This window comes from Sphingobacterium corticibacter (assembly GCF_003076635.1).
GTDB lineage: Bacteria > Bacteroidota > Bacteroidia > Sphingobacteriales > Sphingobacteriaceae > Sphingobacterium > Sphingobacterium corticibacter.
Genome location: NZ_QDKG01000001.1, coordinates 807,403 through 865,073, shown reverse-complemented (window position 1 = coordinate 865,073; position 57,671 = coordinate 807,403). Strand labels below are relative to the sequence as shown.

Genomic DNA, 57,671 nt, shown 5'->3' with positions numbered 1-57,671 from the left:
GATGGTCCTAATACGGGATCTACCTCCAGCGCATGGGGACCAAAATTTGATGGGCAATCTTACTTTCAGTACGACCCTTCAATAGAAGCACAGTCTACGGAGAGACTACCTTGGAGACCCTACAGAAATAATGTGCGCGATCTGTATCAAACAGGTAGCACATTTACCAATAGCGTTGCATTGGATGGTGCTACGGATCGCTTTTCAGCACGTGCATCATTAACACACACTAAAAACAATTGGATTTTAAAAAACACTGGTTTTGAGCGCTTAGTCGCTTCATTAAATACAAGCGCACAGATCTCCGACAAGTTGAAAATCAATGCTAAATTTGCGTACACCAGCAAAACCAGTGACAATTTACCAGGAACAGGGTATAACAACCAATCTATCAACTACTTTACCATCTTTCAGAACCCTAATGTTGACTTAGCTGTTTATGAACCAAGATGGCAGCGTGGCCAAAACCAATTGCAACAGATACATCCGTACAGCTCGTACATTGAGAACCCTTATGTGATCCTGTACGAAATGACGAACAGCATCAACAGTATGAACATTGATGGAAACTTACAAGGGGTGTATACCTTCAATCCGAAATGGGAGTTGATGTTTCGCTCCGGCCTAAATCTACGTCAGGACCAACGTGAAAGCCGAAGACCATTCGATACGGCCAATTTTCCAAGAGGCTATTACAAACAGCAAGACGTTAATTTCTTGGAGTCTAACACGGATGCTTTGCTTACCTTCCGCGAATCTTGGGATGACAGATTTACCCTATCTGCTTCGTTGGGTGGTAATATAAGAAAATACGATAGCAAGAATAATAATGCCATCGCGCGCGGATTGACGTTGCCAGGTATCTACAAATTGAGCAATGCTATGGGTGTCGCCGTATCGGAGGTTACCGCCATCGGTGGGCAAGTGAATAGTGTGTACGCTTTTGCGAATCTAGGTTGGGAAAATAAAATATTTTTAGATATCACGGGGCGTAATGACTGGTCATCCACTTTGCCTGCAGCGAACAGATCGTACTTCTACCCATCGGTAAGCTCAAGTTACATTCTTTCGGAAATTTTTGAATTGCCGAGCGTTATCTCTTTTGCAAAAGCTCGCGTATCCTGGGCGATGGTAGGTAACGATACCGATCCATATCGGATTCATAAATACTTTCAAACTTCCCCATTTGCAGGATCGGCTAATGCACCATCTGTATTGCACAATGCCAATTTGAAACCAGAGATATCCAAGTCGTGGGAAGCAGGTGTTGATTTCTCCCTGTTCAACAACCGAATCAATGCAGACGTTAATTATTACAGTAATTTATCCATCAATCAAGTATTGAGCGTGCCCTTGGATATCACGACTGGATATAGTAGTGCCTTTATTAATGGTGGCAAGATCCGCAATCGCGGCGTCGAAGTTCTACTTAGCGGACGCCCAGTGGTGACAGACAACTTTAGCTGGACAACTACGGTCAACTGGGCGCGTAATCACAACAAGATATTAACTTTGAGTGAAGATCTAGATACACAAGAACAGATTATTGCACAAAGTGGTGCTGGAGCGGTCTCCATCATTGCGCGCGAAGGCGGTACTACAGGTGATCTATACGGATTCGGACTAGTTCGTAATGAAGATGGCCAAGTGGTGTACAATGCACAAACAGGTTTAGCCCTACGTCCAACACAAACACAGTTGATCGGCAATGCTTATGCCGACTGGCGCGGTGGCTTCAATAATGAGTTTCGTTTCAAAAACTGGAGCTTGGGCGTATTGCTAGATGGTCAATACGGTGGTCTTATCTATTCGCAGACCCACCACAAAATGACGGAACAAGGTAAATTAGCGCACACACTTTATGGTAGAGAAACCATGACAATCGTGGGCGATGGTGTGGTACGCAATAGCGATGGCACGTATTCGCCAAATACCACGGCAGCAGCAATCAACACTTGGTACGGAGACTATTACCGTCGTGCCAACGTGGAAACAAACAGCTTTGATGCGTCGTATCTGAAACTCCGTGAGTTGAGAATCGCATATAACTTACCACAATCAGTGGCAAAACGATTACGCGTTTCAAATGTAAATCTAGCATTATTTGGCCGCGACCTGGCTATGTGGTCTAAGTTTCCAATCTATGATCCAGAAACCGCTGCATTGAATGGCGACGTGATTATGCCAGGTGTGGAAATGGGGCAAATGCCGACACCACGCACCTACGGCTTCAACTTACAATTATCTCTGTAATTATTAGCAAGACAAGAAGATGAAAAAAATTATTTATATGCTCCTTGGAGCTTCCATATTATTTAGCGAAACCTCGTGTACGAGTGAGTTCGATGAACTAAACATTGATCCCAATCGTATTGAACAAGTTACGCCAGGCAGTTTGGTCACACCGACGATCTACGGCATGAGCAATTATTTTACGGTACGCAGCTACGACTTTACGTGGCAAATTATGCAAGTTGGTTTGCCAAATCCAAGCGTACAGTTGGGCGTACACCGCTATGACTTGACGCCCGGTGCTGGTAACGGAACATGGAACACTTGCTATTCTTGGCTACGCAACGTACGTGAGATGCGCGAAGCAGCAGATGCATCCGGTCAGCCAGCATATCTGGCTGTTGCATCGACTTTGCAAGCTTACATTGGCGGTATTTTGACAGATGCTTTCGGCGACGTTCCTTTTTCCGAAGCGTTACGTGCAGAGGAAGGCGTGAGCCAACCAAAGTTTGATACACAAGAAGAAATCTATGCCAAGATGATTGCAGATCTGGAAGAAGCAAATACGATCTACAGTGGTGAAGGCACTATGAGCGGCAATGATGTTTTGTTTAACAATGATAAAACAAAATGGCGCAAATTCAACAACTCTTTGCTATTAAGATTATTGCTACGCACCTCTAAACGTACGGAAATGGACAGCTACAATCGTATTCGTCAAATCTTAGCTGATCCAACAACCTACCCCATTTTCACATCGAATGCAGAGGCTGCATTACTAACTGTCACCGGTCTAGCTCCGTACAATTATGCATGGGCACGTCGCCAAGATTATGTCAATTTTGAAGCTATGTCTAGCTTCTTTGTGGACATGTTGAATGATCTAGAAGATCCACGCAGACCGTTATTTATGACGCAGGCTAGCCGCTTAGTAGACGGAAAACAGGAAACCATTGGCTACAAAGGTATACCAAGCGCTCACTCGGGCGACGAGTCGCAATTCGATTATGCGCCAAGTACACCAAATGGCAACTTGATGATTTACGATGCCATCGGTACACCGATAACACAAGTAATTATGAGTTATGCAGAGGTCGAATTCATTAAAGCAGAGGTAGCATTACATTTTCAACAGTTGGATCTGGCTAAAGAAGCATATGAAAGAGGTGTTTCAGCAGCTTTGACTCAGTGGCCAGGAAGTACGATGCCAGCCGATTACTTTTCTAATCCAGCCGCTGCATTTGACGGCACCTTGGAGCAAGTACTAAATCAGAAATATTTGGCTTTGTTCTTCAACGATTACCAGCAATGGTATGAGCATCGTCGTACTGGATATCCAGTTTTGCCAAAAACAGAATTTATGGTGAACGATGGTATTATGCCATCAAGATTTATGTATCACAATGATGTGCAGCGGTTCAATCCGGATAACTATCGAGAGGTAGTCGATCGTATCGGTGAAGACGGATTTAACACGAAAGTCTGGTGGGAAAGATAGTTCTCCAGCCAAAAGCTTAGACAAATCAAAGCCCGTAAAAGTAATTTTTTACGGGCTTTGCTATTCGTATAGATTATTTTCGCCCACAGTTTTTCACAAAAGCACATCAGATCGTCAGATATTGAATGAAAAGATTGCAGCAAAACTGGCTTTGGAAACGATGTCCGTCAATACCTGCACTTAACAGACGAGAAATATCACAAATTATAATTCTAGCGAAATGCTGTATTTTCTCTACAATAACAAAACTAAATAGAGTACATATCAAGCATTAAACCACTATATATTAATACTTTAAAGCCGTAGAAAATCAGCTACATTTTTTTGATTCTTTGAATAAATAGGTCAATATCTGTTGACAAGACATTACCTTTGGACAAATTTTATAATCACAGCATACAACGAATATACTACATAGCGTGAGTCTGAAAGAAGATCTATCAATCCACTGTCCCAAATGTGGACAGGAAAATTATATTTTACGGGTGCCTAGATCAACGACGATCAAGCTTTTCCTATTTTTCCTACCACTGAAAAGGTATAAGTGCCAAAGCTGCAACACTAGATTTTACAAAATTTAAGCTTTAAGTAACCAACGCTTTCCAATTTTCACCATCCATCCGCAACAACGATTTTCTTACGTTATCTGCGATATACATAACTATGCTTTTGGTTATAATAAGCAACGCAATCTATAAAGGCCTTTTTGAAAGGCTTAGTTGTCGAACATTTCATTAAAAAAAACTCTTCTGATTAAACTCTTATCTGATTAATATCAGCAGAAATCATACGCATGCTTTTTAATTTACACGTCAAATATATTTTACTAATTGAAGTAAAATATATTTTCAAAAAACTATAAAGAAGCGGATAGAATCACACAACAGATAGTGTGAGGCATAGTTGAATGGTTTCAAACTGATTTTTGATATTCAAAAAAATAATATCAAAACCTATTAAATATACTCAATTTCAGATATATATACCTAAAAAATTTCCCAAAATTAATAATGAGCATCTTTGAAAAAAAGCAGAGTATATAAGGGCATTTTCCCTGTTAAATCCAATATTTTTTTCAATTTAACAGGAATATTCTTGTATTGTTAAACGACAATCCTTAAGTTTATAACTACCAATGAAAACGCTGTGGACATCGCACTATGTCTACCTTACTAGCACATTTTAAAATTATAAACTACTAACTCTATAAACCTACTTGTTACACTATGAACATTCGTAATGAAGTCCTAAAGAAGACTTTTTGCCCTATGTTGAGCTTGTTGTTGGTACTACCAATTCAGGAATCTATGGCCAAAGAATCTCCCCTGCACCAGCTGCATAATAAAAATGACCTTTTATATGCCCAGCAAATAACTGTATCCGGACGCGTGAACTCGATGTCTGGAAATGAAGCTATCTCGGGCGTATCCGTTGTTGTAAAAGACACACAGATTGCCACGAGTACCAATGCTGAAGGTTACTTCTCGTTAGAAAACGTACCTGCTGATGCGATACTGGTGTTTACGATGGTTGGCTACAGAACGCTAGAAGAGCCCGTCAATCAGCGCACATCCCTATCTATTTCTATGCAAGACGATCTTTCCAATCTCGAAGAAGTTGTTGTTGTGGGATATGGCACGCAAAAGAAAGAAACCATCACCGGTTCGGTAGCAACTGTAAAAAGTGCTGACTTGGCGAAGTCGCCCACGTTGAACGTTTCCAATGCTCTGGTCGGTCGCATGGCAGGAATTACCGCAACACAAAGTAGCGCTGAACCAGGGAACGATGGATCAAACATCCGGATCCGTGGTACTAACACCTTCGGCAACTCCGAGCCCCTTATCGTAATTGATGGTATTCCAGCGCGTCAAGGTGGATTTGAACGCCTGAATCCTCTTGACATAGACAACATCTCTGTCCTTAAAGATGCGGCAGCAGCCATCTATGGTGCACGCGCAGCAAATGGTGTTATCCTCGTCACGACAAAACAGGGTAAACAAGGTAAGCCTACTATCTCCTACACCTTTAATCAAGGATTTTCGCAACCAACCTACGTTCCTAAACTAGCTGACGCAGCTCAGTACGCAGAAATGCGTAATGAATTGGAGATATTCAAACTACCGGTGAGCGAATGGTCTGCAGCAAACACCGCCTTTCGCAATCAGGGCATCTTCGAAAGAGCTAACGGCAGTACTATTACAGCGCCTTTTTCGCCGCAGGACTTCCAGATGTTTCGCGATGGATCCAATCCTTGGACTCATCCGAACACCGACTGGTACGGCGCCACCTTAAAAAATTGGACACCGCAATCGCAGCATAATGTGCAATTGAGTGGTGGATCGGAAAACTTTCGTTACCTCACATCAGTTGGTTACCAAACCCAAGACGCATTTTATAAAAACTCGGCCACCAACTATAGCCAGTATGATATGCGGATTAACTTGGAAGGAGAAATAAATGAATATGTAAGTGTAAAAGTCGGCGTATTAGGAAGACAGGAGGATCGTAATTTCCCGACAAAAAGTGCGGCCACTATCTTTCGGATGCTCATGCGTGGCAACCCAACACAACCCGCATTTTGGCCAAACGGATTACCAGGACCAGATATTGAACACGGCGAGAACCCCGTTGTAATCACTACAGACCAAACGGGATACGATCGCAGCAAACGTTATTATTTTCAGACAAACGGACAAATCGACATCAAAATACCTGGTGTAGACGGCCTTAAATTCACCGGTACGGCATCAGTCGACAAATATATCCAGCAAAGCAAGCGCTGGGAAACACCATGGTATTTGTACAGCTGGCAAGGAAATTACGAAGCGGACGGCGTGACGCCTCAGCTCGTTCCCGGTCTGCGAGGGCCGCGCCCAGATCCAGCGTTAAGCCAGGGCAATGAAGATCAACTCAACGTTTTGCTCGGCGCAATGGCTAATTATGACCGTAGTTTTGGCGATCATAGCTTTAACTTGATGGCCGGTGTGAATCGTGAAACTATCCGTAATGATAATTTTACGGCTTTTAGACGTTATTTCATTTCGGCTGCTACTGACCAAATGTTTGCCGGAGGCGATGCAGAGAAGGACAACGGCGGCGGTGCTTGGGAACGCGCGCGACTCAACTACTTTGGTCGTTTGGGCTATAATTATCAAGAAAAATATATTGCTGAATTTCTATGGCGGTATGATGGTTCCTACATGTTCCCACAAGCTAGCCGATATGGTTTTTTTCCCGGTGTACTAGCCGCATGGCGCATCTCTGAAGAGAGCTTCTGGAAAGACAATGTTTCTTTTGTCAATTCCTTAAAGTTACGCGGATCGTATGGTCAGATGGGTAATGACAATATATTCTATAACGATGAATTGCAGGAGTACCAATATTTTTCTACTTACGGTTTTGGAACATACATTGTAGATGGCAATTTGGTTAAATCCTTGTTTGAAACACGCGTACCAAATAACTTCATTACATGGGAAGTGGCCAATAACTACAACGTCGGTTTGGATGGTCAGTTGTTCAATGGAAAAGTCAACTTTGAATTCGATATGTTTCTCAATCGCCGGAGTAGTATTTTGTGGCAACGGAATGCTTCCGTACCACAAAGCACTGGTATGACACTACCTGCTGAGAATATCGGAAAAATGGAAAACAGAGGTTTTGATCTCAACATCGGATACAATGGTAGCGTTGGCGAACTACGGTACAACATCAATGTGAATGGTGGTTATGCCAAGAATAAGATTCTTTTCTGGGATGAAGCCGCTGGCGCACCCGAATGGCAACGCACGACCGGAAGAATGCTCAATGCTGGCATGTATTATATCCACGATGGTGTATTTCGAAACGAGGCAGAAATTGCTGCAAATACATTAGACTATAGCGCTATTACCAACAATTTACGTCCTGGAGACATGAAATTCGTTGACTACGACGGCGATGGCAAAATCACACCCGATGACCGTGTGCGTAGAGACAAAAGTAATATCCCAACCTTTCAGGGTGGTGTGAATATCGGCTTGCAGTATAAAAACTTTGACTTATCGATTCTATTTCAGGGAGCTGCCGGCGCAGAGCTGCCGGTGAGTTCCGAAGAATCTGGCGCTATCGGAAACTACCTATTGCAATTTTATGAAAACCGCTGGACACCAGACAATCCGAGTAGCGAGCATCCGCGCATTACAGATCGTAGTGATCAGTATTACTCAAGTGGCAATACGTATTGGTTGGAAAGCACCGACTACTTACGCTTGAAAAATGTAGAAATAGGCTACAACTTCCCGGTTGAATGGACCAAAAAGGTGGGTGTAAACAACTTTAGGCTGTATGCCAATGGCTTGAATCTATTCACCATTAGTAAGATGACAGCCTACGATCCCGAATCTGTCACTCAAACTGGGCAATATTATCCACAAGCACGCGTCATCAATTTTGGCGCAGCCTTAACCTTTTAATATGCGAATCATGAAAACAAAAAAAACACTATACAATTATCTCATCCCCTGCCTATTCGCCGTATCACTCGTATCATGTAACGATGACTTTGTGAATACGCAACCGCTGGAGGAAGTACCTAAGGAAGTGACTTGGAGTGATCCCGCTTTGGCAGAGGCATTTGTATTTGAAATCTACAATGGCCTAGGTCAGGGTGGTTTCGACGAGGAGATGCAGTCATCCTTAACGGACGAATCCATGTTTACGCATCCAGGCCGTGGAATCAATACCATTACGGAATCACGCTCCAACTCGGCGGATCAAGGTATGATCAAAGATGCTTATGGATACGGTCCACTATATGGACGTATTCGGGCATGTAATATCGCGATTGAAAATCTCATCGAACCTAAGTTCTCCGACAATAGCAGAGCCAATAATTTGTTGGGTCAGGCTTATTTCTTGCGGGCTTACTTCTATCAGCAGTTGTTGCGTTTTTATGGTGGAGTTCCGCTCATTGACCGCGTCTACGAGCTGGGTGAAGATGATTATACCGCAACCAGAAATTCATACGAAGAGGGCGTCAATTTTATTGTCACGGATTGTGATCGTGCAGCAGAATTGTTAGCTGGAACTAGCGGTGGACAAGGCCGTGCTACGCAAGTTGCTGCTCTGGCGTTAAAAGCACGCGTATTGTTATATGCTGCAAGCGATTTGCATGACATCTCCACTGCTTCCTCGAAGGCGACAACGATTGCAGGATACGATGAACCGCAGTTTTTGGGTTATACCAGCGGTAGCCGTGCCGAGCGGTGGCAGAAAGCAAAGGATGCCGCCTTCGAAGTGGTTCAGATGACCAACTTGGGTTATCAAATGGATTTGTCTGAACCGGCTACCGCGGAAGAGGGCACAGAGAACTACATGGTATTATCTCTAGGCGGCGGTAGTAAAGCCGTATCAGCAGATGGCGCACAAGAAATATTGCTAGGCCGCTATTTCATTGACTTAAAGGACGAAGCTGGAAATTACATCGGTCGTAACAATGGACCTAATGGCTACCACAACTGGGCAGGAAACACACCGATCCAAAACCTAGTAGATGATTATGAAATGATCGACGGAACACGATTTTCTTGGGAGAATGGTGTACATAGAGCCAATCCATATCAGAATCGGGATCCGCGTTTCTATGCTACTATATTATATGATGGTGCCGATTGGAAACCACGCACGGCTGACGTGGCAGGTCGCGATCCGTTTAACCAAATCCAGACAGGCCGCTATCAGATCATCAATGCGGCAGGCGGCGTTGCCACACATCAGGGCTTAGATACGCGCAATAGTCCCATTGAGGATTGGAATGGATCCTATACCGGCTATTACTTCCGGAAATTTACAGATCCTGATCCAGCGGTAGTAGATCAAAATACACGTCAATACATTCCATGGCCAGTACTGAAATACACCGAAGCCGTACTGAACTATGTAGAAGCGTGTATTGAATTAGGAGAAGAGGCAGAAGCCAAAAATTGGCTTAATAAAATTCGCTTTAGAGCAGGAATGCCAGCTATCACCGAGTCGGGAGAGCAACTGCGTACGCGTTATCGCAATGAAAGACGTGTAGAGTTAGCTTTTGAAGAGCACCGTTTCTTCGACACCCGTCGGTGGATGATAGCGCCGCAAACCACGGGCTCAAAAATTCGCCTGATTAATGTAGTGGGCACATTGAAGCCAGGTGCGCAAGTACGCACGTATCAGTACAATACAGATAATTATAACTATACCTACACACCTGTAGAACTAGAACCGGGAATCGAAAACCGACAATGGAATGATAAAATGTATTTTATGCCATTTCATCGTGATGAAATCAATCGAAACACCAAATTGGATCAGAATCCAGGCTACGAATAGCCCGTAATCCTATAAAAATAAGGCCTGAAAGAGTGATCTTTCAGGCCTTATTTTTATAACCATAACATTCGCTTTATGGCTTCACAAATGACAGAAATCCGTCGGAATATGCTTCGTGGAAAGCACCATGCCCTTCATAAATGATATACACTTCTATCCCCGCTAGCCGATTGGCTAAAGCAATTCCTGCTTGAGGTGACAAGGCCATAAATACATTATCGTATGCATCTGCTTCCATTGCTGTGGGCGCAATAATGGTCGCACTAACCACAATATTTTGCAGCGGAAAACCACTTTTCGGGTCGATGTGGTGATGCACTTTCTTTCCTTCGTGGTACGCTACCTTCCGGTAATTGCCCGACGTTGTCACGGCAAGATCTGTCAACTGCAATACGAAAGATGAGGATTGTGCTCCTTCTGGCCTTTCGATCGCGATCTCATAGCTCTTTCCTTCGGCTTTTAGACCCTTGGTACGGATTTCTCCTCCAACTTCCACTAAATAGCTATCTATAATCCGCTCGTCCAGCCATTGGGACAGCACATCCACCGTATACCCCTGTGCAATACCATTTAGATCAATGGCAGTCCGAGGATCGCGTTTGTGCAATTGGTTTCCTTCCAGCCAAATCTTTTCCATTCCCACAAATGAAAGCACACTATCCACTGTGGCTTGCGGAGGAAATAGCTGCACTCCCTCTGATCCAAAGCCCCATAAATCGACGAGCGGTTTCACCGTCACATCGAATAGGCCATTGGACTTTTCATACACCTGAAAAGCTTCGCGGAGTACATTCGCCATGTGCGTATCAATCTCCAACTCATGATGGTATTGCCGATTGAACATGCTAATCAAAGAATGCGGTTGGTACAGTGACATGGATTGGTCAATCACGCCCATCACGCTATCTATGGAAGATTTACGCACCACTTCCCTGTCCGCAAGGTATTGAATCTGATAGGTGGTTCCTTGTGCTCTTCCTGTTATAAAAAAGGTCTTTTGCTGTGCCTGAGCACTGCAAAAGACCAGAAAAAATAGCATGACTGCCGAAAACGTTCGACGCATGTACTAAATGTATAATTCGGTGTTGATCCCCGGAACAGCGACTTGGTAGATCCCATTTGCATCTGGCAACACTTTTGGATTAGCATCCCAAGCATATTTTTCTGGCGATAAGTCAATCGTAGAAGCCATTGCCTGATCCCATTTAATCACCTGACCAGTATAACAAGCTAAGCGACCAATAATACCCGTCAATGTGCTGTAAGCACCATATTCGGCATTATCAAACTTATATTCATTGTTGGCAATCGCTTCAAATAGTTCCTTATGTTCTTGCTGATACGCATTCGGATTTCCTTTCGGATCGTGACGATATATTTCATTGCCGCGCGCGTCCCAAAGCACGGCTTGATTGCCTGCTGACAAATAAACGCGACCTTTGGTTCCTTGAAAGGTTTCATCCACCCTATTCGAAATACCTTCAAAATGACGACATTGGCTATAGATCACTGATCCATCATCATACGTAAGCTCTACCGCAAAATTGTCATAGATCTCTCCGTATTGCTTGTCCGTACGATGTGCGCGGCTACCTGTCCCTTGAATAGAAACCGGATATTTTCCTTTTACCCAGTTGGCGATATCGATATTGTGTACATGTTGCTCGACGATATGATCACCACACAACCAGTTGAAATAATACCAGTTACGCATCTGATATTCCATCTCCGACTGTCCAGCTTGGCGTGGTTTTACCCAAACACCGCCACTATTCCAATATACTTGACCCGAATGAATATCTCCAATAGCACCATCTTGAATACGTTTGATGGCTTCTCTATAATTAGTTTGATAGCGTCTTTGCAGACCTACCACGACGTTAAGCTTTTTACGTTTTGCCTCTTCGGCGGCAGCCAATACTTTGTGTACCCCCGGGATATCTACCGCTACCGGTTTTTCCATAAATACATGCTTTCCAGCTTTCACAGCCTCCTCGAAATGCATCGGACGAAATCCTGGAGGCGTCGCTAGCAAAACGACATCGGCATCTTTGATCGCTGCTTTGTAACCTTCAAAGCCCACATATTTGCGGCTATCGGGCACATCAATCTTATCCCCAAACTTCTCCTTGAGCGTGTTGTAGGTCGCATCTAAATTATCTTGGAATGCATCTGCCATGGCGACTAATTTGATATTTTGCCCTGAGGCAAACGCATCAAATGTGGCTCCCGTTCCACGCCCTCCACAGCCAACTAAGGCAATTTTGATTTCGTCAGATCCAGCCACGAACATACGCCCTAGACTAGTAGACGCTAAAAAAGTAGTCGCGGCCAAGGTGGTGCCCGCTTTCATAAAATCACGTCGATTAAAGTTATTCATCATTTTAGATTTATTGTTATAATAGAAAATAGTTAGAAGTCTTTTAGAGGAGCTTTATCATAATAAGCCATAATTTCTTCATGCGATGGTTTATTCACCGGTCGTACTAATCGCATACCGACAAAAGGTGCTTCTGGAAACCACCAATTGGATTTTGGAATTTGCGGATCAAGTTGTTTCCATATCGGATCGGAGGCCATACGTGCCGCCGAACGCAAATCTGGTGCAGCACTGTCAAAAGAACCACCACGTACGCTATGCGGATACAGTTTGGTCGGAATCAACACGGGATTGTCTGCTACGCCATCTGAAAACTGCTGATAATATTCGGCATCGTACTGATCGTACGTCCATTCGGCTACGTTACCGAGCATGTCAAACAAGCCCCAAGCGTTTGGCTTCTTTTTGCCGACAGCAGCTGTTTTTCCATTGCTGTTTGAGGCAAACCAAGCGTGCTCGTCTAATTTCGCAGCATCTTCCCCAAAAGGATAAGCGGTTTTAGAACCAGCTCTGCAAGCGTATTCCCATTCCGCTTCAGTCGGTAAGCGATAAAATTCGCCCGTACGGACATACAGCCATTTGCAAAATTGTATCGCATTGTAATGCGTCATAGCCAAAGCAGGATGCCCTTGCTTACCCATTCCAAAAGTCATATCCAAATACGGTTTGGTTGGGCGCGTTACCGCATCCACTTTCGGATCTAGCTTTTCTTGATTATTGTGTCTTATTTCGAGATCTTTATATAAAAACGGTTCATACAGATCCCATGTCACTTCAAAAGTTCCCATCCAAAAAGGCGCAATAAGCACTTGATGCGCAGGTTGTTCATCGGCCGCGCCTCCGCTCTTGCTCCCCATTAAAAATTGTCCACCAGGAATCGCTTCCATAGAAAATTGCAAGGTAGTACCCTCTAGCTGCTGTACGTATCGCTCGTGATTATTTTGCGCTTGCGCACAGAAAAGAGTAAATAGACTAACTGTCGTCAACGACTGTTTTAATATATTGGCAATCATTTCAATAGGTTGATATAGATATTCCAATATAGGTATTAATTGTCACTTCTAAAATTATTCGGGGATGCCATTTCATTTGAAGCCTCTATTATGGCAATTCTAACAAAATCTTTACGAATGGCGCTACTTGGCTTTTTCGAACATCAAATACGCTGGAAATACCTATAATTAAGAATAAATAGTAAACAATTGACTATCTTCGAGGAACTAACAATTAGTAAACCGGAGCACACTGCTCTGTAATGACATCATAAACCTATGAAAAGAAAAGATTTTTTGCGAAATGCCGGCCTTTTGGCAGCTTCCGGAGCGCTGTGGAACACGGGACTCTTTGCCAACAACCAACAAACCATTAAGGTTGGATTGATTGGTGTAAATGGTATGGGTTGGGCTAATTTAACCGCCTTACTGAAAGTACCTAATGTGGTGTGCACCGCATTGTGCGACGTAGATGAGCGCATATTGGACAAGCGAATCGCAGAGTTAGAGAAATTACAAACCACGAAGGTTAAAAGAATCATCGACCATCAGGAATTGCTAAAAGGTGATCTAGTGGATGCTGTAATCATTGCAACGCCAGACCATTGGCATTGTTTGCAGATGGTAGATGCTGTGAATGCAGGTAAACATGTGTATGTAGAAAAACCGATTGGCAACTCCATCAAGGAATGTGAAGCCATGGTGGCCGCAGCACAGAAACACAACAGTATCGTGCAGGTTGGCCAGTGGCAACGCAGTCAGCAACACTTTGCAGACGCGATTGATTTTGTGCACTCGGGCAAATTAGGAAAGATTCGTTTGGTAAAAGCTTGGGCATATCAGGGTTGGATGAAAAGCATTCCTGTAAAACCAGATGAAGCCGTACCAACAGGCGTACATTATGATCGATGGCTGGGACCAGCTAAGAAAAGACCTTTTAATCCAAATCGCTTTCATTTCGAATTTCGTTGGTTTTGGGATTACGCCGGCGGCTTAATGACCGACTGGGGCGTGCATATGCTGGATTATGCTTTGATCGGCATGAAGGCGGCAGATCCAAAGTCCATCATGGCTTCTGGTGGAAAGTTTGCTTACCCAAGTGATGCGGCCGAAACTCCGGATACATTGACTACGGTGTTTGAATTTGATGATTTTAATATACAGTGGGAACATGCTAACGGTATTGACTTAGGACCTTACTCAAGAAATCATGGTGTGTCATTCATTGGTAATAACGGAACTTTAGTATTGAACCGCGAGGGCTGGGAAGTGATTCCGGAAGGCGATAGAATGCAAGCGATTGCATTACAAAAATCGAAGGATAATGGGTTGGAAAAACACATGGTCAATTTCGTAGATGCCATTCGCAGGAATGATCGCACGATCTTGAAAGCTCCTATCGAAGCAGGCGCTAACATTGCGATCTTTTCGCAGATGGGAAATATCGCCTACCGCACCGGCACAAAATTGTATTGGGATAAAGCCAAAAGAAGTTTTACCGACAAATCGGCAAATAACTATCTGGTCGCTAATTATGAAAATGGATACAAACTTCCCAAAGTATAATACGAAAACAATCGAAGGATAAATCTAATTTAGCAGCAACAAATATTTTGATAATGAAAACACCTTATATCTGCACCTTATTCACGCTACTTGCTACATCTTCCCTTATGGCGCAAACAAAATTTAAACCAGAGGATACGGAATTTTACACGCCCAAGCCTCCTATCGTTACGCTAGCAGCGAATGGTGTACCCAGCGACGCCATCAGCCTATTCAATGGTAGCGGATTGCAAGACTGGGTAAGTCAAAAAAATACACAAAACAAGGCCGACTGGACGGTGATAGACGGACAATTAGAAGTAAAACCGGGAAGCGGAGATATACAAACCAAACAGGAATTTGAAAATTTCCAACTGCATATAGAGTGGCAAAGTCCATCCGTAGTAAAAGGTAATGGCCAAGGCCGCGGCAATAGTGGTATTTTCTTGCAGGGCTTGTATGAAGTACAGGTCTTGGACAATAATGATAACCCAACCTATACGAATGGACAAGCTGGGAGTATTTATAAACAACGCCCACCATTGGTCGAGGTGCGTGCTACAGAATCAAAATGGCACAGCTACGACATTATTTATAAAGCACCTCAATTCAATAAAGATGGTATGCTGATCTCAAAAGCGACTGTCACGGTGTTGCACAATGGCGTGCTAGTCCAGAACAATACGCAAATCGAGGGCACGACAGAATACATCGGTATGCCGGTGATGAAAGCGCATGGCCCAGGTCCGATTACCTTACAAGATCATGGAGACTTGGTACGCTTCCGCAATATCTGGATCCGTCCTTTGTAGTTGATATAGGATATTTATAGTAATACTTAAGGTCGTGAATCCAACATTCACGACCTTTATTTATTTTTACGGAACGCCTCATTGCTATTGTGAATTGATCTTTTTGGTGTTTGCGTATACAACAGTTACCATCACGCAACGTCGATTGGCAAGCTGATTTAAAGTCTTTTTTAGACGCTATGAACCGTTTCGAGCAAAAGCATTTCACAAAATGATATTAATTTTTCCAAAGATTGCGATCAATCCTTATCTTTGGGCAAAATCATAAACATTCATTGGTGAAATTTTGCGCTTATATCTTATTGGTATCACTAACGATGCAATCATTCTATCGCAGTATCATGGCTTTAGATTATGAATTGCATTTACCAAGTTATCTGGCAAAATGTATCAATATTGACCGACCTGAATTGCATTGTAATGGTCAGTGTGAACTCATGAAGCGTGTAAAAGAGCAAGAAAAGAAAGACGCTAAGAAAAATTTAGTGGTCTACGAGTCGAGTGCTTTATATACCATAAATGTACTTTTTGATTTCAACTTTTTGTTGCATAACAATTATCGCAAAGCAGACTTGTTTCCAGCTTCGGTGATTAGTTACAGCTTTCAATACCTTTCCTCTATATTCCACCCTCCTTCCCTCGTTTAATACCTCTAGAGCTCGTTAAATCAAAAACTCATCTGTTTTTCTGATTTACCCTACATTAATTTTTCATTCGCCTGAAGTCATCAGTAATGATTGCAGGTCGCTATTCATTTGTGCCGAATACATTTGATCAGCATGCGTATAAGCGCATCAACCTGATCAAATCAACCACATTTTGACACGTATTATGCCGAGAACAACCCTCGTAATTATAGGCTTATTATGCCTTGTACTGGCTATGTCATGTACAAAAGAAAAAACAAATTATTTAGAAGAAACTAGTAGAGAGATTCCAGAAGTATTCGATTTTCAAGAAGCATCATCTATGCTGGTAGACAGGTATCGAATCAGCATTGAAGCGCTCAATGGAACATTTTACACCGGATATAATGAACTTCGAGTTCGTATTACGGATACTCAAACAGGTGAAACTATTAATCCAGATTCGATCCAATTTATACCTATTTCAAAGATAGCAGATGGTGTGGTCACGAGCTGTCCACATCTTTTTCAACTACAAAAATCGACACAAAATGCCTACTGGGAAGGCTACAGCATATTCATAGACGAACAGCTGCCAAACCCGACCTGGAAGCTTTATGTCAATCTAGTAGTGGGACAGCAAAATTATACCGCAACAAGCGATATAACCACTAAAGAACAATTAAATAAGAACCTAAACAAGACACTCTTCCGTGGTAATGACAGCCTTGATTATATGATTGCGTTGGTAAGTCCACGCAATCCCCAAGTCGGTACAAATCCAATCATCGCCGGCATTTTCAAGCGGATCACGACGACACATCTGGCAGAGTTTGTGCCTCTATCACCTTCTTATTATCAATACGTTGCAGTAAATGACCACACGCTGGAGCTTGATCCCCGGATGCCAGAGCCATCCATGGGAAATCATTCTTCGCCCAACAACGTAAACTTATCGCAGCGTAATGACGGATTCTACGAAGGAGTAGTCAATTATACCATGACGGGAAACTGGACACTAAACTTCATCTTGAAAGATGCGCGCAATACGATCGTGAAGGGTAATGCGGTATCCACGGCATTTACGCCAGGTGTACAAGGGGTAAAAGGGGAATTACATATTGACATTCTATTCTAATTGTTATGAGATTATTCATCAGCTTTTTGTTGATCCTATTCGTCTTGTCATCTTCCTTTGCACAAACAGATACTAATCATCGAGACAAGGTAAAAACGCTTGAAAAAGTATCCATTTTCAAACGGAAGAAAAAGAAGTTAGCGACTGACGTGAAGCTAACCGCATTAGTAGACGAGCTATTAGGCACTTCCGATAACATCAGCTTTATAAAAAGAGGTGCTTACGCGTGGGAACCTTTATTGAATAATATGACTACCGAACGATCTGTGATCACGGTAGATGGCATGCATGTATTCGGTGCCTGTACAGATAAGATGGATCCCATCTCCTCTTATATGGAGAGCAATAGTATTTCAAGTATTAAAATAAACTCTGGACAACATGGAAATATGCAGGGCGCAACGGTTGCTGGAAGTATCGACCTACAACGAATAAGTACACCGTTTGGTCAAGACAAAGCCTGGAGTGGCAGTTATCAAACAGGCTTTGAATTCAATAATAATCAGACGTTCAACTTAGGTAATATATCCTATTCTAGCGCAAAGTTCGTCGCCGATGGAAGTGTTGGGTATAGAAAGGCTGGAAATTACACTGATGGTAGCGGTAACGAGATCAATCATTCGCAGTATAGCAAATTCAATACTTCACTCGGATTAGCCTACAAAACAAGCGAATTATCGTCGATCAAAGTAGATGCTATTTTTGATCAAGCCAATAATGTAGGCTTTCCCGCATTGCCCATGGATCTTTGGCTATCTCGAGCCATTATTACTGCTGCTTCCTACCAGCAACAATTTGAAACTGGACTTTTGCGTGTGTGGGATACGAAAGCTTATTTCAATGCCATAGAACATTATATGGACGACACGAATCGTCCCGAAAATCTAGTGCATATGGATATGCCCGGATGGAGCACCACGTATGGTTTGACGTCGCGTGTAGAGCTGAAGCAGGGAAGCTATCAAGGTGAGCTACAGTTAAACGCGTATGATAATCTATCTATCGCTGAAATGACCATGTATCCGCAAGACCGAAGCGAACGTACCATGTTTGCTTATACTTGGCCTTGGGTCACTACGCGGTATGCAGGAGTTTCTAGTAGCAACACATGGAATCTTTCTCCCATCAGTGAGGTCAATATTGGTGCTTCTGTGGGCACGCATTATAATTATGCAAGATACTCTGAGTTCAACAGAATATTTTATCCAGAAGCTTCCGAATCAAAAACTAGATTTCTTCCCAGCCTAAATGCTCGGTATCAACTGTCCTTGGATAAATTTCGAATACTATTGGGGACAGGTTTCGGACAACGAGCGCCGTCCGTATCGGAAGGTTATGGCTATTACATATACAATAGTTTTGACCTTTATGATTATATCGGCAACCCCGACCTCCCCAACGAAACTTCTTACGAGGTTAATGCGGCCATAAACTACGAAAGCGAAAAGTGGAGTATTTCTAGCCAAGTCAATGCATTTCACATTCGCAATTATATCGTAGGAAAAATACTAAGCATTGGAAGTCCGATGAATTACCAATCTGTCGGTGTGAAGGCGTATAGCGCATTGGAATATGCGAGATTATTCAATATCGCCATCAGTGGTCGCTACGATATTTTGCAGCATTTGCACTGGAAAGGAACGTTGACCTATGCTCGCGCTACGGATAATAATAGCGTCAACTTACCTTTCATAAGGCCGCTTCATTACCAATCTTCTTTGCAATTTATGCACAAAAAAATGGGCATACAGGCAGCCATTAACGGAGATCTATCTCAAAATAATTTCAGTCCAGAATACGGTGAGACTCCCACGCAGGCTTATGCTGTCTTCGACCTTTCCGGAGATTACACATTTAATTTAGGAAAGCATCATCTGACAGTACAAGTAGGGATCGAAAATATGTTTGACTCATTTTATACGACCTATGCGGACTGGGGCAACATTCCCAGAATGGGCCGTAACGTCTTTACTACCCTAAAAACACATTTTTAATCATTCATACACTTTATAACTAAAAAACAATGAAACACTTAAAACAATCTGTCCTATTAGCTCTTTCTGTCCTTACGTTGGCAGCCTGTTCAAAAGACGACAGTAACGCAGTATCTAACACGGTTACTTTACAATTTAACAACACCTACAAAGATCAAACTATTGTTCTTGGCGATGCACAATCCACTGCCGCTACTGTATTGACTTCGCAGGCCGGTCAGACGCATCGTTTTTCCGAAATTAAATACGTAGTGAGCAATATTCGCCTCGTAAGAGAAGATGGCACAGAAACCCCGTACAACATCAATAACTTGGATAATGGAGCAACTGTAATAGACCACTCCAAGCCGGAAAGCTTACGCTATGCATTAAGAGATATTCCTTCAAACCGTTACCAAAAAATAAAATTCGGTCTAGGTGTAAAATCAGAATTGAATACCATAGATCAGGTACGATTTCCTAATTTTTACGCTGCTGCCGGTGCTAACGATACAGAAATGATGTGGGAATGGGGAGCAGGTTATCGTTTTACAAAGCTAGAAGGCTTCTACGGTGCGGATAACAAGGAGATGTCCATTCATACTGGTAGTACAGTACAAGGTCCAGAAGGTAACTATACACAGGGAGTAGACGCCTATAGAGATATAACATTAACCTTCCCAACTACGTTGAATGTAGCATCTGGTAGCCCGACCATATTTATTCGTGCCGACTTCGATAAGTTACTGAGTGGCAACGCTAACACCATTACGCTATCTACGGGAACAGGAGGTACGGATAATGCGACACCGAATATTCATACCGCGCTTGAGATGGTCAGATTTGTAGACAATCTCGGTGGAAACGGCGAAGCAGATAATTCCGGCATGTTTTCGATCCAATCTATCGTAGAATAAAGTATGTTAAGAGCCATCTTTTAAGGGGTGGCTCTTAATCCCTATATATCCAGAAATGAAAATTAATCCTGTAATCTTTTTAATAGGTCTTTTCTTAATTGTCGCTTGCGAGAAAGCCGAAATTGAAGCACCCGTTGTTGATAACCCGGTCTTATCGCTGTCTATTCCTTCTGGTTTTCCGGCCATGAACTCTGCCGTACAAGCCAACCTTCCTACCAAATATGGCGTCGCACTTGGAGAAAGGCTATTTCAAGATAAGAGGTTCAGCGGCAACAATACGGTTTCTTGCTCCAGCTGTCATATTCAATCCAGTGCTTTTGCAGATCATGAAGCACAAGCTATTGGTATTAATGGCCGGGTGGGAATTCGTAATACGCCACCAATTCAAAATATGGCCTTCATGAAATTTTACAATTGGGATGGTAGCAAGCTCAATTTAGAAAGCCAAGCGATTGTCCCCATTATTACGCATGAAGAGCTAAACTCTAGCATTTTAGAGGTTATTGGCAAACTACAGAACGACCCATCTTACCCTCTCCTATTTACTAATGCTTTTGGAGATCCGTCTATCACTGCCGACAGAATTTACCGAAGTTTGGCACAGTATCAATATACGTTAATCTCTGCCAATAGCAAATATGATCGCGTACGTTTGCATCAAAATGAAGTGTTTACGGAAAGTGAATCGCGCGGCTATACTATTTTTCAATTGAAGTGTAAGAGCTGCCATGATACAGAATTATTCACAGATCAAAGCTTTCGGAATGTAGGATTTCCACTTAATATTAGCACACAAGAAGCTGGCCGTGCCCGCGTCACTGGTATTGCGGCAGATTACATGAGCTTTCGCGTACCTTCCCTGAGAAATATTGCCTATACAGCTCCATACGGTAGTTTTGGTCAATTTGCCACGTTGATGGATGTATTGGATTATTTCGACAATGGCGTACTGGAAGCCGAAAATTTGGATCCTATTTTAAAAGCGAATAACAATCGCATTCCACTCACTCAACAGGAGAAATTAGATATCATCGCATTTATGAAAACCCTTAGTGACAGCACTTTTGTAGGTACGACTAAGCTGTAAAAATTACTTCGAAAACTTATAAATCAACCCTAGTGTAAAGACTGCATTACCGGCTTTTAGATAGTTATTATCTACCACACCAATGTTAAATCCATTGGTATACTGCAACTGAAAGGATTTGTTGAGCTGCATCCGCGTGTAAAAGATAGGCTCTATAAATAGATTCTCTTCTACTGGAGATGACACACCATCGATCCAAAAATCCTTCATACGAATAAAGCTCCCACGGATCGCGGTTCCGTAACTAAATTCTCTGGATCGGCCAAACAACCGTACATCTTCGCGTTTGCGAGAGATATTAGCTTGCACAAAGATCTTTTCGAAATCCATCTCCCGAATCTCGGTCGGTGCCATGCCCGTCGTGGTGGCGCGTGTATCTGCATCACGCGAATTACCTAATCCGTAGCCGCCATACAATTCGAAGATGCGATCTTTATTTTTGCCAAAGGTCGTAAAGTAACCCAATCCCCCTTCGTACATATACTGCTTGTATTCCTGATTGCCGGATTTGTTATCTACATAAGATCCATTAGCCATCACGGCAACGTGTTTACCGACAGCGACGGCGAGATTGCCGCTCGCATTTCCTTTGATATTGGTATGAGCTGCCGCATATACTTCACCTTGGTTGGCGAACATTGGGGTAGCAGGTACATTAGGTTGGTAAATAGAACTACATCCTGACAAGATGAGCGCCGCAGCAAGATATAATAAATGATAATTCTTAAACATAGAATCGATTGAGGTGATGTACTACCTTACCGAAATACTGTGCCAAATCACCGCAAACGAATGGTAATGCTACAGAATCCCTTTTCGAATCAATTCCGCTTCCATCTGTTTTTGCACCTTAATAGCCTCCTCACGAGCTTTCTCAGCAAAGTCGCGTCCAGAAGAAGCATAGATGATGGCACGTGTGCTATTGACCAATAATCCGCATTGCGCATTCATACCATATTTGCACACATCTTCTAAAGATCCGCCCTGTGCGCCTACGCCAGGCACCAATAGGAAATGATCTGGCGCGTGTGCGCGAATGTTTAAGAAAGCTTCTCCGCGCGTTGCGCCTACCACATACATCAAGTTATCGGTGCTGCCCCAGGTATTGACTTGGTCAATTACTTCTTCAAAAAGCTGTTTATCGCCTCTATTCGCAAAATTTTGAAAATTTTTGCTTCCTGCATTTGAGGTTAAGGCCAGCACAATAGCCCATTTATTCTCAAATTCCAAAAATGGCGTAACAGAGTCCTCTCCCATATACGGCGCAATGGTAATCGCGTCAAAATCTAAACCCGAAACAGCCGGATCAAAAAAAGCTTGAGCATACATTTTGGAAGTATTGCCGATATCACCGCGCTTCGCATCAGCGATGCGCAAGGTATTTTTAGGAAGTATTTCACATGTTTTGCGAAGCGACTCCCAGCCTTTGGTGCCATAGCACTCGTAAAAAGCGATATTGGGTTTGTAGGCAACACAAAGATCTTCCGTAGCCGCCACGATTTCTTTATTGAACGCGAAGATGGGGTCTTCTTCGCCTAAGAGATGTTCAGGAATTTTAGTGAGATCGGTATCCAATCCGACACACAAAAAACTCTTTTTAGATACAATTTCTTGAAATAACTGATCTCTATTCATATAATCTATTTGGACGCTAATTTCTTTAAATAATCAACAAACTCGGGATCACTGTAATCGGCCATTCCCTTGTGGGTAAATACGCGCTGACCGTGCTTATCCAATACCACTGTCGCAGGTATAGCGCCACTCATCCATGTGGTCGGAATTTCACTCTGTGGTACAAAAACGGGCAAATCTAGCTTCTGCTTTTTCAAAAACTCCTGTGCGACATCCATATCGCCTTCAACCTCTACCAACATAAATACGATATCATCCTGCTGACCAATTTGCGAAATCAGCTTTTGAATCGAAGGCATTTCGGCCACGCATGGACCACACCAAGTAGCCCAGAAATTGATAAATACCACCTTGCCTTTAAGGTCAGCCGTGCGAATAGACTTTCCGTCTACATCGGTTAAAGTTACACCTTCGTTGGCATCGGCCAGTTCCGAACTATGTTCGTCAATTGGGGTAGAAGCATTTTCTACCTTCGGTTTGAACAAGCCAATTTTCATCAGCCCCTGCTGCAACACCGCTCGGCTGGCTGGCCAAAACATCAACAAAATGAGTACGACAAGTACACCGTAAATTATTTTACTTGCTATTGAAAATCGTGGCTTATTATCCTTCATCATATTCGTTTTTAGAGGTCAAATTTCTCCAACTGCTTCAACAAAGTAGCGAAATCTTTTGGATACTCTGCCTCGAAGGCATAATCTTTCCCTTCGATAGAAAATGCAACCGTTCTTGAATGTAGCGCGAAGCGCTTCATAATCGGTTGCTCCTCTTGGCTTTTGGACATGGTAAAGCCACGTTTTTTGATCTGCGAAAGATATACCGGCTTGCCTTTATACATGGCATCGCCTACGATGGATGCACGCTGCGTGGCTAAGTGGATGCGAATCTGGTGCATACGACCGGTAATTGGCCGACATTCTACCAAAGTATAATGTTTAAAGTATTGAATGCTTTTGAAAAATGTCTCTGCCCGCTTTCCATTTGCCCGATCAATGGATACATTTTTATTTCCTTGATTCAAGATCGGAAGATCGACTAGCAAATCATCAAACGTATGTGTGCCTTCAATGATGGCGTGATAAACTTTCTTTACACGACGGCGTTCAAACTCGATGGATACTGCGCGATAAGTCTCTGGATTTTTGGCGATTAATAACACACCGGAAGTGTCTTTATCTAAGCGATGACAAACCTGCGCATCCTCGTGATAGCGCTTAGCTAATCGCAAAATATTGATTTCATCTCCCTCCCGTTGATCCAGTGAAGATACAAAGGGCGGCTTATTGATGACGATGAGATTCTCATCTTCATGGATAATCAGATCCTCAAATTTTGGAAATTTAAAAAGACGTGCGTCGGCTTGTATCATGCGGCAAAAATACAAATAAGCAGAGACTTTTAGATTATCTTCCCAAAATACCTACTTTTGCTTGTAACACAAGGCTGGTCTACGACTTGCTTCAATCACAAAACACAACACCACATGTCAGTCCATAACGTTATAAAAAGAGTTACTACATCGAGTCTACAAAGCATGAAGCAACGCCAAGAGAAAATCAGTATGCTTACCGCATACGATTATTCGATGGCACGCGTATTGGATGAGGCAGGATTAGATATTTTGCTAATTGGTGATTCGGCAGCTAATGTCTTTGCAGGCTACGAAACGACTCTACCGATTACGCTTGATCAGATGATCTATCACGCTGCTTCGGTGGCGCGTGCCGCAAAACGGGCCATGGTTGTGGCCGATCTTCCTTTTGGTACGTATCAAGGATCTGTAAATGACGCGTATAATGCCGCCGTCCGCATGATGAAAGAATCTGGAGCACATGCCTTGAAACTGGAAGGCGGTGTAGAAGTGATCGACAATATTCGCAAGATTGTGCAATCGGGTATTCCGGTTTGCGGGCATTTGGGATTGACGCCGCAATCTATTTACCAATTTGGTGACTTTGGTGTGCGCGCGAAAGAAGAGGCCGAAGCAGAGAAATTGAAATCCGACGCTCTCCTATTGCAGGAAGCTGGATGTTTTGCGGTCGTATTAGAAAAAATCCCAGCCCAATTGGCGGCAGAAGTTTCACAATCTCTTACCATTCCAACCATCGGCATCGGCGCTGGTAATGGTTGTGATGGGCAAGTGTTGGTGGTAAATGATTTATTAGGCTTGACGAAGGATTTTAAGCCGAAATTTCTTCGTAGATACCTAGATTTGTATAGCGACATCTCCAAAGCTGCTTCGCAGTATGTAGACGATGTGAAATCGGGCAGCTACCCGAACGAATCTGAACAATACTAACGTGTTATGCTAAAAATCCTGTTTATCGGCGCTCTTTTGGGCATCTTACTGTACTTCAGTTTTCGTAGGCTTAAGCGCAGTTTTAACTCCGCTTCGGCGAGAAAAAATAGACCGGGTTACATTGCTCTAGAAGCAGATTCAGCAGATACAAAACGGGCTATTCGCTCAACAGCGGTGACGGTAGGCACTGGCGGAATCTTACTGCTCATTATCCTATTGCTAGGATTAAAGATCAAGATCCTGCTTATATTGCTACCTATTGCACTTTATTTGGTTGCACAAATTTTCTTACTGGCCAACCAAATGAATACGATTCGCAAACGCAAGGTATGGTTCAATCCGCAAACCTCAGACTTATGGATTGAAGATGCCGCACAAGGTAATTATTCCGTGAATATATATCGCGATATCACGGCCGTAAGATCAGTGGGCGCTATTCAGCAAAATCGGGATGTTTTCTTCGGCTATCATGAATTAATTACCAGTCAGGGATCTATCCGCCTTCCATCACTCTTGAGTGAAAATCGGCAAAACAACTTTTTCTTTGATACGTTGCGTGATGGCTTCGATATTAAACCGCATCGATCACTATTTCCTTTACTATAATATTGACTATGGCCGATTTATCTCTTAACGCGAACCAATCCCTTCGTTATTATGCATTAGGAGAACAAGCCATTACGGTAGTTTTCGCCGATCACATCGATCCTGATATCTCGCACAAAATACGACAAGCGGAAATAGTATTGAGTAATCATCCGTTCCCAGGGATGCTCACGACAGTGGCTGCGTATACCACACTGTCTATTTATTATGATCCATTTATGCTAAAATCGCATCAAACTATAAATGCTAAAGATATACAGGAATGGATTTTCGGCTATTTTGTTTCTTTAATGGATCGCGTAAACGTAGACATGCAAGCCACAGCCGATATACTATTTATTCCCGTTTGTTACGGTGGAGAATATGGCCCAGATCTAGATAGTGTCGCTGCGCATACTGGACTCAACTCCGAGGAAGTTATAGCGCAACATACCTCCCAAACCTATTTGGTGTATATGATGGGCTTTATGCCTGGTTTTCCATATCTGGGCGGTCTCGATCCACAATTGGCTACGCCACGAAAAACAACACCGAGAAACTTGGTGCCAGAGGGATCAGTTGGCATTGCGGGTGAACAAACCGGCGTATATCCATTAGACAGTCCGGGAGGTTGGCAATTAATCGGGCGCACGCCATTACGACTTTTTGACCCGAAAAGCGAGAAACCAATTTTGCTGCAAAGCGGACAACAGGTTCGTTTCGAACGGCTGGAGCACAGCCTTTTCGAAACGTATCAAAACGATCATTATGGAAATAAAACTTCATAAACCCGGACCATTTAGCACCATTCAGGATCTGGGTCGCTTAGACTTCCTATCCTCTGGTGTACCTAAATCAGGCGCGATGGACAGCTTATCAGCTCGACTTGCTAACGCCGCATTGGCGAATACAGACGAAGTCGCCGTCATCGAGTTCACCTACGCTCAGGCAGATATCGAAATATGTTCAGACATGCTGTTGGCCTATTCTGGGAAAGGTGCTGTTTTCTTGGATGAAGAGCGAACTATTCTTCCTGCAAACCGACCATTGGCACTAAAAAAAGGCACGCGATTGAAATTAGTTCCTGACGGAATAGGTTGTCGAACGTATTTGGCGGCTCCTGGTGGATGGGATGTTCCTTTGATCATGCGAAGTCGAAGCACGTACTTACCAGCCAAAATCGGCGGCGTGGATGGACGCCTGCTGCAGACAAACGACATCCTGCGCGCCACTAACTGGGAAGATAAACATGAGCGTCTTTTTGATTATTTGCATCACAGCAAACGCACGCATCCGCAATGGGCGGTCAAACCGATGTGGCAGGCAACATCGAATACGCAAGTAATTCGGTTTTTGCGCGGGCCAGAAGCCGAGTGGTTTAGCGAAGAAAGTTTGCTGCAATTGAGGTCCTCTACCTTTGAAGTAGATCGCAATAGCAATCGAATGGGGTATGTTTTACGAGGAAATCCCTTTCAAAAAATAAAAGATCAAGAAATGTTGTCGACTGCCGTGTTGCCGGGCACGATACAAGTACCGGGAAATGGCCAGCCGATTGTTTTAATGGCCGATTGCCAGACAACAGGTGGATATCCGCGTATCGCGCAAATAGCAGCCGTGGATCTACCGCGCTGCGGACAGTTGAAACCGGGCGATCGCATTTGCTTTCAAGAAATTTCGCTCCGAGAGGCCGAAAATTTATATCTTGAACAAGAACGCCATTACCAACAGATGAAACTTTCTATTGATCTTAAATATGATATAACATGAGGTACACCATAGACATCAATTGTGATCTTGGTGAAACACCAGGCACTCAAGTAAACGTGCTTGATGAAGCCTTGTTAGATTTGGTTTCTTCAGCAAATATCGCTTGCGGATTCCATGCCGGCGATGCGATGCGAATGGAAACAACCATTGCGGCAGCAGCACAAAGAGGGGTAGCTATTGGTGCGCATCCGGGATTTGACGACAAGGATAACTTTGGTCGTATTCCCCAGCCTATCACTCCGAAAGAAACTTATCAGCTGGTGTTATATCAACTGGGTGCTTTATCTGGTTTTGTGCACGTTGCGGGTGCAAAGATGCAACACGTAAAACTCCACGGCGCGCTATACAATATGGTGGCACAAGATCGATTGCTATCAGAAGCTATCGTAGACGTTATTTGGGACTTTGATCCATCGTTGAAATTATACGCTTTGGCAGGTAGTGTGACGGTCGATGTGGCGAAAGCGCGTGGACTTCGCGTCGTACAAGAAGGTTTTGCCGACCGACGCTATCAATCGGATGGTACGTTGGTATCACGCCAAGATCCGCTGGCCTTGATTACGGATCGAAAAGAGGCGTTGGAACAATCCATCCTCATGGTGAAGAAACAGGCTGTACGAAGCATTGACCAGCAATTGGTAGCTCGAGAGATTGAAACGATTTGTATACATGGCGATGGGGAGCATGCGCTTTCGTTCGCACAGGATCTGCGCCATCATCTCGAGCAAGAGAACATACACATTATCGCGCCTGTATTATGAAAAAATCGAACTGGGGCGCGCTGCTGAGCGCGGCTTTTCTGATGGCGATCTCGGCGATCGGACCAGGGTTTCTGACCCAAACTGCTTTATTTACTTCGCAGCTTGGTGCTAGTTTTGGATTTATAATTCTAGCTTCTATCATTGTTGACATCGTCGCACAAATGAATATTTGGCGTATAGTCGCGGTGAGTGGTACGCCAGCACAGGATATCGCCAATAAATTGTTACCTGGGTTAGGCTACGGATTGGCGACCATGGTGGCCTTGGGCGGAATGGCCTTTAACATTGGAAATCTGGCCGGTGCCGGACTCGGATTGCAGGTATTATTTGGGATGGACGTGACACATGGTGCAATCTGTAGTGCCGTAATTGCAATTGGAATTTTTCTGTACAAGGAAGCTAGCCGTGCGATGGATTTTTTCGTCAAAATCCTTGGTGTGATGATGATTTTCCTGATGCTCTATATTGCATTCAAGAGCAACCCACCATTACTCGAAGCAGCAGCACGCACGATATCTCCAAAGCAATTTAGTTTTACCGCACTGGTCACCATCATCGGAGGGACAGTTGGTGGTTACATCACTTTTGCAGGCGCACATCGGCTGCTGGACAAAGGTATTCGCGGTGTGGAGAATCTACCAACAGTAGATCGTGGTGCGATCAGTGCCATCGGTATTGCCTCTGTCATGCGCATTCTCTTATTCATAGCGGCCTTGGGTGTCGTGTCAGCTGGTTATCTGATCGATCCGGCGAATCCACCCGCTTCGGTGTTTCGATGGGCTGGCGGAGAAGTAGGCTACAAAATATTTGGATTGGTGATGTGGGCAGCAGCTATTACTTCGGTCATCGGCTCGGCATACACATCGATCACCTTTATAAAAAGTTTTCACATACGAATCCAGGCTCACGATCGATTCGTAACCGTGGGCTTTATCCTCGTTTCTTGCCTACTCTACGGATTTATTGGCAATCCGGTGCAAACTTTGGTCGTTGTAGGCGCTATAAATGGGTTTATTCTTCCCTTAGCACTTGCTGTTATGCTGATCGCAGCACATCAAACAACCATCGTGGGCTCGTATCGTCAACCTTTTTGGTTAACTACTTCGGGAACTATCATCGCGTTAATCATGACTTACATGGGCGTACAGACCCTATTCGAACTGCTAACCTAATCTCACTTACTAAAGCGCTAGAATAAACTACACCATTTGCTTGACATCGATCAGCAGCTTGTCTAACACATTTAAGAGGTGTTTGCGTTGTTGTTCGTCGTTAAAGTTCATACCAAAGAAAGGTTTATCATTATGATGCGAATACGCAGACAAATAATGTATGCCTCCCAATAAGAGTGCAAAGACGGCTTGCATATCTGTATCGCCTTCCGTATCCTGCCCAAAACCATTTAATTTTTGGCTCATTTTTGCATCCCTCTCTTCACGCGGAGCGGCATATTCCTTTAACGCCGGCATTTTAGCAGAGAGTTCCCACACCAGTAGTTGCTTGAGTAATGGATTCTCAAACAGCGTCTGCATTCGTTGCTTCAGATAGCTGGTCAGCTCTTGTTCTTCTTCGGGTTCTACCGATTCTTCTTTAAACTGCACACTTTCAAGTCTTAGAAATTGAGCTACCATGTTGGAAAAACTTTCAAAATGGTAGTATAATAGCTTACGGTCTATACCACTGTAGCTACTAACGTATGCAACATTAACTTTACCCCACCCTTCCTCTATCAGAATGTCGTGGATTCCTTTTAGCATTTTAGCTTTTGTAATGGTTGATCTTTTTCGTTTCATCATATTAAAGAGAAATTAGCCCTCTATTTAAATAAAATTTAAAATCTGCGGACGCTTAACTTTTTGGAGGATATGAACGAAAAAAGTCCCTCAGATGGTCATCTGAGGGACTTGTAAAATAGCAATTGCAATCAATAATTATTGATTGTAAAGTACGCTGTGCATTTTCTTCAAGGTATTTTCCGGAATTTTGATCACTTTTCTATCATAAGTCATCAAACCATTGGTCTCTACCTCCACATCTGTTGTCTGCGTATAGACCGCCGCGGATAATCCGCGTGGAATCAATTTCGAAAGATCAGTGACTGCTTTTTGGTAACGATCAGTTAATTCTTCTTTATTTTTGAACGACACATAACCCCAGTTGTCTTTATTTTGCCAAGTATGTCCATCTATCGGTAAGCCAAAACCTCCGAACTCACCCAAAGCTAAGATGAACTTGTCGCCAAATAATCTTGGATCTGGCATCGCTGCATCCGGATAATTGTGTATGTCTAAGATATGACCAACGTACGCAAAGTTACCACCGCTGGCGCTATTCACTAAACGCGAAGGATCGTGTTCCATTGTCCACTTGGTGATCTCTTCCGTCTTAAACTGACCCCACGCTTCGTTGAATGGAACCCAGATTACGATACTTGGAAAGTTGTGTAGGTGATCCATAATGCTTTTCCACTCTTTGCGATGAATCGCTTCCGACTCAGGCGTACGATCTTTATCGTGTTGCCCGTTGGAAACTTTACCGGGTTGCATATCCCATACATTACCACCCAAATCGCCACTTGGCATATCTTGCCATACCAAGATCCCCAAACTATCACAGTGTCTGTACCAACGTGCTGGCTCAACTTTGATGTGCTTCCGTATCATGTTGAAGCCCATCTCTTTCGTTTTGATAACATCAAACTTCAAGGCCTCGTCGGAAGGTGCCGTATGCAATCCATCTGGCCACCAACCTTGATCTAGCGGACCATAATGGAAGACAAATTTATCGTTTAGATACATCCGTTGAATCCCTTTGTCATCGGCTTTCATGCTGATCTTACGCATAGCAAAATAACTTTTGGCCTGATCTACTACTTTACCTCCACGCAGCACCTTCACCTGTAGATCGTACAATTTTGGATTGTCTGGACTCCACAACGTTACATTGCTTAAAGGAAGCTCAATCGTAGCCGAAGCGGCAGCTGTCGCCTCGGCGATTTTTTTACCACCGTCAAATGCTTCCACCACCAGTTGATCACCAGATTGTACAGCTTCAACGTTGGCGGACACCGATAAGGTGGATTTATCGACATTCGGGGTTTGCTTGGTTGCTACGATGTAGGTAGTAGGAACTGATTCTACCCACACTGTTTGCCAAATACCCGATACCGGTGTGTACCAGATACCGTGCGGATTATTGATTTGCTTGCCACGTGGCTGTGGCCCGTCACTGGTCGGATCCCAAACGCGGATTACGACTTCTTGTTTTTCACCTTTTTTTAGTGCTTTGCTGATATCCATAGAGAATGGATCAAATCCGCCCTCGTGCTGGCCAATGTGTTGGCCGTTGACATAGACATCACAACGCCAGTCTACCGCGCCAAAATGCAGTAAGGTTTTCCCTTTTTGCCAGCGTGTCGGTACGCTAATTTCATTTTTGTACCAAAGTGCCTGATCTTTATTCAAAGAACGACCCACGCCAGATAGCGCCGATTCTACCGCAAAAGGCACTAAGATATCACCATCCCATTGTGTTGGTGCAGCTGACACACCTTGCTCCACAATCGCGTATTTCCACAGACCATTAAGGTTTTTCCAATTGTCTTTTCTTTCCAGTTGCGGCCGCGGATATTCGGGATGTGGCTGTTGATGATTTAGATTTTCGCCCCAGGTGGTCATAATCTTGTCTCCTGCCGGCTTCCATTCTTGCGCATGGGCCGAAGCAAAGCCGACCGCTACCACACAAGCTAAAATGCGTAGTTTGTTCATTATAGATGTTTTTCTGATGTATGTGTTAGATGCTGTAATCTATTTTTCCTAGTTTATTTCTAACGATGATTATACCTTGTAGAATTGCTCCCATCCTTTCGCTGGTGGTGGGCCGATCAGTAAGGCATTCGCAAATTTGTCGTTCGTAATTTCTTTTCGCACCGGATCAAAGTCCATCTTCGTATTGAGTCTTTGCGCGATAACGCCCAAGCAGAACACCTGACTCAGTGGACCAGCAATATCAAACGGAGAGCGCGACTTTTCATCACCTTTACACGCTTTCAAGAAGTTGGCAAAGTGATTGGATGGCGACGCTGGCACCTCAGGTAAACGACGCTCCATTTCCTGTGCTTTTCCTTCCGGAATGATCGACAAAGTACTACCGTGTGATCCTCCCTTGAAGGTTAAGTCTTTACCGTAAATAATCTTGCCTGGATTGAGCTTTGCTGGTTCGATTGCTCCCGTACTTGGCGGCGGTATATTCGGATCTAATCCCGAAACGCCGTAGCCCTCCGGAATTGGTGGCAGGTTATCGATCCCATCGTACCAATTAATATCCAACTTTGGCATATTTTTACGCTTAGGAAAGCTGAATTTCAGTGTGGAAGACATCGGAAAAAAGAAAGAATTATGTCCATCTAACGAAACAGCCTCTACACGCGTTGGCAAACCTAGAGCTAGGAACTCATGTGCGGTATCTAGAATATGTGCGCCCCAATCGCCTAATGCGCCCATGCCAAAATCAAACCAACAGCGCCATTGCCCATTCACAAAGTCTTTGTTGTAATCGTGACCCCAAGTTTGCATTTGCCAGATCTCCCAGTCTAAAGTACTCGGAATGGTTTCCGGCATCGGAAATCGCTTGATATTTGGATCCCAACCGTGCCAGCGGCGCGGCATATTCATATGAGCGTCAATGCGTGTGACATCTTTGATGATTCCGGCTTCTTTCCACGCTTTAAACTGGAAATAATTCGCTTCGGAATGTCCTTGATTACCCATTTGAGTGACCACGTTACCGTGCTTCTTCGCCTTTAGCATCATCAGTTCTACTTCGTTGAATGTCTGCGCCATCGGCTTTTCGACATACACATGTTTCCCTTGATCTATCGCTAGCATGGTGACTGCAAAATGAGCAAAGTCTGGCGTACCAATGGATACCGCATCAAACTCACTTCCAGCTTCGTCGAACAGCCGTCTGAAATCCTGAAACTTGCGCGCATTGGGAAACATCTTTAGGATTTCCTGCGTTTGCTTCGCTCCCATATCGACATCGCATACCGCGACTACATTACACAATCCCGTTTTATAGAGTTCTTTAATGATTTCGGCAGCACGATTGCCAATGCCCACGCAGGCTAGATTCACCCGTTCGTTGGCTGATGCCAATTTTACGTTACCTAAAACACTGTTGGAAAGCAGCATAGCGCCACCAGCCATTGCTGTGCGAGAAATAAAGCTCCTGCGCGATAAATAATGATTCATAGTTCGTTTATTTTAAGGTGCAGGATTATTTACGTTTATTAATCTTGATGTTGCGGAAGGATACTTCATCACCATGATCTTGTAGTAAAATATGTCCTTCTTTGGCTTCGCCAAAGTTTACCCAATCCTTGTATTTACTTTTGGCTACTAGATCTTTAAATTCTGCTGAGCCGCGCTGGTAACTTACCATCTTAACGCCATTCAAATAGTGTGTTACGTTGTTGTTCGCATCCACTACCACACGTCCGCGGTTCCACTCTCCTACTGGTCGGCGAGCACGATCATCGCGTTTTGAAGTGATCAAGTCATAAAGTGAGGCCAAGGTACGATTGCCATCGCGTCCCATCTTAGCATCTGGATGAAGCTTGTCATCCAATACTTGAAACTCCAGGCCGATGGCCGAACCTACGGTTTGCTCTTTCAACGTCACGAAATATTTTACGCCACTGTTTGCTCCCGGCGTCAGTTTGAATTCAAAAGAAAGGTCGAATACCGCATATTTATCGCGTGTAATGATATCCCCACCGTTGGTCGATTCGCCACCATCTGATTTTTGAACTTTAATGATGCCATCCCCTACTTTCCAACCATGAGCTGGGAAGTTTTGATCACGCACACTGCGCCATTGATCCGCTGAGTTTCCATCGAACAATAGACTCCAGCCGGCTTTTTTCTCCGCAGCGCTCAGGTTGTTTGGCTTTAGGTTGACGATGTGCTGATCCTTCGCAAAAGAAGAAGCTTTCAAGTTCTCCGTCTGTATCCGAATGTTTTTAAAATACACCTTCTTGCCGTCTTGATCATCTGTAATGCTATGTACTTGCAATCCGATAAATCCTTTTTGATCCAAAGTATCTACCACATAGGCCACGGGCACACCATTTACCCAAGTACGCAGCTCATCGCCAATAGCTTCGATGCGCAAATGATTGTATTCATTTCTTTTGTATGCCGATTTGGCTTTTTCATTAAGATCTAATGGATACAACCAACCCCGCCGCGCTTCGTCGTAGATACCGCCTGTCCAAGCTCGATCACTGGGATCAACTTCTACTTGTCTACCATACACACGACCTCTACCACCATCGGCCTGCATATCAATATGGCTGCGTGTTTGCACGCCAGAATTGGTTTGATCGCCTTCTAACTTGATATCTAATTCTAGAATGAAGTCACCATATTCCTGCTCTGTAATCAGAAAAGAATTGGGTGTGCCTTTGGTCATCGTGCCGACAATCTCTCCATTTACTACGTTGTACGGCGCTTTGCCACCTACTGCTTTCCAACCTTGCAAGGTTTGTCCGTCGAACAGATCTTTCCAACCACGCTTTTGCGCGAAGCTATCGGCCGGTAGGCCAATCATCAAAGCGGCTCCGGCTAACGCCATCACCTTACACCAAGATGGCATCCTTCTTCCTATTATCGTTTTTGTCATCATCATTAGCATTTATTTGGTTATTCTTTTTATTTCTAATTTACTGTACCTCAATTATTTTGGCATTTTGTATCCATTATGATACTGCGCGGCTAGGTATCTGTTCGCGCGCTTATCCGTAAACTGATGCTTATTTTTGTCCCAATACAACTTCTTCCCAGTGCGGTACGCAATATTGCCTAATTGTGCAAAGATCGCAATGTGCGCGCCGGCTTCGATAGGCGCATTCAATAGCTCTGGGCGCTGCTGCAGGATCGCATCGACAAAATTGACCATGTGCTTATCCAATCCATCGTCAACCGACTTTTGTAATGTGACAGCTGCCATACGATCCCCTTCGGGAATGACTTCCCAGCCGCCGCGATTGAGCACCAATGTACCGTTATTGCCAATGAAAGCCACGCCGTGATCGCGATTATACGGCCCGCCACTAATGCCGATAGCGTGTTCCCACTGGATATTGAAATCTTCAAACTCGTACACAGCCGTCAAGGTGTCTGGCGTTTCAGATGCACCATCTGGCGCTGCAAACTTGCCGCCTGCTGCCATCACCGATACAGGATCTGACACTTGCATACCCAACAATGCATAATCTAGCATGTGCACGCCCCAGTCGGTCATCAATCCGCCAGCATAATCCCAAAACCAACGAAATTCGAAATGAAAACGATTGGGATTGAAAGGTCTTTTTTGTGCTGGACCAAGCCACTTATCATAATCGACATTCACCGGCGCAACTGTATCTGGTTTTTTCGTGATCGGAGTTTTCCAACCGACGTATGACCAAGCTTTTACCTGTCGAATCTTCCCCAGCTTGCCAGAATGCACAAAATCAATCGCATCTTTGAAGTGTTGTTGGCTGCGCTGCCACTGACCTACTTGTACGATTGCCCGATGAGATTGAGCGGTAGCCACCATTACCTCACATTCAGCAATAGAGTTACCAATTGGTTTTTCTACATACACATGTTTCCCAGCGCGCACGGCATCCACCATCTGTAGGCAATGCCAATGATCTGGCGTACCAATAATCACGGCATCAATATTGGGATCTTGTAGCAATTCTTTATAATCGCTGTATGTCTTGACGGTGATATTTCGGGCTTTGAGTTCATCAACGCGTTTAGCAAGCACGTCTTTATCTACATCGCAAAGTGCGGTACACTGTACTCTGTTATCCTTGAGAATGGCTTGCAAATTGGACCAACCCATGCCATGTATCCCTATCGCGCCAACACGAATCGAATTGGCCGAAATGGATCTAGCGAAAGCGCCCCAACTCATGGCAGAGGCTGCTAACAGCGCTGTACTCGTAATAAATTTTTTCCTGTCCATTCGGTTAGATGCTTATCTGCACGGAAAGCTTCACGTTTATTTTTTTAATGATCTCACGAAATTCAATCATAAAAATCCCCTAGCGAGTTTCGCTAGACCTCATGATTCGTTAAATTGATCGTCTATAATGGTATCAAAGAATTCTAATGAAAAAACGTTGCAAACAGTTTATTCATAGACTGATAATACCGAAGCTAGCTATTTTCTGGTAGAAAATCCACTAAAAAGTACGATATCGTTGTAGGTGTGTTATCCAAAAACCGACCATATCGAAGCTATTCATTTTATGGGGACAAAGCTTACCATATTGTATCAAAACCTCATCAAATCGTATCACGCTCTGCATCATGGATAGTATAGCACTTGATAGGACTAATTCTCTACCATCAAAAACCGTATGTCGCTACCTGAAAAGACCGGCACTTTGACGCCATCTTCATTTTCGGTCTCCCATTCGAAAGGGACGATCGCCGTACGACGCGGGCCAACGGCCGTCGTCGAATTATGTGTATGACAGACGTAAAGCCATTGATTATTTGCTCGGAATACATCCCCGTGTCCTGTACCTGGCCAATTGGTATGATCCACACTGAGCAAGGCTTCGTTTCCGACTTTAATCCACGGTCCGGTAGGTTGATCAGCCACTGCCATTCCTACAGCGTAGTAGGGATTTCGAAAATCATTCGCGGAGTAAAAGAGGTAATATTTATCATCGCGTTTGATAACAGTTGGCCCTTCGGCCACCGGCCAAGAGACGTTGTCGGTGTTTTCCCAAGGCAGCGAGGCGTCTAGGATTTCGACCAATGTACCTGCTTTGATTGATCCATAATCATCATTCAGCTCTGCTACAAAAATACGATTGCCGTTTTGCAGCTTTACATGATACAGATACTTCCTACCATCTTCATCCTGATAGATGAATGGATCGATCTGCTTACCTTCGGTAATGATAGGTACTTGCTGTTGCTGCGTGAATGGGCCTAACGGCGATGCACTTTGTGCAATGGCAATGTTTTCGTTCGCGGTGTACGCCATGTAATAGGTATTGCCTTCTTTCCACACTTGCGGTGCCCAAAAACCTTTGTCACCAAAAACATCATCTTTAACGAGTGCAAATCCATTGTTTACGCCTACTGACCCTTCCCAATCGGTAAGGTTAGTCGATCGATACACACGAAATCCATGATCGGGTTGAGCGCCATCCGTACCGTAAAGATAATAGACACCATTATCTTCAAAGATGGTTGGGTCGGCTGCAAAAATAGAAACCGAATCTACCAATTCCTTCGTGCTCATCATCTCTGCCTCGCTACTAAAGCTACAGGAAATGAATGCAAAAGACGCCATCAAAGAACTTAACCACATAAAAAAGGAGTAAAAGGACAAACTAAATTTCATAACTAATCAAGTTTTATGAAAGGATACTGTTTTATTAATCTTCTAAGTTTACAGTGGGACCATCGACACGAAGATTGCCACTTTCATCGATCACCAGACGATCTATAAATGCTAAGCGTTGATCACCGGTTTTGCTTGTGCGACCGTGGTATACGCACCAAGTCGTACCACTGCGATCCGTTACCAAACTATTGTGTCCCGTTCCGGTTACCACACCACCTTCGGCGGTATTCTTTTGTAGAATGGGATTATTAGGCGATTTTTCAAAAGGCCCTAGAGGATGCGTAGAGGTGGCATATCCTACAGCATAATTTTCACCGCCAAAATAGTTTGCGGAGTACATCATATAATAGGTTTGTCCTTCTTTGAAGATATAAGATCCCTCTGTCCATCGGCGATTGACTTCACCACTAGTCACCGAACGACTTTCCCACTCAGACTGCTTATCGGCCATATCCACTGGTGGACGCAGCAATAGCACCGGCTCTCCAACGACACGTGAAAAATCCGCGGCCAACTCTACGCCATAAATCCAGCTCTCTTCCACCGAATCAAACATTCCTTTCTCCTTCGCCCATTCCGAAATCTCGGAATCTACTGCATGCTTATAACAGCATCTGGAGTAGTACATGTACACCTTACCATTATCTGCAAAATATAGGTTGGCATCGATGATCGGATATCCTGGATCGAAGATCGGGCCCGACGAACGGTCTATAAATGGCCCTAACGGGCTGTCTGCTTCGGCTACGCCGATTCTAAAATTTTCCAGCTCGTTGTTGGGATTATCTTTCCAATCGGCACTGTAGAATAAGTAATATTTTCCCTTATGCTCGTATACCTCTGGTGCCCAAAAATCTTTGACGCCCCAAGCATGCTCTTGCTCGTTGCTGTATACTGTACCTTCTTTTTTCCAAGATGTCATATCGTCCGAAACATATACAACAAATCCATTCTCCACTCCACCAGTTCCATACATATAGTAGCGATCCGAAGCCTTATCGTATAGAACATAAGGATCGCCAAACGGCACATCTAAAGGATTACTAGGCTGCACCGACTCCGATGTCGTTCGGTTGCAAGCAGCAAGGCTGATGAACAAGCCAATGAAATAAAATAAATGTTGCTTCATGTGTTTGTATAAGGTTTTGTGTTGATGTCACTATTGTGGACTTAGAAAGCACCACTCAATTGGTAATGATGATCGGTGTAGATTGAATAGGATCCAACACCTTTTGATACATCGTGTTATCTTATTTTTGTTTATAATTGCAGGTAAACTTAATGTAAATTTCTCGTATCTACCTATCGCAAAGTTGTGGAATAATCATGTCAAAAATTTGCCGTTTTAGCTCAAAAACGTTTAAAATCGTCTCACAGATACCAAGTCGAATCAGGCTGTGTATTACCTTGCTCACCTTTTTTGTGAATACAAGTGCTGCTATTGCTCAGATTTATTTCAACAATTTTCAGGTTGCCAATGGGCTCTCTAACAATGCTGTACTATGCAGTGCGCAGGATCAGGATGGATTTCTTTGGCTTGGCACGCGGCATGGGCTAAATCGTTTTGATGGTTATAATTTCAAAACCTATTTTGCCAATCCCAACAGCGATACAGGCTTAGGTAGCAATTTTATCCATAGTCTTTGTGTAGCTGATAATAAAGAAATCTGGGTAGGTACCGATCAAGGTTTGTATATTTTCGACCCCTATCGGCAAACCTTTTCTTTATTGTCTGAAACACTGACCAAAGAGATCATACAAATTCAGAAAGATCGCATTGGTGATATGTGGTTTATCGCCAACAATGAATTGTTTCATTATAGTGTAAAACAACGAAAGCTAACGTGTAAGGTAAGTCATATACAGGATCATATCTCGCATTTTTGCATAGATCGACTCAATAAAATATGGTATGGCGCTGACGCAAACATCGTATCGCTACAAAGTAAGAAACGATACGCGTTGGAAACTAACCAAAATTGGAACAACCGCATCGAAAAGCTATTCGTAGATGATGAAAACGACATCTGGGTAGGCACATCCAAAAGTGGTGTCTATCGTTGGTCGTCGGCAAATCAAAAGACAACGCATGTAATCCCGAACATACAGACTAATACGCCGCTTTTCGTCAGAGATATTATCGAAGTCGATCAGGATCAGCTATGGATCGCTACCGAGATGGGATTAGTAATTTACGATAAACAAAAAGATACCTATTCCATCCAAAGACACGAAAAAGACAACCCTTGGAGTCTGAGCGATAATGCTTTGTACACCATCACGAAGGATCACCAACAGGGCGTCTGGATTGGTACGTTCTTCGGCGGATTGAATTACTACCACCGGCAACACAATTTTTTCGAGAAAATATTTCCGCGCTATTCGACGAACTCGATCCAAGGACACGCCACCAGAGAGGTCGTAGAAGATCGATACCATAATATCTGGATCGGAACAGAAGATGAAGGTTTGACCTGTTGGTCTCCCAAAAGCAATGTTTTCCAAACCTTAGGTCCTTCTTCTGGGCTTTCGCATAGCAACGTGCATGGTTTGGCCTTGGTTGGTGATAGTTTGTTAGTCGGTACTTTTTATAAAGGCATGGATGTGGTCGATGTTCGCAGCAAGCGTGTTATCAAATCGTTCACGGTAGCATCTACTCAAGGTGCTTTAGGTGATGATTTTGTGTATTCCATTTATCGAACGCGAGATGAACACGTGCTGTTAGCCACTTCCAAAGGTTTGTATAACTTCACGCCGGGAACAGACCGTATTGAGTACGTCCAACATGCGCCCAAGCATGTATTTTACACATCCATTTTTGAAGACAAACAGGGATTTCTTTGGCTCACGACCTGGCGAAACGGTATTATCAAACTGGATCGAGCGAAGGGCAAAATGGAACGTTACTGGCACGATCCAAAAGACAAGAATTCACTGAACAGCAACCGGGCTAATCGCGTATTTCAAGATCATGCAGGACAGATCTGGATCGCTACCGAAAGCGGCATCGCACTTTGGCGCGAAAAAGAAAATAATTTTGAGCGCATCACCACCAGAAATGGCCTTCCAAGCAATATGATTTTAGGTTTTGAGCAAGATGTGCTGCACAATATGTGGATCAGTACCTCACAAGGCTTGGTAAAAATGGAGTATAACAAGCGCGGCATAGAAACCTTTGATACCGAATTGGGCATTTTAGATCTACAATTCAATTACAATTCTGCTTACAAAGACTCACAGGGATTTCTTTACTTTGGATCTACTAAAGGCATGATTCGCTTCAATCCCCAAGGCTTAAGCGCGTTGTATCGCACTAATATGGTGACCCCGATTTATATCACGGGCATACAATCTCATCAGCGCGAGCTCATTATTGGTGGTGCACCAGGTGATCTCACTAGATCAATTACCTACACCGACGCGATTACTTTAGATCATGACGAATCCACCATCAGCATTGATTTTGCTGCACTCAATTATGTATCTGCACAATCTACGTCCTATCGTTATCGATTACTTGGGCTAGATTCGGCTTGGACTTTTTTACGGAAAAATAATAAAGCCAACTTCACCAAAATTCCGCCCGGTCGGTATACCTTTCAGGTATTAGCGTGTGATGCCAACGGCTTGCCAATTTCCAAAGAAAAACAACTGCAAATCACCATCAGACCACCTTTTTGGGCAAGTATACCCGCCTTCGTGTTTTATGGCGTGTTTATCCTTAGCGTTATTAGTTTAGCTATTTACTTTTACGACCGCGATGTACGAGAGAAAAACAGACACCGATTGCAGACGATCAAAACGCATAAAGAGCGTGAACTATACCGAGCAAAAATGGACTTTTTTATGCGCGTTACGCACGAAATCAAAACACCGCTAACGCTAATTAAAGCACCATTAGAAAAAATCACGACGCTACCTCATGATGAAAAAACGAACAAATGGCTAAATACCATTCAGATCAACACAGATAGATTAATCTCTCTAACCGAGCAATTACTCGATTTCCGTAAAGTAGAGAGTGACGAAGTCTCATTGCACCTGAAAAAACAACCTATCGCCCCACTCATAAGATTGTGCGTACAAGAATTTGAGCCTATTATCGAAAATAGATCCTTGGAAGTCACGCTGCATCTGCAAGAATCGTTAGAAGCCTTTATTGATGTAGAAGTTATCTATAAAATCGTCAACAATCTTATGTCTAATGCGGTGAAGTACGCCGACAATCTAATCATCATAACTTTACAAGAAGAGCCTCATACCGGGACGTTTGCTTGTACCATAGAGAATGATGGGATTAAGCTCCAAAGCGCGGATGTATCCGAAATCTTTAAGCCATTTCACCGCTCGAGCCAACATTATCAGGTCGCTGGCTCTGGATTGGGCTTGGCACTGGCGTATTCCTTCACGAATCTACATAGTGGCGAACTGCTTTATCAAGACAATGGCTCGCTGCATAATATATTCGTTATGCGCATACCTATGGATGCTCGAAAATCTACCGAAAAACCTAATGCATAAAAAAAGACCTCGTGGCCTTTGGCCATCGAGGTCTTAACAACAGATAAAATTAAACTATATCTTCTTCCGATTATCATTAGAATCGGTATCAATCAATTTATTATTCGGATCTACGCCTACTTCTAGCGGCTTGCTATCTACTATGATTTGCATCTCATTATTGATCTGATCGATCCTGATCCGTTTCATATAGATTGGATTCTCCACATCGTGCTTACCGGCTTTTTTGGGCTCTCCGAAGACGGCAATATCGACATAATCCAATAGCGGCAGAGACTTCACTTCGGCACCATCTACTTTGGTTTTTATGCCCGTGCCCGCAGCGTCTTCAAAGCTTTTTTTACCCTTTGCATCGGTACGATATTTCGATACTTGAAATGCTATATCGACCTCATATTTTCCATTGGCCAATTCCTTAGAACTTATATTAGTAATCTTATTATCGTACAAGGTGATTGTTTCATACATATCTCGTACGGCATATTGTAGCGAATCAGGTACGCGTTCTTTCAGCAGATCCACAAATTCTAACGAGGTGGTATACGGTGGATATTGAAATGCCACGGCATCAATGTAATCACTCAATAGCGCATTAAAGGCCTTCTCGCCCATGAGATCACTTAGGGCATACATCGCTAGGGAACCTTTATTATAGTGAATATAAGCCTGATTTTCGTTGAACATCAATGGATTTTCGCCCAGTTGCTCTGTTGCGCGACCGCGCAAGTAATTATCCAACGCTTCTTTTAGAAAACGGCGCATTTGATGCTTACCATACGTTTCTTCCAACACTTTCAGCGAACTGTATTCTGCCAATGACTCCGACATCATGGTCGCACCTTTTACACCCGCACCGATGACTTGATGCGCCCACCATTGGTGTGCAAATTCATGTGCAATGACGCTATACGGATAATCGATCCCATTCGGATTATCTTCATCTACCTTGGCAATAAAACCGATCGCTTCCGAAAATGGCACTGTATTGGCAAATGCTTGCGCGAATGTGCCATGTGTTTTTGGAAACTCGATCACACGCAATTGTGTAAACTGATATGGACTAAAGTTGGCTTCGTAATATTCCAGCGATTTCTTCATCGAAGCCATCATCCGTGCGAGATTGTAGGTATGATCTCGGTGATAATAGATCTCCAAATTCACATCATTCAATGAATCACGCATGACCTCAAAACGAGCAGAGATGATCGAATAAAAATTCAACATTTTATTATCCATCTGATAGTGGAAATACCGTCTACCATCTTCTCCGATCCATTCTTTTTGCAAATAACCTGGTGCGATGGCAATCTGATCGGGCGAGGTGCTCACCGTCGCCTCGAAATCGATCCAATCGGCGTCGTGTGAGATATAATTATTACCCAATGCTGCTTCATCCGTTGGATCAGGCATGCGATCTTTAGGCGGCAGTCCGTACTTCGCTCTCACTTTGTTGTCGGTAAGTTCCATTCTTGGATCATAGGCGAATGTGGGAAACATACTACTATTCAAAAATGTTCCGTTGGACAAGATGGGTGATTTATCTTTTAAAAATGTGTTCGGCTCATTGGCAAATGAGAATTCCATCTCCATTGTATCCAATGGCTGCAATGGTCGTGCTAACGCATAAATACGAATGTCGGCGATTGTATCGTTGATCACCGTACTGTTTTCAATAGAAAAACTTTCCGAAATAATATTGTCGCTGTGCGACATAAAAAGCGTATCAATAGCTTCATTGGTCTTATTCACATAACGCATACGGATAGCCGCGGTATAATCACGTTCTTCGGGAAAGATCGCCATATCTAACTTTACGTCAATCAGCCGCGGTGCAGCCTTATCGGCATAGTGCCCATAAGTCTTCTCGATATTTACGGATGTTTTTTCTCTGTCTTGATCGGAAATGTAAGGATTCGCCACATTATTGTGGTAGTAGATCGCATATCCCAAACCCAGAAATGCCATGGCCGCTAATGCCGTAGGCATGATCAGGCTTGCTGTGGCGCGCTGCCGCAATGTGTTGAGTCGTCCTTTTAGATTGCCCATCAGTCCGCGACGCCAAAACAGCAACGCAAGACCGGCCAACATTACTGCAAACAGAAACCAATACAAGCGGTAGTAGAAGTATTCCCGTAAGCTACCGTAGCCATTCATATCTGAATACTCATAGCTCGGCGCTATATTGAATTTAAAAATAGCTTGCTCAATCCCGATTTTAGAAAGAAAGGGAAGACCTATGAATAGGATCAGACACACTATGAATCCGACAAAATAATTCTTGAAAAACGAATGTATAAAGAGCGCAAAGAGTATGTAAACCATGTATTTTGGAAGATCCAACACAAAAAGTTCCATCAGATAATGGCCGACCTCAAAATGATAAAATCCCTGATACGCTTGATATCCGATACCCGTCAGCATACTGATAAATAGAATCAACATGGTCATCTGTACTAAAGCAAGTGCCTTGGAGAGGAACAGTGCCCAATTCGGAATAGCTGTTGAATCTACCAAAAGATCCATTTTGGCCATGCGCGCGCGCTGAATCAAGATCCCCGCAAAAAGGAAAACCAGAATAACAATAAAGAAGCTATATACCGACCCGATCGTGGAAAGCAACTTCCAAGTCACCGGATACGTTTCTGTCCCCATCAAACTGCCCACAGATTCAGTTACAATTAGCACCATCAGTACAGCAATCACCATGATAACGATGAAAGTCCAATTGCGCACAATTGCCTTCAGATCGTACCACGATAAGCGGAATGCTACTGCTAATCGACTCCAAAAACCATAAAATAAACCCACTTTTGGTAAATCGATCCTCATGACGCTGCCAAAGTTTTCCTTGACCATGCGCGTGCCATCCTTACGTCTCGTAATCTGATGACCGAGATGTGAGAAGTTAAATGCACGGTAGACTATTGTGCCAATGACAGCAGCTACGCCAAGCCAAATCAATCGATTGTATAGCAGTACGCCAGATATCGGTAGAAAACGGGTATTCTGTTCCTCGACACTCCAATACTTAGAATAGTAACTGATTGGATTAAAACCAAATGGATCCAGTAATGCTACGGTATACAGATTATCCATATTCCGAGTCATGTTGTCTAGTACCGTTTGCAATACAAAAAGTAGCAGGACAAAGATAAATCCGACGTAAATATTTCGCGAGTAATTAACGACAGCGAATACCATCAAGCCAAACAATACCATGTTTGGTATGATGAGCACGGAAAAAGCCTGTAGATAAGCCAATATATTATTGGGACCCAAAAGATCCTTATTTACATTAGGCATGTATTGGCCCACAAAGAAACCCAACATACAGGCTACCGGAATTAGCAAGGTAATGAGTAAGCTACTCAAGAACTTGGCTCCCAGATAAGCTGACTTCGTCAGTGGATAAGAGAACATCACCTGATGCACCTGATACTGATAATCCCGGAAAACCGACGCTCCAATAATAGTAGGCAACAAAAAATATACTAACGTAGAAAATGCGTTGAGAAAACCGGCAATATTGATCGGAGAATTGACATAAGTTGGACTTGACGTCGTAACGGTAACGCCGTCGAACGCACCTAGGGAAGACATCGTGGAGAATACCGATATAGCGAAAAACAAAACGCAGTACACGTAAAAAACCGGATTGCGCAACCAACGCGTGATCTCGAAATTAAATATGGTACTAAACATGTTGGTTATCTCCTTTTAATGATACAAAATATACGTCTTCCAAGATCGGCTTTGCACCTACAAACTGTTCCCCTGGATTTTGCTCGGAAAACACCCGAATATTGAGCGAATTGTCGCGATTATAACTGGAAGAAATGACATTGTATTGGCTATTGACCGCATCAAAATCTGTTCGATCAATGTTACTTGTCCAGATCTTACCTTGCAATTCGTCTTCACCCGCTTGAGAACTTCCTCGGTATAGCACTTTTCCGCCATTCACGATGGCCAGTTCGTGGCACAATTCGCGCACATCATCCACGATATGCGTCGAAAAAATAACCGTATGACTAGTACCAATCTCGCGCAGTACATTGAGGAAGCGTTGTCTCTCGGCCGGATCTAAGCCTGCTGTTGGCTCATCAACGATAATTAGTTTTGGATCGTTGAGCAATAATTGTGCAATGCCAAAGCGTTGTTTCATACCACCGGAGTAACCGCTTACGTTTTTGGATTTCACCTGATATAGGTTAGTGATCTCCAACACTTTTTGCACGATCTTCCTACGATCAGCTCGGCCAGTAATGCCCTTTAAGTGTGCAAAGTAATCCAACAGATCTTCGGCCGACATATTAGGATAAACGCCAAATTCCTGCGGAAGATAGCCTAGTACACGACGTAATTGCATGGGATCTTTCAATACATCAATATCACCAAATGAAATATCGCCGGTATCAGGACGCTGCAACGTGGCGATGGTACGCATCAAGGTAGATTTTCCAGCTCCATTTGGCCCAAGTAATCCAAACATGCCCGGCTTGATATGCAAGTTTATACCATCGAGCGCCTTGACGCCATTTTCATATGTTTTATTCAGATTATTGATTAATAAATCCATGGTGTTAGTTTTTTTTATATTAGTAGCACGTTGAAACTCTTTGTTACAAAAAAAGGAAGATCCTTTAGGGATCTTCCTTCTACTTATCAGATTCTCTGATACTTATTTTCTATAGTATTTCATCGCCTCCGGAACTAATGACTCCAACTGGCTAATACGTCTTGCATCACTAGGGTGTGTACTCAGGAACTCAGGTTGCGATTGACCAGACTTAGCGTTGGCCATTCTGCTCCAAAATTGTACTGCTTCATTAGGATTATATCCTGCCAAAGCCATGATAATAATTCCTGCACGATCGGCCGCCAACTCGTCTTGTCTAGAAAAGCTCAACATACCGATATTACCACCGATACCATAAACCTGATTAAATATACCAACACTTTTGCTATTGCTGATTTGCGCAGCCCCGCCAAGCACTGCACCACCAAGCTGCAAAGCCATCTGGTTAGATATTTGCGCTACGGAGTGTTCTTCGATTGCATGTGCAATCTCATGTCCCATTACTGTTGCCAATCCTGCCTCGGTCGCCGTTATCGGCAAAATACCGGTATAAACAGCTACTTTTCCTCCCGGCATACACCAAGCGTTCACATCGGGACTTTCTACTAAATTAAATTCCCAGTTGAAGTTGAATTTGTCTGCTAAACCACGTTCTGTTAAGAATTGCTGCGTAGCTGTCGCAATGCGATTACCCACATTTTTCACCATCGTTGCCTGAGCGGTACCGGTAACCACCTTCGAGCTATTGCTTCCTAAAAACTCTTTGTAGGCAACAGAGGCTTGTTGGTTAATAGTTTCTGAGTCAACCAATCTTAGATATTTACGACCAGTAATGGCTGATGTGGCACAACCGACTAATACGGCAGACAATAAAGCTAATGGTATATACTTTGTAATTTTTTTCATACTAATAAATGCGTTAACAAATACGGGGTTCTGTAGTTTAGTAGAGAAACACAAATGCTATGCCTAAAATTAACTTGACTTCTTTCGAAACAAATATATTTTAGACTCATGCCCCTTTAACAACCGTTCAATATTCTTCTGATGAGTCACTAAGATCAGCGCACAAATCGCTATGCCGTACAATAATATCGACGGGACACTGGTTTTGAAAATAAAAGCGATACTAAAGGGAAAGGTGAAACCGGCCATAATCGAACCAAGTGACACATAATGTGTTAGCAAAAGAATTACGATAAATACGCTCACACACATCAGTGCAGCATATAAGTGGATGGCGAGCACCATTCCAAAAAGTGTAGCCACTCCTTTTCCGCCGCGAAATCCTGCAAAAATGGGAAAAAGATGACCAATAACAGCAATAACTCCCAATGCGAGCTGAAAATTCACAAAGGTAGAGGCATTATCATTTCCAATGACCGAAGAATCCAGCAGATAAGGCAAATTTGTAGCGGTCCATCCTTTTAAAATATCTACAAACATCACAACAGAACCCGCCTTGCCACCCAATACCCTAAAGGTATTCGTAGCACCTGCGTTGCCACTTCCGTACTCGCGCACATCTACTCCGTAAAAGGCTTGTCCAAACCATACCGCAGTTGGTATAGAACCAAAGAGATAAGCCAATATGACGATGCCAGACAGATAAAGGGAAATCATGCTACTAAATTTACTAAATTAATTTGGCTTTCAGACTTAAATCCAAACTCTTAACAGAATGCGTTAGTGCACCAACAGATATAAAATCCACACCAGCCAGCGCATACGCTCTGATGGTATCAAAAGTGATACCGCCCGAAGATTCCGTGATTAATCTTCCAGCAATTAGGTTGACGGCTTTTTTTGTTTCTTCTGGGGTAAAATTATCCAACATCACTCGGTCAACTTTATCGGTAGAATCTAGCACTTCATTCAATTCCTGCTCGTTGCGTACTTCGATTTCTATCGGAATATGGAGTGCGTGCTCTGCGCGATATCTAAATGCGCTATTCAGTGCGGCGGTAATACCACCTGCGTAATCGACGTGATTATCTTTGATCAAAATCATATCGTACAATCCAAAACGATGATTAGCACCGCCACCAATGCGTACAGCATCTTTTTCTAAAAACCGAATTCCTGGTGTGGTCTTTCGTGTATCTAATACCTGAGTAGATGTCCCCTGCAAAAGATCGACGTATTCTCGCGTCCGCGTAGCAATACCAGACATGCGTTGCATCACATTGAGCAGCAGTCTCTCAATTTTAAGAATGGAATGGATCTTTCCGCGCATGTAGAGCACGATATCGCCGATGGAGACTTGATCTCCGTCGGAAAGAAGTTTTTCGACCTCTACGGTTGAGTCTATGTATTGAATGATTTCGATTCCGACTTCAACACCGGCAAGTATACCCGACTCCTTTACCAGTAATTTGGCTTCGCCAGATTGATCGACAGAAACAGTAGAAAGTGTCGTATGATCTCCTTCACCTACATCTTCCGCCATCGCTAACTCTACAAACTGATGCAGTCGTTCCCGAAAATTCCTATCCATATGACCTTGATAATTTAAGCGAATATGGAAAAAATTTGGCTGAATCGAAAGCAATACAATAAAAATGTTGCCTTATTCAATGCGTAATTCGCTTATTCGTATTTTGTCGCTTTCAATGTCAAAGCGTACAAAGACCCGAAAAGTACTGGAGGAAGTTACAAATTCGTAGGTTCTATAGTTCTGCTTATCATTCTTGACAGGGACGGATTTTACATCCAGCGCACGATAATTTCTCAAAAATTCTTTTAACACCATTTCTGATTGAAATTTCGAGTAATAACCCGTTTCGTTGCGCAATGTAATGGAGACATTGTCTGCAAAATAAGCAGCAATTTTTTTAACATTCCCGTCCTTAAGACCTTGATAAATATCCTGTTCGGCATTGCCTAAGATATCGGTCAACATGAAAAGCGCTAACGGTAGCATCATTAAAGGTTTAAACAACATCATTCAACCTCCGATCCCTCGAAAATAAATGTAATCATAGTAGTAGATAGATAAAATTATGTTTAAACATTAATCAATTTTTATGCCAAGCTCATCGGACGTCACTATTTAAAGTTGGTTGCCTTGTTTTCTTTTCATAACAAGTATATTTGTAGTAATGAGCTTAAACACAAAAAAGGTAGCACTTTTAATCTTAGATGGATTAGGCTACGGTAAAAATGACGAATCCAATGCGGTCTTGGCTTCCAAAACGCCTTTTTTAGACCAACTATTTGCAACATATCCTCACTCCAAACTAGAAGCTTCTGGTGAAGCTGTGGGCTTGCCGCACGGACAGATGGGCAATTCGGAAGTGGGTCACATGAACTTGGGAGCAGGTCGTGTGGTATACCAGGAATTAGGAAGAATTAACAAAGCCGTACGTGAAGGCGAATTCAACAGCGACCCTGTGATTCAGCAGGCCTTTGAGACCGCAAAAGCAAATCATAAAAAGGTACATTTCATCGGCTTACTTTCCGATGGTGGTGTGCACGCGCATATCGAACATTTGAAAGGTCTTTGCGATGCCGCAAAACATGCTGGTTTGACCAACGATCAAGTATTTATTCATGCCTTCACCGATGGTCGTGATACAGATCCAAACGGCGGTGTAGGCTATTTACAAGATTTACAACAGCATTTAACACACTCTGTCGGAACATTGGCTTCTGCTATTGGTCGCTATTATGCGATGGACAGAGATAACCGCTGGGAACGCGTCAAGAAAACGTATGATTTATTGGTGCATGGAACAGGTACGTTGACAAATGACCTCGTTGCTTCCATCCAGTCATCGTATGCAGAAGGAATTACCGATGAGTTTATCGAACCTCTGGCGGTTGCTGGCTTAGATGGCAAACCGGTGACTACGATTCAGCCAGGCGATGTGGTGATCTGCTATAATTTCCGTACCGATCGCGGTCGCGAAATCACCATTGCACTTACGCAAGAAGAATTTGTAGAGTACAATATGAAGCCATTGCCGTTACATTACGTGACATTAACTTCATACGATGACACGTTTAAAGGTGTTGAAGTTGTATTCCGCAAAGACAATTTGACAAACACCTTAGGACAAATATTAGCTGGCGAAGGCAAAACACAAGTTCGTATTGCTGAAACGGAGAAATATCCACACGTAACGTTCTTCTTCTCGGGCGGACAGGAAGATGCTTTCCCGAATGAAAGCCGTTTGTTAGTTCCTTCTCCAAAGGTCGCTACGTATGATTTGCAGCCAGAAATGAGCGCATACGGCATCGTTGAAGCGATCACGAAAGATATGGACGAAAATCAGCCTGACTTTATCTGCCTGAACTTTGCTAACCCAGATATGGTGGGCCATACTGGCGTATTTGATGCCGTAGTAAAAGCGGTAGAAACAGTAGATTCCTGCACCAAACAGGTCGTAGAAAAAGGTTTAGCGCATGGTTATTCCTTCATCATCCTTGCCGATCACGGAAACTCAGAATTCATGCTAAACGCAGATGGATCTGTAAACACGGCACATACCACGAATTTGGTACCGTGTATCGTGATTGACGAACATTATAAATCGGTTAAAGACGGAAAACTAGGTGATGTTGCTCCTACTGTCTTACGCCTGATGGATTTACCTATTCCGGAGGAAATGACTGGCAATGTATTGGTATAACACTAAATCAATGCTTTCCATTAGCATAGCTTTGCTATGCAGCGTGCTGCTACTAAACAGCTGCGCAGAATCTGATGCTACAAATGCATCAGAAAATGCTGCTGAATATTATGCGGTGCATTCTTTCTTTAAAAAAGAAGTAGACAGCTTGCAGCATAACAATCCCATCGTGCAAAAAACGGTAGGAAAAGATGATGATCAGGAAACTAAAGTCATGCACATCAAAGATTGGAAAGCGGAGTTAGGGGCTTTCTTATCGATCGATCTATCGAAGGCAGCCTATCAGGATATGTACGAGGTGGATAGCACTGCGCAGCAGATTATCTATACCGCAAAATCCGACGAGGTTGATATTCAATCGTTATCTATTGACTTTGATGCTGCTGGACAGCTATCGGCGATGAAAGTGGTCAGGAATGAAAGCAATTTCCTGTACCAAAATAAGGAACAGTTATCTTACGTGCGTGGCAAAGAGTATTCGATCTTCAAAGAGCAGCACATTTTGCTTTTGGGCACGAATAAATATCAGATTGTAAGCAATTTCAACACGAAATAAACGTATTTGCGAGCGCACAATTTATCTAAGACCTTCCTTTTAGTGGGTTCACACAAAAAGGAAGGTCTTTTTCGTTAATGATACGATAACAGTGAAACCACGTTGGTGCTAAAACGATCCAATCGTCCACTGGCTTGTAGGAAAGCCAAGTTGATTAAAAAACAAAAACCAGCCACTTCCCCACCCACTTTTTCGATCAGCTTGGAGGCTGCGACAACTGTACCACCAGTGGCCAAAAGATCATCGTGAATCAAGACTCGCGCTCCAGGTGCGATAGCATCTTCATGAATCTCAATCGTGGCTTGGCCATATTCCAACTTGTAAGATTCGGAAACGGTCTTATGCGGCAATTTTCCTTGCTTACGAATGGGCACAAAGGGTTTGTTCAAATGATTCGCCAGCATTAGACCAAACAGAAAGCCGCGGCTCTCTATACCTGCAATCACATCAAATTCTAAATGTTTGATTCGTTCGGCAAATTCGATCACCACTTCGCTGCACACATCTGCATGTTGTAGAATCGGGGTAATATCTTTAAATACAATACCTGGTTGTGGGAAGTTCGGCACATCACGTACCAAGGATTTTAGTTTTTCTTCGAGCATTTATTGTTGGAAATCTAAATAGAGTTCAATTTTAGTAAAAAAATCTGTATCCAGCATCAGTATTTTTCGCATATCGTCGATTGATCGAAATTTACCATGCTGATTGCGGTATTGTACAATGCGTTCAGCTTGTTTCTTCGCAATATAAGGATGACGCTGTAATTCATTCGCATTCATATCATTAATTTGAATTTTGCGCAGCACGGGCGATTTTATGTACACTTGCGAATACCATTCTTCCAATTGTTCACTTGGCAATCCGTATACTTCACTTAATTGTTCCGGCTGATGAAAACCACCTAACAATTCTCGATACCGCACAATGCGCGAAGCATACGTACTTCCGATACCACGTATATTCTTCCAATCCGTGGTATCGGATCGGTTCATATCAATACGCCCGGTAGTTTTTCTAGTTTGTGCTACAGAAGTTCTATACTCACTTGGGTTTGATCTTAGCATAGATGAAGCAGATTGCTCTTTATCATATTCCAAGCTTTTGGTTTTTGCATCCCCAATACGTATAAAAGGTGCTATTTGTCGATATAGTTTCTTATCGATAACATACATTTTCTGTACATCTTCTTTCTTTCTAAATACTCCGCCTCGTTCCTCATAGCGATGGATCACCGCAATCTGTTTATCCGACAAACCTAATTTTGACCATTCTTCTGCCGGTAATCGGTTAGGATCAAAAGGTTTTATGTCTATATATTTCTGGCGTTTAATTACACTAGTTTGATTCGCGTTGTATTTTGATGAGTCTTCTGCAAATGTTTGTACCGAATAAGCTGGCAATGGTGCTGGTTTGCGAAAAAAAGTCCAAACGAATGGCGCAAGTGTCATCATCAATATCAATATTGTAAAAATGAGAAAACCATTGCGCTCCCTGTATGTCAGATTGAAAAATTCCTGTAACCGCTTCACCTTGTTTTAGATTTTGGTTAACCACCATTCCCCGAATAGCGAATTATATGCTTAAATTTGAGATAAATTTTTAACGTATACAATACATGCACATCGTCAAAGCTCCATTTCTACTACGAAGCTTCTACCCAGAGGCCACTTGGAATAGATCGAGAAAGGAAAAGAAAATCTACCTGACATTTGACGACGGACCGATCCCTGATGTGACACCGTGGATTTTAGACACCTTGAAAGACCATCAGGTAAAAGCTACTTTTTTTTGTGTTGGTGAAAATGTGCAGAAAAATCCAGCCATCTTGAACCGCTTGCTAGACGAAGGACATGCCGTGGGCAATCATACTATGCAGCATTTAAAAGGTTGGGATACGCCACAAGACATTTATCTGCAAAATGTAGAAGCGTGCCAACAACTGATCAACACAAAACTATTTCGCCCGCCCTACGGCCGCGCAAAAAAATCGCAACTAAAAGTACTGAGAGAACACTACGAAATCGTAATGTGGGATGTACTCACGGGCGATTACGATCCAAAAATCACCCCAGAACAGTGCTTAAAAAATGCGGTAAAATACACGAAAAATGGTAGTATTATTGTGTTTCACGACAATATAAAATCATTTAATAACGTACAATACGCGCTGCCACGCATGATAGAGCGACTCCAAAAGAAAGGTTATGAGTTCGCCCTACTCTGATGTGTCTTGAATGCTAAATTCTTGATAAGTAGAGAAATCAAACTCATATACCGTCTCACTACTCACGCTGAAATATCCCAGTGCACCATTTGAAATATTGGAAGTCGGATTCGCTGGTGCGGCAGATCCAGGATTCGTCGATTGAAATTCATTCCAGTATCGATACACCGCAGCACTTATACTCTGCCGACGAATAACAACTTTTGACGTCATTTCGATATCATCATCCACGCTACCGATTTGATGCGTGACATACAAGCCATCATTGAATTTATCATTAAAAACACTAAAAAACTTGAATGGCTTGTCATCTACCGACACATTGTACTTGTAATAGTTGGCGACACCTGCAGGGTCTTGAAATCGCAGCGTTGCAAAATAATACGTATCATTGAATATATTCTCACGTAGCATGCCGACAGAATCCACCGGAACTGGCATAGGCATGGTCTCCGTAGATTCATACACTTCGCCATCTACTATCACGCGGAGCGAATACGTGGCATTTTCGCGCGCGGTGAACCCACGATTGATGTAACCTTGGTGTTGATCAGAATAAACGAATTGAAAGGTATTATTACGAGGTCCAGTAATCTGCACTTCAGCATCGGTAACTACCTCGCGTGGTCTTGCATCATTGAAAGGCACAGTGCGGGAAATATAAATAACCTGCGTATTAGGAAAGTTCGTAATATTCGCTTCAATCACTACCCGCTGATCGGCGTCATTTAAATTAATATCTATAATCTCTTCACAAGAAGTCAGCAATTGACACAGGAGAAGAACTATCGCAGGTATAAAAAATCTTTTCATGACTCTAAAACTTAAAATTCCAAGTTACTGAAGGAATGGCTCCGAATAGGGCTATTTTGTAGGCCTCCGTGATATTAGGGTTTACCTCATTCTCGCGAAAGTCGATGATGTACGCATTGCGTCGGTTGTAAGCATTGTATACGCCAAAAGCCCAACTAGAACTAAAGCGTTTTTTTTCTGGCGTAGGTTCGTAAACTACTGAAAGATCCAAACGATGATAATCAGGCATACGATAACCGTTGCGCTCAGTATAATAAAAGCGAGTGCTACCATCCAATTGATATTTTCCGGATGGAAATGTAATCGCATTACCTGTATTGTACACAAATGTTGCACCAGCAGTCCATCGTTTCGACAATTCGTACATCGCCACAATGGAGATATCGTGCGTACGATCTTGTCGCGCATTAAACCATTCGCCACCATTGATCTGGTCAAATTGACGCTCACTTTTCGCCAAAGTGTAGCTCACCCAACCATTTAGCCTGCCTCGATTTTTACGTAAAAGCCATTCAATACCATAAGATCTTCCCTTGCCAAATAACAATTCGCCTTCCAACTGATTATTGGCTTGTAAGTCGGCACCATTGCGGAAATCGATCTGATTCCGCATATCCTTGTAGTAGATCTCGGTAGAGAACTCGTAACCATTATTGGCAAAGTTCTGGAAATAACCCAATGAAACCTGATCTGCAATTTGCGGTTTGATATTCACACTGCTAATGACATACTGATCCGTTGGCAAACTCGAAGTCGTATTGGTCAACTGATGTAGATGTTGTACAATCCGGTTATAGCTTGCCTTGATACTATTGTTGCCATTTAGTAAGTAACTCATTGATAGTCGAGGCTCTAGGTTAAGGTAGTTCTTGACCACTTCACTTCCGTATTGCTGCTCACCAATAGCTTCACCATCATCATCAAAATCATAGAACGTACCCGGACCTCTCACCATAAAATTCGTCAGGCGCAAACCATAAATCATCGAAAAACGGTCCGATACTTTCCATTCATCTGACGCGTATATTGCCGACTCAAATCCCTGCCGCGTATCTACCGTTATGGAGTTGACCGAAGTATTTTCTGCCGCGCTTAGACTAGCAGGACGAATGGTTTGGTTCAATGCATTCAGTCCGAAGCGAATAGAGTGATTATTGAACCCGTAATAGGTAAAATCTTGTTTCAAATTCCAATTTTGGATCTGTGAGGCGATGCCAAAATCGTTATCATTACTATTCACGCGCACATTATACGTGAAATCACTATAGATCAAGGAAGTATTGCTAAACAGTTTTTCATTCAGGATACTGTTCCAGCGCAACGTAGCGGTAGCATTGCCCCAATCAAAACTAAACTGATCGGAATACCCCAAATCATCTTTCCCAAAGTAACCAGACAGATAAATCGTGTTGCGATCATTGATCTTATAATTCATCTTCGCATTCAGGTCGTAGAAATACAGCTTACTCTGATTGACGTTCTCATCGTTTGACAATTTTAAAAAAAGATCGGCATAGGTACGACGGCCGCTCACCATGAAAGAGCTCTTATCCTTTACAATCGGCCCATCAATTTTCACGCGGGAAGCGATTAATCCTATCCCACCTTCTACACCGAATTCCTTTTGGTTACCATCCAACATATTGATATCGAGCACCGACGAAATACGACCGCCATATTGCGCAGGAATACCACCTTTAAATAAATTGACGTCTTTAATCGCGTCCGAATTGAAAGTCGAGAAAAAGCCCAGCAAATGCGATGCATTATATACAATGGCCTCGTCTAGCAGGATCAGGTTCTGATCGCCACCACCGCCACGCACAAAGAAGTTGGATGAGCCTTCATTGCCTGTAGCTACTCCCGGCAATAGTTGAATGGTTTTGAGAATGTCTGGCTCTCCAAAGATGACCGGAACTTTCTTAATTTCTTCTGCCGTGATTTTCAGCGCGCCCATTTGCGGACTTTTCACTTGATTAGGACGCGAGGATGCCGAAATCACGATTTCTTCAATCTCCTTGCTTTCGTTGGAGATTTCAAAGCTGCGTTGCACATTTTGCTTCAATTCGATCGTATTAAAGATCGTGTTGTAGCCGATATAGGAAACTTCCACTTGGTGTGTACCTGCCGGAACTTGTACCGAAAAGAAACCATAACTATTGGTGCTGGCCGAAATATCTAAATCGGGAAATCGAACCATCGCTCCAATCATCGTTTCACCAGATTGTGCATTTTTGACAAAGCCACTTAATGTGACCCGGTTTTGTGCATGAGCAACGGTAGTAAATAGCAATAAGGAACAGAGCGCAAAGAATATCCTAAGCAT

45 protein-coding genes (2 of these 45 only partly in view) are annotated in these 57,671 nt (G+C 43.2%); 21 read left to right on the top strand and 24 right to left on the bottom strand.

Annotated features, from left to right (window positions below):
• The 4 genes from DC487_RS03665 to DC487_RS03650 form a co-directional block, all read left to right on the top strand.
• Positions 1–2,253: the 3' portion of a SusC/RagA family TonB-linked outer membrane protein gene (locus DC487_RS03665; RefSeq protein ID WP_116774574.1), read on the top strand. 1,005 nt of this gene lie to the left of the window's left edge; 2,253 of the gene's 3,258 nt are visible here — the last part of the coding sequence; its start codon lies off the left edge, out of view; its stop codon occupies positions 2,251–2,253.
• A 19-nt stretch (positions 2,254–2,272) separates the two neighbouring features.
• Positions 2,273–3,730: a SusD/RagB family nutrient-binding outer membrane lipoprotein gene (locus tag DC487_RS03660; protein WP_116774573.1), complete on the top strand. Its 1,458-nt coding sequence runs from the start codon at positions 2,273–2,275 to the stop codon at positions 3,728–3,730.
• A 1,226-nt stretch (positions 3,731–4,956) separates the two neighbouring features.
• Entirely contained in the window at positions 4,957–8,184 is a 3,228-nt protein-coding gene (locus DC487_RS03655; RefSeq protein WP_207774300.1) for a SusC/RagA family TonB-linked outer membrane protein, read from the top strand.
• A gap of 10 nt (positions 8,185–8,194) precedes the next feature.
• Positions 8,195–10,078: a RagB/SusD family nutrient uptake outer membrane protein gene (locus tag DC487_RS03650; protein WP_116775026.1), complete on the top strand. Its 1,884-nt coding sequence runs from the start codon at positions 8,195–8,197 to the stop codon at positions 10,076–10,078.
• A gap of 73 nt (positions 10,079–10,151) precedes the next feature.
• Here the strand turns inward: DC487_RS03650 and DC487_RS03645 are convergent, their stop codons facing one another.
• The 3 genes from DC487_RS03645 to DC487_RS03635 are packed head-to-tail and all read right to left on the bottom strand — an operon-like array spanning position 10,152 to position 13,471.
• A complete protein-coding gene (locus DC487_RS03645; protein WP_116774572.1) occupies positions 10,152–11,141 on the bottom strand; it encodes an FAD:protein FMN transferase in 990 nt (329 codons plus the stop codon).
• 3 nt (positions 11,142–11,144) lie between these two features.
• Positions 11,145–12,461 (bottom strand): Gfo/Idh/MocA family oxidoreductase, encoded by a 1,317-nt coding sequence (locus DC487_RS03640; protein WP_116774571.1) that lies wholly within the window; start codon positions 12,459–12,461, stop codon positions 11,145–11,147.
• 29 nt (positions 12,462–12,490) lie between these two features.
• Positions 12,491–13,471, bottom strand: a complete 981-nt coding sequence (locus DC487_RS03635) for a formylglycine-generating enzyme family protein (protein ID WP_116774570.1) — start codon at positions 13,469–13,471, stop codon at positions 12,491–12,493.
• A 258-nt stretch (positions 13,472–13,729) separates the two neighbouring features.
• On the opposite strand from DC487_RS03635, the gene DC487_RS03630 reads away from it, so the two are divergent.
• The 7 genes from DC487_RS03630 to DC487_RS03600 all read left to right on the top strand — a co-directional run bounded on the left by DC487_RS03630 (position 13,730) and on the right by DC487_RS03600 (position 21,548).
• Positions 13,730–15,016 (top strand): Gfo/Idh/MocA family protein, encoded by a 1,287-nt coding sequence (locus DC487_RS03630; RefSeq protein WP_116774569.1) that lies wholly within the window; start codon positions 13,730–13,732, stop codon positions 15,014–15,016.
• Positions 15,017–15,069: 53 nt separating this feature from the next.
• Positions 15,070–15,807, top strand: a complete 738-nt coding sequence (locus tag DC487_RS03625) for a 3-keto-disaccharide hydrolase (protein ID WP_116774568.1) — start codon at positions 15,070–15,072, stop codon at positions 15,805–15,807.
• Positions 15,808–16,124: 317 nt separating this feature from the next.
• A complete protein-coding gene (locus tag DC487_RS03620) occupies positions 16,125–16,454 on the top strand; it encodes a hypothetical protein (RefSeq protein ID WP_116774567.1) in 330 nt (109 codons plus the stop codon).
• Positions 16,455–16,689: 235 nt separating this feature from the next.
• Positions 16,690–17,571 carry a hypothetical protein gene (locus DC487_RS03615; protein ID WP_116774566.1) on the top strand — a complete coding sequence of 294 codons (882 nt, stop codon included), beginning with the start codon at positions 16,690–16,692 and terminating at the stop codon, positions 17,569–17,571.
• A gap of 5 nt (positions 17,572–17,576) precedes the next feature.
• Positions 17,577–19,565, top strand: coding sequence for a TonB-dependent receptor plug domain-containing protein (locus DC487_RS03610; protein ID WP_116774565.1), 1,989 nt, complete (start codon positions 17,577–17,579; stop codon positions 19,563–19,565).
• Positions 19,566–19,594: 29 nt separating this feature from the next.
• Positions 19,595–20,461, top strand: coding sequence for an MbnP family protein (locus DC487_RS03605; RefSeq protein ID WP_116774564.1), 867 nt, complete (start codon positions 19,595–19,597; stop codon positions 20,459–20,461).
• 55 nt (positions 20,462–20,516) lie between these two features.
• Positions 20,517–21,548 (top strand): cytochrome-c peroxidase, encoded by a 1,032-nt coding sequence (locus DC487_RS03600; protein ID WP_116774563.1) that lies wholly within the window; start codon positions 20,517–20,519, stop codon positions 21,546–21,548.
• A gap of 3 nt (positions 21,549–21,551) precedes the next feature.
• On the opposite strand, the gene DC487_RS03595 is transcribed toward DC487_RS03600, so the two are convergent.
• The 4 genes from DC487_RS03595 to DC487_RS03580 all read right to left on the bottom strand — a co-directional run bounded on the left by DC487_RS03595 (position 21,552) and on the right by DC487_RS03580 (position 24,552).
• Positions 21,552–22,280 (bottom strand): hypothetical protein, encoded by a 729-nt coding sequence (locus DC487_RS03595; RefSeq protein WP_116774562.1) that lies wholly within the window; start codon positions 22,278–22,280, stop codon positions 21,552–21,554.
• 69 nt (positions 22,281–22,349) lie between these two features.
• A complete protein-coding gene (pyrF, locus tag DC487_RS03590; protein ID WP_116774561.1) occupies positions 22,350–23,183 on the bottom strand; it encodes an orotidine-5'-phosphate decarboxylase in 834 nt (277 codons plus the stop codon).
• A gap of 5 nt (positions 23,184–23,188) precedes the next feature.
• Positions 23,189–23,800, bottom strand: a complete 612-nt coding sequence (locus DC487_RS03585) for a TlpA family protein disulfide reductase (RefSeq protein WP_239016311.1) — start codon at positions 23,798–23,800, stop codon at positions 23,189–23,191.
• Between the two features lie 8 nt (positions 23,801–23,808).
• A complete protein-coding gene (locus DC487_RS03580; protein WP_116774559.1) occupies positions 23,809–24,552 on the bottom strand; it encodes an RluA family pseudouridine synthase in 744 nt (247 codons plus the stop codon).
• A gap of 114 nt (positions 24,553–24,666) precedes the next feature.
• Here DC487_RS03580 and panB point away from each other — a divergent pair, with 114 nt between their 5' ends.
• From panB to DC487_RS03550, 6 genes are read left to right on the top strand one after another with little or no spacing between them, the layout of a single operon-like run.
• Positions 24,667–25,482, top strand: a complete 816-nt coding sequence (gene panB / locus DC487_RS03575; protein ID WP_116774558.1) for a 3-methyl-2-oxobutanoate hydroxymethyltransferase — start codon at positions 24,667–24,669, stop codon at positions 25,480–25,482.
• A 6-nt stretch (positions 25,483–25,488) separates the two neighbouring features.
• Positions 25,489–26,088, top strand: coding sequence for a hypothetical protein (locus DC487_RS03570; protein WP_116774557.1), 600 nt, complete (start codon positions 25,489–25,491; stop codon positions 26,086–26,088).
• Between the two features lie 8 nt (positions 26,089–26,096).
• Entirely contained in the window at positions 26,097–26,855 is a 759-nt protein-coding gene (gene pxpB / locus DC487_RS03565) for a 5-oxoprolinase subunit PxpB (protein WP_116774556.1), read from the top strand.
• Positions 26,836–27,834 carry a 5-oxoprolinase subunit C family protein gene (locus tag DC487_RS03560; RefSeq protein ID WP_116774555.1) on the top strand — a complete coding sequence of 333 codons (999 nt, stop codon included), beginning with the start codon at positions 26,836–26,838 and terminating at the stop codon, positions 27,832–27,834. Before pxpB ends, DC487_RS03560 begins: the two co-directional genes overlap by 20 nt.
• On the top strand, positions 27,831–28,595 hold the full coding sequence (locus DC487_RS03555) for a 5-oxoprolinase subunit PxpA (RefSeq protein WP_116774554.1): 765 nt from the start codon (positions 27,831–27,833) through the stop codon (positions 28,593–28,595). The genes DC487_RS03560 and DC487_RS03555 overlap by 4 nt, the downstream gene beginning before the upstream one ends.
• Positions 28,592–29,767, top strand: coding sequence for an NRAMP family divalent metal transporter (locus DC487_RS03550; RefSeq protein ID WP_239016310.1), 1,176 nt, complete (start codon positions 28,592–28,594; stop codon positions 29,765–29,767). Before DC487_RS03555 ends, DC487_RS03550 begins: the two co-directional genes overlap by 4 nt.
• A gap of 27 nt (positions 29,768–29,794) precedes the next feature.
• Here the strand turns inward: DC487_RS03550 and DC487_RS03545 are convergent, their stop codons facing one another.
• From DC487_RS03545 to DC487_RS03515, 7 genes are all read right to left on the bottom strand, one after another.
• On the bottom strand, positions 29,795–30,391 hold the full coding sequence (locus tag DC487_RS03545) for a TetR/AcrR family transcriptional regulator (RefSeq protein WP_116774553.1): 597 nt from the start codon (positions 30,389–30,391) through the stop codon (positions 29,795–29,797).
• A 135-nt stretch (positions 30,392–30,526) separates the two neighbouring features.
• Complete coding sequence (locus tag DC487_RS03540) at positions 30,527–32,362, bottom strand: glycoside hydrolase family 2 protein (protein ID WP_116774552.1); 1,836 nt, start codon at positions 32,360–32,362, stop codon at positions 30,527–30,529.
• Positions 32,363–32,431: 69 nt separating this feature from the next.
• Positions 32,432–33,847, bottom strand: coding sequence for a Gfo/Idh/MocA family oxidoreductase (locus tag DC487_RS03535; protein WP_116774551.1), 1,416 nt, complete (start codon positions 33,845–33,847; stop codon positions 32,432–32,434).
• 25 nt (positions 33,848–33,872) lie between these two features.
• On the bottom strand, positions 33,873–35,285 hold the full coding sequence (locus tag DC487_RS03530) for a 3-keto-disaccharide hydrolase (RefSeq protein WP_394341833.1): 1,413 nt from the start codon (positions 35,283–35,285) through the stop codon (positions 33,873–33,875).
• Positions 35,286–35,333: 48 nt separating this feature from the next.
• Positions 35,334–36,614, bottom strand: coding sequence for a Gfo/Idh/MocA family protein (locus DC487_RS03525; protein WP_116774550.1), 1,281 nt, complete (start codon positions 36,612–36,614; stop codon positions 35,334–35,336).
• A gap of 372 nt (positions 36,615–36,986) precedes the next feature.
• Positions 36,987–38,012 carry a glycoside hydrolase family 43 protein gene (locus DC487_RS03520; protein WP_116774549.1) on the bottom strand — a complete coding sequence of 342 codons (1,026 nt, stop codon included), beginning with the start codon at positions 38,010–38,012 and terminating at the stop codon, positions 36,987–36,989.
• A 34-nt stretch (positions 38,013–38,046) separates the two neighbouring features.
• Positions 38,047–39,144, bottom strand: coding sequence for a glycoside hydrolase family 43 protein (locus DC487_RS03515; RefSeq protein WP_116774548.1), 1,098 nt, complete (start codon positions 39,142–39,144; stop codon positions 38,047–38,049).
• A 293-nt stretch (positions 39,145–39,437) separates the two neighbouring features.
• Between DC487_RS03515 and DC487_RS03510 the strand changes: the two genes are divergently transcribed.
• Complete coding sequence (locus tag DC487_RS03510; RefSeq protein ID WP_165799008.1) at positions 39,438–42,536, top strand: ligand-binding sensor domain-containing protein; 3,099 nt, start codon at positions 39,438–39,440, stop codon at positions 42,534–42,536.
• A gap of 54 nt (positions 42,537–42,590) precedes the next feature.
• Here the strand turns inward: DC487_RS03510 and DC487_RS03505 are convergent, their stop codons facing one another.
• The 6 genes from DC487_RS03505 to DC487_RS03480 all read right to left on the bottom strand — a co-directional run bounded on the left by DC487_RS03505 (position 42,591) and on the right by DC487_RS03480 (position 50,041).
• On the bottom strand, positions 42,591–46,238 hold the full coding sequence (locus tag DC487_RS03505; protein ID WP_116774546.1) for an ABC transporter permease/M1 family aminopeptidase: 3,648 nt from the start codon (positions 46,236–46,238) through the stop codon (positions 42,591–42,593).
• A complete protein-coding gene (locus tag DC487_RS03500; protein WP_116774545.1) occupies positions 46,231–47,115 on the bottom strand; it encodes an ABC transporter ATP-binding protein in 885 nt (294 codons plus the stop codon). The genes DC487_RS03505 and DC487_RS03500 overlap by 8 nt, the downstream gene beginning before the upstream one ends.
• 102 nt (positions 47,116–47,217) lie before the next feature.
• The gene (locus tag DC487_RS03495) at positions 47,218–48,021 is read right to left on the bottom strand and encodes a M48 family metallopeptidase (protein ID WP_116774544.1); all 804 of its coding nucleotides are present in this window, start codon (positions 48,019–48,021) and stop codon (positions 47,218–47,220) included.
• Positions 48,022–48,090: 69 nt separating this feature from the next.
• Positions 48,091–48,738 (bottom strand): glycerol-3-phosphate 1-O-acyltransferase PlsY, encoded by a 648-nt coding sequence (plsY, locus tag DC487_RS03490; RefSeq protein WP_116774543.1) that lies wholly within the window; start codon positions 48,736–48,738, stop codon positions 48,091–48,093.
• Between the two features lie 13 nt (positions 48,739–48,751).
• Positions 48,752–49,612 (bottom strand): carboxylating nicotinate-nucleotide diphosphorylase, encoded by an 861-nt coding sequence (nadC, locus tag DC487_RS03485; protein ID WP_116774542.1) that lies wholly within the window; start codon positions 49,610–49,612, stop codon positions 48,752–48,754.
• Between the two features lie 72 nt (positions 49,613–49,684).
• Complete coding sequence (locus DC487_RS03480; RefSeq protein ID WP_165799007.1) at positions 49,685–50,041, bottom strand: DUF4783 domain-containing protein; 357 nt, start codon at positions 50,039–50,041, stop codon at positions 49,685–49,687.
• 175 nt (positions 50,042–50,216) lie between these two features.
• Between DC487_RS03480 and gpmI the strand changes: the two genes are divergently transcribed.
• Positions 50,217–51,749 carry a 2,3-bisphosphoglycerate-independent phosphoglycerate mutase gene (gene gpmI / locus DC487_RS03475; protein WP_116774540.1) on the top strand — a complete coding sequence of 511 codons (1,533 nt, stop codon included), beginning with the start codon at positions 50,217–50,219 and terminating at the stop codon, positions 51,747–51,749.
• Between the two features lie 43 nt (positions 51,750–51,792).
• Positions 51,793–52,305: a hypothetical protein gene (locus DC487_RS03470; RefSeq protein ID WP_133228344.1), complete on the top strand. Its 513-nt coding sequence runs from the start codon at positions 51,793–51,795 to the stop codon at positions 52,303–52,305.
• Between the two features lie 74 nt (positions 52,306–52,379).
• On the opposite strand, the gene DC487_RS03465 is transcribed toward DC487_RS03470, so the two are convergent.
• Positions 52,380–52,910, bottom strand: a complete 531-nt coding sequence (locus tag DC487_RS03465; RefSeq protein ID WP_116774538.1) for an adenine phosphoribosyltransferase — start codon at positions 52,908–52,910, stop codon at positions 52,380–52,382.
• The gene (locus DC487_RS03460) at positions 52,911–53,759 is read right to left on the bottom strand and encodes a ComEA family DNA-binding protein (protein ID WP_116774537.1); all 849 of its coding nucleotides are present in this window, start codon (positions 53,757–53,759) and stop codon (positions 52,911–52,913) included. It lies immediately after the preceding gene.
• Positions 53,760–53,923: 164 nt separating this feature from the next.
• Between DC487_RS03460 and DC487_RS03455 the strand changes: the two genes are divergently transcribed.
• Positions 53,924–54,532: a polysaccharide deacetylase family protein gene (locus tag DC487_RS03455; RefSeq protein WP_116774536.1), complete on the top strand. Its 609-nt coding sequence runs from the start codon at positions 53,924–53,926 to the stop codon at positions 54,530–54,532.
• Here DC487_RS03455 and DC487_RS03450 read toward each other — a convergent pair.
• The gene (locus DC487_RS03450) at positions 54,524–55,345 is read right to left on the bottom strand and encodes a DUF4249 domain-containing protein (protein WP_116774535.1); all 822 of its coding nucleotides are present in this window, start codon (positions 55,343–55,345) and stop codon (positions 54,524–54,526) included. The genes DC487_RS03455 and DC487_RS03450 overlap by 9 nt on opposite strands.
• 4 nt (positions 55,346–55,349) lie before the next feature.
• Positions 55,350–57,671: the 3' portion of a TonB-dependent receptor gene (locus DC487_RS03445; protein WP_317046319.1), read on the bottom strand. 3 nt of this gene lie beyond the right edge of the window; 2,322 of the gene's 2,325 nt are visible here — the last part of the coding sequence; its start codon lies off the right edge, out of view; its stop codon occupies positions 55,350–55,352.

Bases quoted from the DNA above. Each gene is read 5' to 3' on its own strand.
- DC487_RS03660 (WP_116774573.1), top strand. From the start codon at position 2,273: ATGAAAAAAATTATTTATATGCTCCTTGGAGCTTCCATATTATTTAGC.
- DC487_RS03655 (WP_207774300.1), top strand. From the start codon at position 4,957: ATGAACATTCGTAATGAAGTCCTAAAGAAGACTTTTTGCCCTATGTTG.
- DC487_RS03650 (WP_116775026.1), top strand. From the start codon at position 8,195: ATGAAAACAAAAAAAACACTATACAATTATCTCATCCCCTGCCTATTC.
- DC487_RS03645 (WP_116774572.1), bottom strand. From the start codon at position 11,141: ATGCGTCGAACGTTTTCGGCAGTCATGCTATTTTTTCTGGTCTTTTGC.
- DC487_RS03640 (WP_116774571.1), bottom strand. From the start codon at position 12,461: ATGATGAATAACTTTAATCGACGTGATTTTATGAAAGCGGGCACCACC.
- DC487_RS03635 (WP_116774570.1), bottom strand. From the start codon at position 13,471: ATGATTGCCAATATATTAAAACAGTCGTTGACGACAGTTAGTCTATTT.
- DC487_RS03630 (WP_116774569.1), top strand. From the start codon at position 13,730: ATGAAAAGAAAAGATTTTTTGCGAAATGCCGGCCTTTTGGCAGCTTCC.
- DC487_RS03625 (WP_116774568.1), top strand. From the start codon at position 15,070: ATGAAAACACCTTATATCTGCACCTTATTCACGCTACTTGCTACATCT.
- DC487_RS03620 (WP_116774567.1), top strand. From the start codon at position 16,125: ATGCAATCATTCTATCGCAGTATCATGGCTTTAGATTATGAATTGCAT.
- DC487_RS03615 (WP_116774566.1), top strand. From the start codon at position 16,690: ATGTCATGTACAAAAGAAAAAACAAATTATTTAGAAGAAACTAGTAGA.
- DC487_RS03610 (WP_116774565.1), top strand. From the start codon at position 17,577: ATGAGATTATTCATCAGCTTTTTGTTGATCCTATTCGTCTTGTCATCT.
- DC487_RS03605 (WP_116774564.1), top strand. From the start codon at position 19,595: ATGAAACACTTAAAACAATCTGTCCTATTAGCTCTTTCTGTCCTTACG.
- DC487_RS03600 (WP_116774563.1), top strand. From the start codon at position 20,517: ATGAAAATTAATCCTGTAATCTTTTTAATAGGTCTTTTCTTAATTGTC.
- DC487_RS03595 (WP_116774562.1), bottom strand. From the start codon at position 22,280: ATGTTTAAGAATTATCATTTATTATATCTTGCTGCGGCGCTCATCTTG.
- pyrF (WP_116774561.1), bottom strand. From the start codon at position 23,183: ATGAATAGAGATCAGTTATTTCAAGAAATTGTATCTAAAAAGAGTTTT.
- DC487_RS03585 (WP_239016311.1), bottom strand. From the start codon at position 23,800: ATGATGAAGGATAATAAGCCACGATTTTCAATAGCAAGTAAAATAATT.
- DC487_RS03580 (WP_116774559.1), bottom strand. From the start codon at position 24,552: ATGATACAAGCCGACGCACGTCTTTTTAAATTTCCAAAATTTGAGGAT.
- panB (WP_116774558.1), top strand. From the start codon at position 24,667: ATGTCAGTCCATAACGTTATAAAAAGAGTTACTACATCGAGTCTACAA.
- DC487_RS03570 (WP_116774557.1), top strand. From the start codon at position 25,489: ATGCTAAAAATCCTGTTTATCGGCGCTCTTTTGGGCATCTTACTGTAC.
- pxpB (WP_116774556.1), top strand. From the start codon at position 26,097: ATGGCCGATTTATCTCTTAACGCGAACCAATCCCTTCGTTATTATGCA.
- DC487_RS03560 (WP_116774555.1), top strand. From the start codon at position 26,836: ATGGAAATAAAACTTCATAAACCCGGACCATTTAGCACCATTCAGGAT.
- DC487_RS03555 (WP_116774554.1), top strand. From the start codon at position 27,831: ATGAGGTACACCATAGACATCAATTGTGATCTTGGTGAAACACCAGGC.
- DC487_RS03550 (WP_239016310.1), top strand. From the start codon at position 28,592: ATGAAAAAATCGAACTGGGGCGCGCTGCTGAGCGCGGCTTTTCTGATG.
- DC487_RS03545 (WP_116774553.1), bottom strand. From the start codon at position 30,391: ATGATGAAACGAAAAAGATCAACCATTACAAAAGCTAAAATGCTAAAA.
- DC487_RS03540 (WP_116774552.1), bottom strand. From the start codon at position 32,362: ATGAACAAACTACGCATTTTAGCTTGTGTGGTAGCGGTCGGCTTTGCT.
- DC487_RS03535 (WP_116774551.1), bottom strand. From the start codon at position 33,847: ATGAATCATTATTTATCGCGCAGGAGCTTTATTTCTCGCACAGCAATG.
- DC487_RS03530 (WP_394341833.1), bottom strand. From the start codon at position 35,285: ATGATGATGACAAAAACGATAATAGGAAGAAGGATGCCATCTTGGTGT.
- DC487_RS03525 (WP_116774550.1), bottom strand. From the start codon at position 36,614: ATGGACAGGAAAAAATTTATTACGAGTACAGCGCTGTTAGCAGCCTCT.
- DC487_RS03520 (WP_116774549.1), bottom strand. From the start codon at position 38,012: ATGAAATTTAGTTTGTCCTTTTACTCCTTTTTTATGTGGTTAAGTTCT.
- DC487_RS03515 (WP_116774548.1), bottom strand. From the start codon at position 39,144: ATGAAGCAACATTTATTTTATTTCATTGGCTTGTTCATCAGCCTTGCT.
- DC487_RS03505 (WP_116774546.1), bottom strand. From the start codon at position 46,238: ATGTTTAGTACCATATTTAATTTCGAGATCACGCGTTGGTTGCGCAAT.
- DC487_RS03500 (WP_116774545.1), bottom strand. From the start codon at position 47,115: ATGGATTTATTAATCAATAATCTGAATAAAACATATGAAAATGGCGTC.
- DC487_RS03495 (WP_116774544.1), bottom strand. From the start codon at position 48,021: ATGAAAAAAATTACAAAGTATATACCATTAGCTTTATTGTCTGCCGTA.
- plsY (WP_116774543.1), bottom strand. From the start codon at position 48,738: ATGATTTCCCTTTATCTGTCTGGCATCGTCATATTGGCTTATCTCTTT.
- nadC (WP_116774542.1), bottom strand. From the start codon at position 49,612: ATGGATAGGAATTTTCGGGAACGACTGCATCAGTTTGTAGAGTTAGCG.
- DC487_RS03480 (WP_165799007.1), bottom strand. From the start codon at position 50,041: ATGATGCTACCGTTAGCGCTTTTCATGTTGACCGATATCTTAGGCAAT.
- gpmI (WP_116774540.1), top strand. From the start codon at position 50,217: ATGAGCTTAAACACAAAAAAGGTAGCACTTTTAATCTTAGATGGATTA.
- DC487_RS03465 (WP_116774538.1), bottom strand. From the start codon at position 52,910: ATGCTCGAAGAAAAACTAAAATCCTTGGTACGTGATGTGCCGAACTTC.
- DC487_RS03460 (WP_116774537.1), bottom strand. From the start codon at position 53,759: ATGATGACACTTGCGCCATTCGTTTGGACTTTTTTTCGCAAACCAGCA.
- DC487_RS03455 (WP_116774536.1), top strand. From the start codon at position 53,924: ATGCACATCGTCAAAGCTCCATTTCTACTACGAAGCTTCTACCCAGAG.
- DC487_RS03450 (WP_116774535.1), bottom strand. From the start codon at position 55,345: ATGAAAAGATTTTTTATACCTGCGATAGTTCTTCTCCTGTGTCAATTG.